General features: G+C 64.7%; 43 protein-coding genes and 1 pseudogene (1 of these 44 running past the window's edge). 15 read left to right on the forward strand and 29 right to left on the reverse strand.

Going from position 1 to position 57,671, the window contains the following annotated elements; genetic code table 11:
* Positions 1-196: 196 nt before the first annotated feature.
* From NYR97_RS04405 to NYR97_RS04435, 7 genes are all read right to left on the reverse strand, one after another.
* A complete protein-coding gene (locus NYR97_RS04405) occupies positions 197-670 on the reverse strand; it encodes a DUF1203 domain-containing protein (RefSeq protein ID WP_205393666.1) in 474 nt (157 codons plus the stop codon).
* Between the two features lie 225 nt (positions 671-895).
* Entirely contained in the window at positions 896-1,813 is a 918-nt protein-coding gene (gene xerC, locus NYR97_RS04410) for a tyrosine recombinase XerC (RefSeq protein ID WP_205393665.1), read from the reverse strand.
* A 79-nt stretch (positions 1,814-1,892) separates the two neighbouring features.
* Positions 1,893-2,564: a DUF484 family protein gene (locus NYR97_RS04415; protein WP_205393664.1), complete on the reverse strand. Its 672-nt coding sequence runs from the start codon at positions 2,562-2,564 to the stop codon at positions 1,893-1,895.
* Positions 2,564-3,415 carry a diaminopimelate epimerase gene (gene dapF, locus NYR97_RS04420; RefSeq protein WP_316696847.1) on the reverse strand — a complete coding sequence of 284 codons (852 nt, stop codon included), beginning with the start codon at positions 3,413-3,415 and terminating at the stop codon, positions 2,564-2,566. The genes NYR97_RS04415 and dapF overlap by 1 nt, the downstream gene beginning before the upstream one ends.
* Positions 3,405-3,659, reverse strand: coding sequence for an LPS translocon maturation chaperone LptM (gene lptM, locus NYR97_RS04425; protein WP_006451314.1), 255 nt, complete (start codon positions 3,657-3,659; stop codon positions 3,405-3,407). Before lptM ends, dapF begins: the two co-directional genes overlap by 11 nt.
* 39 nt (positions 3,660-3,698) lie before the next feature.
* The gene (locus NYR97_RS04430) at positions 3,699-4,097 is read right to left on the reverse strand and encodes a YbaN family protein (protein ID WP_023905192.1); all 399 of its coding nucleotides are present in this window, start codon (positions 4,095-4,097) and stop codon (positions 3,699-3,701) included.
* A 165-nt stretch (positions 4,098-4,262) separates the two neighbouring features.
* Complete coding sequence (locus tag NYR97_RS04435) at positions 4,263-6,377, reverse strand: S9 family peptidase (RefSeq protein WP_316696848.1); 2,115 nt, start codon at positions 6,375-6,377, stop codon at positions 4,263-4,265.
* 337 nt (positions 6,378-6,714) lie between these two features.
* Here NYR97_RS04435 and NYR97_RS04440 point away from each other — a divergent pair, with 337 nt between their 5' ends.
* Positions 6,715-7,899: a pyridoxal phosphate-dependent aminotransferase gene (locus tag NYR97_RS04440; protein ID WP_316696849.1), complete on the forward strand. Its 1,185-nt coding sequence runs from the start codon at positions 6,715-6,717 to the stop codon at positions 7,897-7,899.
* A 620-nt stretch (positions 7,900-8,519) separates the two neighbouring features.
* On the opposite strand, the gene NYR97_RS04445 is transcribed toward NYR97_RS04440, so the two are convergent.
* Both NYR97_RS04445 and NYR97_RS04450 read right to left on the reverse strand, forming a co-directional pair.
* On the reverse strand, positions 8,520-10,613 hold the full coding sequence (locus NYR97_RS04445; protein WP_316696850.1) for a prolyl oligopeptidase family serine peptidase: 2,094 nt from the start codon (positions 10,611-10,613) through the stop codon (positions 8,520-8,522).
* Positions 10,614-10,684: 71 nt separating this feature from the next.
* Positions 10,685-10,996 (reverse strand): hypothetical protein, encoded by a 312-nt coding sequence (locus NYR97_RS04450; RefSeq protein ID WP_316696851.1) that lies wholly within the window; start codon positions 10,994-10,996, stop codon positions 10,685-10,687.
* Between the two features lie 295 nt (positions 10,997-11,291).
* On the opposite strand from NYR97_RS04450, the gene NYR97_RS04455 reads away from it, so the two are divergent.
* Positions 11,292-11,861, forward strand: coding sequence for a lipocalin family protein (locus tag NYR97_RS04455; RefSeq protein WP_210762894.1), 570 nt, complete (start codon positions 11,292-11,294; stop codon positions 11,859-11,861).
* A 78-nt stretch (positions 11,862-11,939) separates the two neighbouring features.
* Here NYR97_RS04455 and NYR97_RS04460 read toward each other — a convergent pair whose 3' ends face one another.
* Entirely contained in the window at positions 11,940-12,905 is a 966-nt protein-coding gene (locus NYR97_RS04460) for a helix-turn-helix transcriptional regulator (RefSeq protein ID WP_006451607.1), read from the reverse strand.
* Positions 12,906-13,246: 341 nt separating this feature from the next.
* Between NYR97_RS04460 and NYR97_RS04465 the strand changes: the two genes are divergently transcribed.
* Positions 13,247-14,047, forward strand: coding sequence for a DUF481 domain-containing protein (locus tag NYR97_RS04465; RefSeq protein WP_316696853.1), 801 nt, complete (start codon positions 13,247-13,249; stop codon positions 14,045-14,047).
* A 209-nt stretch (positions 14,048-14,256) separates the two neighbouring features.
* On the opposite strand, the gene hemC is transcribed toward NYR97_RS04465, so the two are convergent.
* The 9 genes from hemC to NYR97_RS04510 all read right to left on the reverse strand — a co-directional run bounded on the left by hemC (position 14,257) and on the right by NYR97_RS04510 (position 27,512).
* A complete protein-coding gene (gene hemC, locus NYR97_RS04470) occupies positions 14,257-15,171 on the reverse strand; it encodes a hydroxymethylbilane synthase (protein WP_316696854.1) in 915 nt (304 codons plus the stop codon).
* A 114-nt stretch (positions 15,172-15,285) separates the two neighbouring features.
* Complete coding sequence (locus NYR97_RS04475; RefSeq protein WP_210762892.1) at positions 15,286-16,017, reverse strand: LytR/AlgR family response regulator transcription factor; 732 nt, start codon at positions 16,015-16,017, stop codon at positions 15,286-15,288.
* Positions 16,018-16,047: 30 nt separating this feature from the next.
* Positions 16,048-17,091, reverse strand: coding sequence for a sensor histidine kinase (locus NYR97_RS04480; protein ID WP_316696855.1), 1,044 nt, complete (start codon positions 17,089-17,091; stop codon positions 16,048-16,050).
* Positions 17,092-17,095: 4 nt separating this feature from the next.
* Positions 17,096-17,761, reverse strand: coding sequence for an alpha/beta hydrolase (locus tag NYR97_RS04485; RefSeq protein WP_316696856.1), 666 nt, complete (start codon positions 17,759-17,761; stop codon positions 17,096-17,098).
* Positions 17,762-17,920: 159 nt separating this feature from the next.
* Positions 17,921-19,858 (reverse strand): glucans biosynthesis glucosyltransferase MdoH, encoded by a 1,938-nt coding sequence (gene mdoH / locus NYR97_RS04490; RefSeq protein WP_205393653.1) that lies wholly within the window; start codon positions 19,856-19,858, stop codon positions 17,921-17,923.
* A gap of 696 nt (positions 19,859-20,554) precedes the next feature.
* Positions 20,555-21,894, reverse strand: a protein-coding gene (locus NYR97_RS04495; RefSeq protein WP_205394725.1) for an IS3 family transposase whose coding sequence is annotated in 2 segments (ribosomal slippage) — positions 20,555-21,459 and positions 21,459-21,894 — 1,341 coding nt in all. Because the reading frame shifts where the segments join, the coding sequence is not laid out codon by codon here.
* Positions 21,895-22,970: 1,076 nt separating this feature from the next.
* The gene (locus NYR97_RS04500; RefSeq protein WP_316698015.1) at positions 22,971-24,620 is read right to left on the reverse strand and encodes a M28 family metallopeptidase; all 1,650 of its coding nucleotides are present in this window, start codon (positions 24,618-24,620) and stop codon (positions 22,971-22,973) included.
* A 174-nt stretch (positions 24,621-24,794) separates the two neighbouring features.
* Positions 24,795-25,778 carry a GGDEF domain-containing protein gene (locus NYR97_RS04505; RefSeq protein ID WP_316696857.1) on the reverse strand — a complete coding sequence of 328 codons (984 nt, stop codon included), beginning with the start codon at positions 25,776-25,778 and terminating at the stop codon, positions 24,795-24,797.
* Positions 25,779-26,027: 249 nt separating this feature from the next.
* Positions 26,028-27,512: a SulP family inorganic anion transporter gene (locus NYR97_RS04510; protein ID WP_316696858.1), complete on the reverse strand. Its 1,485-nt coding sequence runs from the start codon at positions 27,510-27,512 to the stop codon at positions 26,028-26,030.
* Between the two features lie 211 nt (positions 27,513-27,723).
* Here NYR97_RS04510 and NYR97_RS04515 point away from each other — a divergent pair, with 211 nt between their 5' ends.
* Together NYR97_RS04515 and NYR97_RS04520 are read left to right on the forward strand one after the other, a co-directional pair.
* Positions 27,724-29,178, forward strand: coding sequence for a cellulase family glycosylhydrolase (locus NYR97_RS04515; RefSeq protein ID WP_316696859.1), 1,455 nt, complete (start codon positions 27,724-27,726; stop codon positions 29,176-29,178).
* A gap of 354 nt (positions 29,179-29,532) precedes the next feature.
* A complete protein-coding gene (locus NYR97_RS04520; RefSeq protein WP_316698017.1) occupies positions 29,533-31,662 on the forward strand; it encodes a methyl-accepting chemotaxis protein in 2,130 nt (709 codons plus the stop codon).
* A 795-nt stretch (positions 31,663-32,457) separates the two neighbouring features.
* On the opposite strand, the gene NYR97_RS04525 is transcribed toward NYR97_RS04520, so the two are convergent.
* Entirely contained in the window at positions 32,458-35,163 is a 2,706-nt protein-coding gene (locus tag NYR97_RS04525) for a PAS domain S-box protein (RefSeq protein WP_316698020.1), read from the reverse strand.
* Positions 35,164-35,274: 111 nt separating this feature from the next.
* Here NYR97_RS04525 and NYR97_RS04530 point away from each other — a divergent pair, with 111 nt between their 5' ends.
* Complete coding sequence (locus NYR97_RS04530) at positions 35,275-38,154, forward strand: M16 family metallopeptidase (protein ID WP_316696860.1); 2,880 nt, start codon at positions 35,275-35,277, stop codon at positions 38,152-38,154.
* Between the two features lie 144 nt (positions 38,155-38,298).
* On the opposite strand, the gene NYR97_RS04535 is transcribed toward NYR97_RS04530, so the two are convergent.
* Positions 38,299-38,514 (reverse strand): hypothetical protein, encoded by a 216-nt coding sequence (locus NYR97_RS04535; protein WP_316696861.1) that lies wholly within the window; start codon positions 38,512-38,514, stop codon positions 38,299-38,301.
* A gap of 107 nt (positions 38,515-38,621) precedes the next feature.
* Here NYR97_RS04535 and NYR97_RS04540 point away from each other — a divergent pair, with 107 nt between their 5' ends.
* Positions 38,622-39,560, forward strand: coding sequence for a GAF domain-containing protein (locus tag NYR97_RS04540; protein ID WP_316696862.1), 939 nt, complete (start codon positions 38,622-38,624; stop codon positions 39,558-39,560).
* 985 nt (positions 39,561-40,545) lie between these two features.
* Here the strand turns inward: NYR97_RS04540 and NYR97_RS04545 are convergent.
* Positions 40,546-41,565, reverse strand: coding sequence for a hypothetical protein (locus tag NYR97_RS04545; RefSeq protein WP_316696863.1), 1,020 nt, complete (start codon positions 41,563-41,565; stop codon positions 40,546-40,548).
* Between the two features lie 150 nt (positions 41,566-41,715).
* Entirely contained in the window at positions 41,716-42,471 is a 756-nt protein-coding gene (locus NYR97_RS04550; RefSeq protein ID WP_316696864.1) for a DNA-formamidopyrimidine glycosylase family protein, read from the reverse strand.
* Between the two features lie 107 nt (positions 42,472-42,578).
* On the opposite strand from NYR97_RS04550, the pseudogene NYR97_RS04555 reads away from it, so the two are divergent.
* Both NYR97_RS04555 and treA read left to right on the forward strand, forming a co-directional pair.
* Positions 42,579-43,355 (forward strand): annotated as a pseudogene (locus NYR97_RS04555) (DUF72 domain-containing protein).
* 445 nt (positions 43,356-43,800) lie between these two features.
* Complete coding sequence (treA, locus tag NYR97_RS04560; RefSeq protein ID WP_316696865.1) at positions 43,801-45,483, forward strand: alpha,alpha-trehalase TreA; 1,683 nt, start codon at positions 43,801-43,803, stop codon at positions 45,481-45,483.
* A 147-nt stretch (positions 45,484-45,630) separates the two neighbouring features.
* Here treA and NYR97_RS04565 read toward each other — a convergent pair whose 3' ends face one another.
* A complete protein-coding gene (locus NYR97_RS04565) occupies positions 45,631-46,590 on the reverse strand; it encodes an arabinan endo-1,5-alpha-L-arabinosidase (protein WP_316696866.1) in 960 nt (319 codons plus the stop codon).
* A gap of 293 nt (positions 46,591-46,883) precedes the next feature.
* On the opposite strand from NYR97_RS04565, the gene NYR97_RS04570 reads away from it, so the two are divergent.
* A complete protein-coding gene (locus NYR97_RS04570) occupies positions 46,884-47,579 on the forward strand; it encodes an AIM24 family protein (RefSeq protein ID WP_023905222.1) in 696 nt (231 codons plus the stop codon).
* A gap of 89 nt (positions 47,580-47,668) precedes the next feature.
* Here NYR97_RS04570 and NYR97_RS04575 read toward each other — a convergent pair whose 3' ends face one another.
* Together NYR97_RS04575 and cycA are read right to left on the reverse strand one after the other, a co-directional pair.
* The gene (locus NYR97_RS04575) at positions 47,669-48,580 is read right to left on the reverse strand and encodes a CorA family divalent cation transporter (protein ID WP_316696867.1); all 912 of its coding nucleotides are present in this window, start codon (positions 48,578-48,580) and stop codon (positions 47,669-47,671) included.
* 177 nt (positions 48,581-48,757) lie between these two features.
* On the reverse strand, positions 48,758-50,134 hold the full coding sequence (cycA, locus tag NYR97_RS04580; protein ID WP_316696868.1) for a D-serine/D-alanine/glycine transporter: 1,377 nt from the start codon (positions 50,132-50,134) through the stop codon (positions 48,758-48,760).
* Positions 50,135-50,508: 374 nt separating this feature from the next.
* Between cycA and NYR97_RS04585 the strand changes: the two genes are divergently transcribed.
* Positions 50,509-52,281 (forward strand): expansin EXLX1 family cellulose-binding protein, encoded by a 1,773-nt coding sequence (locus tag NYR97_RS04585; protein ID WP_316696869.1) that lies wholly within the window; start codon positions 50,509-50,511, stop codon positions 52,279-52,281.
* Between the two features lie 44 nt (positions 52,282-52,325).
* On the opposite strand, the gene NYR97_RS04590 is transcribed toward NYR97_RS04585, so the two are convergent.
* Positions 52,326-52,541 carry a hypothetical protein gene (locus NYR97_RS04590; protein WP_316696870.1) on the reverse strand — a complete coding sequence of 72 codons (216 nt, stop codon included), beginning with the start codon at positions 52,539-52,541 and terminating at the stop codon, positions 52,326-52,328.
* Between the two features lie 174 nt (positions 52,542-52,715).
* Here NYR97_RS04590 and NYR97_RS04595 point away from each other — a divergent pair, with 174 nt between their 5' ends.
* Positions 52,716-53,510, forward strand: coding sequence for a transporter substrate-binding domain-containing protein (locus tag NYR97_RS04595; RefSeq protein WP_316696871.1), 795 nt, complete (start codon positions 52,716-52,718; stop codon positions 53,508-53,510).
* Positions 53,511-53,640: 130 nt separating this feature from the next.
* Here the strand turns inward: NYR97_RS04595 and NYR97_RS04600 are convergent, their stop codons facing one another.
* Positions 53,641-54,516, reverse strand: coding sequence for a DMT family transporter (locus tag NYR97_RS04600; RefSeq protein WP_210762880.1), 876 nt, complete (start codon positions 54,514-54,516; stop codon positions 53,641-53,643).
* Between the two features lie 164 nt (positions 54,517-54,680).
* Between NYR97_RS04600 and NYR97_RS04605 the strand changes: the two genes are divergently transcribed.
* Entirely contained in the window at positions 54,681-55,595 is a 915-nt protein-coding gene (locus NYR97_RS04605) for a class I SAM-dependent methyltransferase (protein ID WP_425613034.1), read from the forward strand.
* A gap of 124 nt (positions 55,596-55,719) precedes the next feature.
* Positions 55,720-56,271 (forward strand): hypothetical protein, encoded by a 552-nt coding sequence (locus tag NYR97_RS04610; protein ID WP_316696873.1) that lies wholly within the window; start codon positions 55,720-55,722, stop codon positions 56,269-56,271.
* 206 nt (positions 56,272-56,477) lie between these two features.
* Here NYR97_RS04610 and NYR97_RS04615 read toward each other — a convergent pair whose 3' ends face one another.
* On the reverse strand, positions 56,478-56,825 hold the full coding sequence (locus tag NYR97_RS04615) for a hypothetical protein (RefSeq protein ID WP_316696874.1): 348 nt from the start codon (positions 56,823-56,825) through the stop codon (positions 56,478-56,480).
* 309 nt (positions 56,826-57,134) lie between these two features.
* On the opposite strand from NYR97_RS04615, the gene NYR97_RS04620 reads away from it, so the two are divergent.
* Positions 57,135-57,671, forward strand: partial view of a hypothetical protein gene (locus NYR97_RS04620; RefSeq protein ID WP_316696875.1) — the 5' portion only. The gene runs 6 nt beyond the window's last position; 537 of the gene's 543 nt are visible here — the first part of the coding sequence; the start codon lies at positions 57,135-57,137; its stop codon lies off the right edge, out of view.

The raw sequence follows: 57,671 nt of genomic DNA on the forward strand, positions 1-57,671 counted from the left end.
TCCTCCGGGGGTTTCCAATGAGGTGGGGACGCCCCTGCCGGGTTCAAGCGCGCTGCGTCGATGCGCCGCATCGCGCATGCCGACGCATGCCAAGGCGCGCCACAGCCTGTGCCTGGAGCGCCTGGCAACGCGTGCAATGAATCAACGGGTACCGCCACTGCCCGCATGCTTGCGCGCTACATCGGGCCTGCGTCATTCACGCCACACGATCCGCGCGGCACGCGTAACAGCCCTGGCGTGCGTGGTGCAGATGCACGTAGGCGATCTGCCGGTCATCCAGACACTGCCGCAACCATGCTGCGACCGCTTCCCCTTCGCATACCTCGGCGGTGACCAGATGGTCGCGATGATCGTAGCCACGCAGCGATATCAGCCGTGAACGGATCGCCAGCGGCACCGCATCGATTTCCAACTGCGCGGGCATCGCCGCAACGCGCACAAAGATCGGCCCGCTGGCGCGATAGGGCGCGTCGGCGGGCTGATGCAGGTAGGGCAACAACAGCAGCAGTTCGCCTGCAGCCGCATCCTGCAGGCTGACGCGGCATGGAAAGCCACGATCGGCATCGGCGACCACGCGCACCGCCTGATGGCTTGCCAGCGCAGCATCGTCGAGGACGTGCAAATGGGAGAACAGGGCCGGATCGAGTCCGGTCAGACGAAACGCGGCCATGGCGATCTTCCAGGGAATGGAAGCGCAGGGTGACGCGCATCTGCCGGACATGCTCGCCGTCTTCGGACACGACACACGTGCATGCGCTCTCGGCCAGTCCTGCAGATTACATGCCGAGCGCACTGATGCACATGCATCACCTGTCTGAGTCGCTCTCCCGGCTGTAACGAGGCCGCCAGCAGCCTTGCAACGACATGCCCGCCCTTGTTCGGCACGCTCGGCCGCTCACTCCGCAGCTTTCTTGCGCTTGGCACGCGGATGCGCGGCGTCGTAGACCTTGGCCAGATGCTGGAAATCCAGATGCGTGTAGATCTGCGTGGTGGCGATATCCGAGTGGCCGAGCAACTCCTGCACGCCGCGCAGATCGCCGGACGATTCGAGAATGTGGCTGGCAAAACTGTGCCGCAGCATATGCGGATGCACGTCCTTGAACATGCCCTGGCGTACCGCCAGTTGCTTGATGCGGATCTGTACCGCGCGTTGCGAAATCGCACCGCCCGCACGGCCGGGGAACACATGCGTTTCGGCACGCCCGCCGCTATCGCGCAGCCACGCGCGCAGTGCGGTGATCGCATGCGAACCTACCGGCACCAGGCGCTGCTTTTCGCCCTTGCCCAGCACCATCACCAGGCCGCTCTCCAGATCCAGATCGCGCCAGCGCAGCGCGCATAGCTCACTCAGGCGCAGCCCCGATGAGTAAAACAACTCCAGCAAGGCACGGTCGCGCAAGCCCAGCGGCGCATCGGTCGGGACTTCGACCAGGCGCACCGCTTCATCGGCATCCAATACCTGCGGCAATTTGCGCGGCGCCTTGGGCGCACGCATCGCTGCTGCCGGGCTGGCTGCAATGCGGCCATGCTTGAGCAGCCAGGCGTAATAGCTGCGGCATGCCGAGAGCCGGCGCTGCAGGCTCTTGGGCGACAGACCGCGTCGATGCTCGGCAGCGACGAACTGGCGCAACTGCGCGCTGGTGAGTTGCGCGCTGTCCAGCAGCGCAGCATCCAACGGCGCGCCATCTTCACTCTTTTGCTCGGCCGCCCAGCTCACCAACGCAGCCAGATCGCGCCGATAGGCATCCAACGTGTGCGCAGACACCTGCCGTTCGACCTGCAGATACGACAGGAAGTCTTCGACCGAAGACATCTTTAAATTCCTCGCTGCCGCGCCATCGGAGCAACCATCCACTGCAGGTCGCTCGCATCGGCGCGCCCTGCGGTGCGCATCATGCGTCGAAGCGTTGCAGTGCGACGCTCAACGATTCGCCCATCATGCGCAGAAATAGCGTTCCCATGCCGGGATAGAAGCGATTGGCATCGCTGCTGCCGACCGCGATCAGGCCGATGCCGGGCAGCGGCAGCAGCGCGGTCGATTGCACCTCGGCGGCTTGCTCGGCATACAGCAGCGCATGTTTTTCGGTCTGCAGGCGGCCGCAGATCGGCTCGCCGTCGCTCAGACAATCGCGGAACGGCGCCAAGCGCGCGTCATCGGCGGCGATGACCTGCAACCAGTCGGCGTCCAGGCCGGCGACCGGCGCCAGCAACACCAGTCGCACCAGTTCGCCATTGAAATCTTCTGCCAGCGAGGCCGCCATCGCCTTGAGCGTATCGGCCGCGCTGGTCTGACGCATCAGCGCCAGGGTCAGTTGATGCGTGCGCACCGCCAGGCGTTCGTTGTCCTGCGCATTGTGGCCAAGTTCGTGCAATCGCCGCGACAGTTCGCGATTCTTGTCGCGCAACACTTCCAGCTGATAGGTGGCCAGCGAGGCGGTCGGGCCGTCGTCGCGCGGCACCAGCAAACTCACTGCCAGGTCGGGAAACTGTTTGAGGAAGGTCGGGTGGCGTCGCAACCACGTGGCCACTTCGTGCGCGCTGAATTTATCTACGCTCTCGCTCATCAGTTCCACTCTCCATCGAACACGAAAACGGCCGGGCCGGACATCACCACTTCCTGCTGATCGCCGGCCCAGCGGATGCGCAGCTCGCCACCGGGCAAGGACACCCGCACATCGCGTTCCACACGGCCGCGCTGCATCAGCACCACGGCCGCTGCGCACGCGCCACTGCCGCAGGCCAGGGTTTCGCCGACGCCGCGCTCGAACACGCGCAGGCGCACATGCGTCGGCTCGACAACCTGCACGAAACCAACGTTGACCGAATCGGGGAAGGCGGCATTCTGCTGCAACAACGCGCCAACGCGCTCCACCGGCGCCGCATCCACACGCCCCACCTCGATCACGGCGTGCGGGTTGCCCATCGACACCGCGCCAAAGCGCACGGTCTCGCCATGCACCGGCAGCGCGTATTCCTCACGCGCATGTGCAAAGCCGGCCAAGGGGATCTGCGTGGGCTCGAAGTGCGGCACGCCCATCGCCACCGCATAGGTGCCGGCGTGCAGACGCTGCACGCGGTGCGCGGTGAACGGGCTGTCGATGACGAAATCATCGCCCTGCGCCGTGCCATCGCGCACCAACCAGGCGGCGACACAGCGCGCGCCGTTGCCGCATTGGCGCGCGGCCGAGCCGTCGGAATTCCAGATGCCGTAGGCGGCCACCGCCTCGCTGCTGCGTGGCGTTTCGATGGTCAGGATCTGGTCGCAGCCCACGCCGAAGTGGCGGTCGGCCAGGCGGGCGGCCAGCGCGGCATCCGGCGGTGGCGTGCCGTCGCGCAGGTCCAGCACCACGAAATCGTTACCGGCGCCATGCATTTTGGTGAAACGCAGACGCTCGCTGCGACCGTCAGCGCTCATTGCCGCGGCTAGCGGGCTGGTCGGTGGTGGAAGCGGGCTGGGTGTCGGTGTTCACCGGCGCAGGCGCCGGCGTCGATTCGTCCAGCGGTTGCGGCGCATCCGGCGGCTGCGGCACGGGCTGGGCTTCCACCGGCACCGGCTTCTGCGGCATCACCAGCGGGCCCTTGTTGCCGCAAGCGGCAAGCAGGACAAAGGTCGCACCAACCAGTGCGAGGCGAACGGATGGTCGGGACAGAATACTCATGCACCGAAGTATAGCCAGAACACCCTGACTGCCGTGCGCTCAGGGCGCAGTGGGCAAGGTACGCGGTGGCGGCTCGGGGCGCAGCCACAGCCAGATCGCCACCACCGCCATGCTGCCGATCGACAGGCATTTGACCCAGAACACCGGCACGCACCACAGCATGATGCCGGCGCAGACGGTCATGGTGAGCGTGGCCATCCATTTGGCCTTGCGACTGACTGCGCGATAGGTCTGCCATTCCACAATGGCCGGGCCGAAGCGCGGATGCGAGAGCAGCCAGTTGTGCAGACGCTCGGAGCCATGCGAGGCGGCCCAGGCGGAAATAAGAATGAAGACGGTGGTCGGCAACCCGGGCACGAAGATACCGACGATGCCGGTGGCCAGGCTGGCGTAGGCCAGCAACCACCAGGCCCAGCGGAATCGAGTCGGTCGCGTCATGGGTAAATGATACGACCAGTGGGCGTTGAGGTGGTCAGCGCATCCCCCTTCTCCCACCGGGAGAAGGGGCCCGAAGGGCGGATGAGGGTACGTCTACACGCAGCAGTGGGAGATTCTCGCTCTTACGAATCCCAAATCCCGACTCCCCGATCCCCGCCCCTCAACCTACTCGACCCCAAGCTGATCCAGCACGAACGCATACGATTCGGCCGCCTCGCGGTAGCGACGGAAGCGGCCCGATTTGCCGCCGTGGCCGGCTTCCATGTTGGTGCGGAACACGATCGGCTGGGTGCCGGTGTTGTCGTCGCGCAGTTTGGCGACCCATTTGGCCGGTTCCCAATACTGCACCTGCGAATCCCACAGACCGGTGCCGACGAACAACGCCGGGTAGGCCTGTTTCCGCACGTTGTCGTACGGCGAGTACGACAGCATGTAGTCGTAATAGGCCTTGTTTTCCGGGTTGCCCCACTCGTCGTATTCGTTGGTGGTGAGCGGGATGCTGGCATCGAGCATGGTGGTGACCACATCGACGAACGGCACCTGCGCGACCATCACGCGGTAGTCCTGCGGGGCCATATTGGCCACCGCGCCCATCAGCAGGCCACCGGCGCTGCCACCGGATGCGGCGACGCGATCCTTGGCGGCATAGCCCTGTTCCACTAGGCCGCGGGTGACGTCGATGAAATCGGTGAAGGTGTTCTTCTTGTGCAGCAACTTGCCGTCGTCGTACCACTGCCGGCCCATTTCCTGCCCGCCGCGGATGTGCGCGATGGCATACACCACGCCACGGTCCACCAGGCTGATTGCCGGCAGATTGAACGCCGGGTCCATCGACGCGCCGTAGCTGCCATAGGCGTACTGGAACAGCGCGGCAGTGCCGTCCTTGTTGAAACCCTGCTTGTAGACCAGCGACACCGGCACCTTGACGCCGTCGCGCGCGGTCACCCACACGCGCTCGGTGACGTACTTGCTGGGGTCGTAGCCGATCACCGGCTGCTGCTTGAGCAACTTGCGCTCGCCGGTCTGCGCATTGAGCTCGTACGTCGTTGCCGGTGTGGTCAGCGAGGTGTAGCTGTAACGCAACCAGGCCGTGTCAGGCTCGGAATTGATCGCCAGGCCCATCGAGTAAGCAGGTTCATCTGCCTTGACGTACTCATGGCTGCCATCGCGCTTGAGCAGGCGTACGCGTTCCAGCCCACCGGAGCGCTCTTCGATCGCCGTAAAGCCATCGAACAGCTCGAAGTTTTCGATGTAGACCGCATCGTCGTGCGCCACCCAATCGGCCCACTGCTTGCGCGTGGTCGCATCGGTAGGCGCAGTCACCAGCTTGAAGTTCTTGGCGCCATCGGCATTGGTGCGGATCACCCAGCGGCCGTCGAAATGCTCGGGGTGATATTCGACATCGCGCTCGCGCCTGGCCAGTACGGTGAAGCGCTCGGGCTTGTCGGCCGGTGCGTAGCGCGATTCGGACGACACTGTGCTCTCCACGCCGATCACGATGTACTTGTCGTCGCGGGTACGGCCGATGCCCATGTAGAAGCTGTCATCCTTCTCTTCATAGACCAGCACGTCGCTCTTGGACGGCGTGCCCAGCACGTGCTTCTTCACCCGCACGGTGAGCAGCGTTTCCGGATCGTTTTCGATATAGAACAGGGTCTTGTTGTCGTCGGCCCAGACCACGTTCGCGGCGACACCTTCCACGGTGTCCGGGTAGATCTCGCCGGTGTCCAGATTCTTGAAACGGATCGTGTACTGGCGACGGCCCACCGCATCGTCGGCCCAGGCCAGGATGCGATTGTCCTGACTGACTTCCGCATCGCCGACACTGAAATAGCCCTTGCCTGCGGCCATCTGGTTGACGTCCAGCAGAATCTCTTCCGGCGCCTCCATGCTGCCCTTGCGGCGCGCCTGGATCGGGTAATCCTTGCCGGCTTCGAAACGGGTGTAATACCAGTAGCCACGTGCGCGATACGGCACGCTGGCGTCGTCCTGCTTGATGCGCCCGACGATCTCGGTATACAGCGTGTCTTCCAGCGGCTTCAGCGGCGCCATCACCGTGTCGGTGTAGGCGTTCTCGGCGTTGAGGTAGGCCAGCATCGCCTTGTCTTCGCGCTTGTCGTCGCGCAACCAGTAGTAATCGTCGTTGCGGGTGGCTCCGAATGGGGCCTTGACCACATGCGGGTGCTTGGCCACGTCCGGCGGCGACGGGAGAGCTGCAAAGGCGGAAGGAACAGAGGTGGTCATCAGGCTGGCGATCAAAAGAGTCAGGACAGGCTTCATCAGATTGGGGCCCGTTGGATGAACGCAATGCCATCCCAGCGCCCGAGTGTAGAAGAGACCGGCGCGCAGCGTCATGTGCCAGGAGTCTGGTGCCGCGCGGGATAGCGATGTTGCGATTTCCGGGGTCTGGATGATCCTGTGCTGCCTTGCGGCAGGCAGGGAAGCGAGCGCTCGATCCCGATGGCCGTGCGTATCTGCGCGCAAGGACTGCGCTCGCATTCGGCGGGCACGCACCTGGTCCCGATGGTTATCCATGGTGACGCACACGCCCGGACGCGCGGTGATCTTTGCCGCGCGGTAACAAAACCTGTGCAATGACTGGTCTACCATCCTGCCGATGGATAGCACGCCTCCGCACTCCTCCGGTTATAGCCGTCGCAGTCAGGACATCGCGCCGTTCCATGTGATGTCGCTGCTGGCGCGCGCCAATGCGCTCGAACAGGCCGGCCACGATGTGATCCACCTGGAAATCGGCGAACCGGATTTCACCACCGCCGCACCGATCGTTGCCGCCGGACAGGCCGCATTGGCCGCCGGGCACACCCGCTACACCGCCGCACGCGGCCTTCCTGCACTGCGCGCAGCCATCGCTGGGTTTTATGCGCAGCGCTATGGCTGCGACATCGATCCGGAACGGATCCTGGTCACGCCCGGCGGTTCCGGCGCCTTGCTGCTTGCCAGCAGTCTGTTGGTCGACCCGAACAAACACTGGCTGCTCGCCGACCCCGGCTATCCGTGCAACCGTCACTTTCTGCGCCTGGTCGAAGGCGCCGCACAACTGGTGCCGGTCGGCGCGGACACCGATTACCAACTGACGCCATGGCTGGTGGACGCCTGCTGGAATGCCGACAGCGTCGGCGCACTGGTGGCCTCGCCAGCGAATCCCACCGGCAGTGTGCTGTCGCGCGCGCAACTGGCGGCGTTATCGCAGGCACTGCGTGCGCGCGGCGGCCACTTCGTGGTGGATGAAATCTATCACGGCCTGACCTATGGCCTGGATGCGCACAGCGTGCTGGAAGTAGACGACGGCGCCTACGTGTTGAACAGTTTCTCCAAGTATTTCGGCATGACCGGCTGGCGCCTGGGCTGGCTGATCGCCCCAACCAGGGCGGTGCCCGAGCTGGAGAAACTCGCGCAGAATCTCTACATCAGCGCCTCCACCATCGCCCAGCACGCCGCCCTGGCCTGTTTTACGCCAGACAGCATCGCCATCTTCGAAGCCCGCCGTGCCGAGTTCCAGCAACGTCGCGATTATTTACTGCCTGCCTTGCGCGCATTGGGCTTCAAGATCGACGTCGAGCCGCAAGGCGCGTTTTACCTGTACGCCGATATCAGCGCATTCTCCAACGATGCCCAGACCTTCTGCGCGCATTTCCTGGAAACTGAACATGTCGCCTTCACCCCCGGCATCGACTTCGGCTTTCATCGCGCCAATCAACACGTCCGTATTGCGTATACCCAGAGCCTGCCGCGCCTTGAGCAGGCGGTAGAGCGGATTGCGCGTGGTTTGCGGCATCTTTGATTGCGCGGCGCGTGATTTGCACGATCGATCTCTGCAGCCGCGTTTAGCCGCAGCGGCGCGCTCATTGCAGTCGATATAGACAGCCATAGCTGCTGTTTTTCTGCCTCTGAGCTTGTTCTTTTGCTTTTGCGCTTCTGTTTTTGCGCTTCTGCTTTCTGGCTGCTGGCTTGTGCCTCCCCTCGCCCTACAGCGAGCCGAGCACCGCAGCCACGCGTGGCCGAAGAGGCGCCCTGTCTGAGCGCAGCGAGTGTGGGCGCCGTGCCGCGCGTGGCGAGGAGCGCAGGGCACCGGTGCGGCTGTATCGCACCGGATCGCGTCGGGCGACATGGTTTTGGTTACTTTTGCCGAAACAAAAGTAACCCGCGCCGCAAGGCGCGGAAGCCTTGGCCTTGGCCTTGGATTTGTCTCAAGCTTCTGTTCGAGACTCTACTTCCGCAGTTGCTTCGTTGAGCAAGCATCAACTGTCGCGTGCAAACCGTACCCTCATCCGCCCTTCGGGCACCTTCTCCCGCAGGGAGAAGGAAGCATAAAAAAGCCCTGAGCCAATCGACCCAGGGCTTTCTTCAGAGCAAGACACACCGAAAGCAACTCGACTCACAGAACCACTTCCGGCCGGCGCCTCAATCGGCCAAGCGCTCCCACAGGAAGCTGTAGGCCAGCGCCGCCATATGCGCAGCCTGCGCATTGTTGGCCGCACCGCCGTGGCCACCTTCGATGTTTTCGTAGTAGGTCACGTCCTTGCCGGCCTCGATCATCTTGGCGGCCATCTTGCGTGCGTGGCCCGGATGCACGCGGTCGTCGCGGGTGGAAGTCAGGAAGATGACCGGCGGATAGGTCTTTTTCGGGTCGAACAGGTGATACGGCGAGAAGGTCTGGATGAACTTCCAGTCGTCGGTATCCGGGTTGCCGTATTCGGCCATCCACGACGCGCCGGCCAGCAGATGGCTGTAGCGCTTCATGTCCAGCAACGGCACCTGCACCACCACCGCACCGAACAGCTCCGGATACTGGGTGAGCATGTTGCCGGTCATCAGGCCGCCGTTGCTGCCGCCCTGCACGCCCAGATGCCTGGTCGAGGTGATCTTGCGCGTCACCAGGTCCTTGGCCACCGCGGCCATGTCTTCGTAGGCCTTGTGGCGGTTCTGCTTGAGCGCGGCCTGGTGCCAGCGCGGGCCGTATTCGCCACCGCCGCGGATGTTGGCCACCACGTAGACGCCGCCTTTTTCCAGCCAGGCGCGGCCCAATCCGCCGGAATAGTTCGGCGTCATCGAGATTTCGAAACCGCCGTAGCCGTACAGCAGCGTCGGTGCACTGCCGTCGAGTTTCAGGTCCTTGGGACGCACCAGGAAATACGGCACGCGGGTGCCGTCCTTGCTGGTGGCAAAGTGCTGTTCGATGCTGTCCTTGCCGGCATCGAAGAACGCCGGCATGGTCTTGAGCGGTTGCGGCGCGCTGCCCACCTCCACCCACGACAAGGTGGTGGGAGTCAGATAATCGGTGACGGTCAACCACAGCGCGTCGCTGTCGTCGCTGTCCACCGCGCTGACATCGACCGTGCCGAACGCCGGCGCACCGACGAAGGCGCTCTTCTTCCAGCCATCCTGCGAGGGGGTGACCACGCTCAGGCGATTCTTGACGTCTTCCAGCACGTTCAACACCAGGTGCGACCTGGTCCAGGCGATGCCGGCCAGCGAGGTGGTGTCGGTGGGCTCGAACAGCACATCGAAGTTGCGCTTGCCGGCCATGAAGTCGTCAAACCGCGTCGCCAGCAACGAGCCGGCCTTGTAGGTCTTGCCGCCCACCGTCCACGGATCGCGCAGTTCCAGCGTCAGCCATTGCCGCTTGACCGCCTTGCTGGCCGAGTTGGGCGCATCCACCTTGAACAGCTTGCCGTCGGCACCCTTGAAATACAGCTCTTCGTTGTAGAAGGCCAGCGTGCGGCTGACGAAATCGCGCTCGAATCCGGGCGTGTCGTCGTGCATCGCGGCGATGTACATATCGGTCGGCTTGCCTTCGTACACCACCGTGGCTGCGCTCAGCGGGGTGCCGCGCTTCCACTGCTTGGCGATGCGCGGGTAGCCGGAGCTGGTCAGCGCGCCGGGGCCGAAATCGGTGTAGACGTAGACGGTGTCCTTGTCGACCCAGCCCAGCCCGCCCTTGGCTTCCGGACGGAAGAAGCCGTCCTTGACCCACTGCTTGCCGGCCAGATCGAACTCGCGGGTGACATCGGCATCGGCACCGCCGCGCGACAGCGCGATCAGGCAGCGTTGGTAATCCGGGCGCAGGCAGTCGGCGCCATGCCAGACCCAGTTCTCGCCTTCGGCCTTGTTGAGCGCATCCAGATCCAGCACGGTTTCCCACTTGGGCGCCGGCTTGCGGTATTCGTCCAGCGTGGTGCGCCGCCACAGGCCGCGCTCGTGCTGCTTGTCCTTCCAGAAGTTGTAGTAGTACTCGCCAATCTTCTGCACGCCCGGAATCTTGGCATCCGAATCCAGCACTTCGCGGATGCTGGTTTCCATCTGCTTGAAGTCCGGCGTGGCGGCCAGGCGCGCTTCGGTTTTGGCGTTCTGGGCTTTGACCCAGTCCAGCGGTTTGGCGCCGGTGACGTCTTCCAGCCAGGCGTAGGGATCGTTGGACACGGCGGTTTCCTCTGCAGAGACGGCGCCAGCGGTGATCAGGCCGGCAACCAGGCAGATCGAGGCGAATTTGGACATGAAGTTTCCGGGAGAACGAGCGGACGGCCGGACCGTAGCACAGCCCTCCGCCCGCCCGACCCTGCCGAAGGTCAGGCCGCGCGCACCTGTGGCGCGGTTCGCGAAGCGTTGCGTCGGCGCTGCGCCTGTGGCCCGCGCCGACGTGGCGCCGCGCGTCGCGTGCCGGGCCGCAGCAGGGTCGGCAACGCGAACCGGTGCAGGCTCCACCAGGCCAGCATCGGCATGCCGACCAGCCAGAGCGGCAGCCAGCCGATCCACTGGCTGTGGCCGCGCGCGGCCGGCCACACCAGCACCAGGGCCAGCCCGGCCAGGGCAATCTGCCGGACCGGGCGCAGCACGCGCGGGTCGGGACGTTCGGAACGAGCGATAGGACGATGCGACATGGCGGCACTCCGTGGCAGGTAAGGATCACAACAGGCCGGCAGGATTGCCTGCGTCCATCTCACCGACTGCGACCTGGATGCGAGAACCCATCAAGGCTGTCCGACCGAGCGCAGTGGCGCCTGCCGCGCGGCGACCACTACCGCTCAGGCGGCAACGACACTCCGTTCGCGCCCAAACCCGGACGCCAGGTGCCGCGCCTGACGCAGTCGCGTGCGCCAGACACGACCGTTGACGCGAACTTGCCCCCTGCATGAGGTAGTGTGCTGACCCAACCGCCCCTTTCGTGATGTTGCGATGCGCCTGACCGTTTCGATCGCCCTCGCTTTCCTGCTCGTCCTCGGCCTGCCCGTGGCGCATGCAAAGGACACACCGACCAACGAACCAGCGGTCGATCTGTCCAAGATCATGGGCACCTGGTATGTGATTGCGCGCATGCCCAACCCGGTGGAACGCGGTCATGTCACCAGCCGCGACGAGTACACCCTGGTCGAAGACGGCAAGGTGGCGGTGCGCTATCTGTATCGCGACGGTTTCGGCGAGCCGGAAAAAGAAGTCAGCGCACGCGCCTCGGTAGACGCGGAGAGCGGCAACCGCGACTGGCGGGTGTGGTTCTACAAGGTCATCCCGGCCAAGCAACGCATCCTGGAAATCGCACCGGACGGTTCCTGGATGCTGATCTCCTACCCCGGCCGCGACCTGGCCTGGATCTTCGCGCGCAAGCCGGACATGAGCCGCGACCAGTACCGCAAGCTGGTCGACAAGATGCGCGACGATTATTCGATCTACACCGACAAGCTCAAACGCGTACCGCAATTGCGCGAGCAGGTGGACCGTCTGGGCTTCGAAGTGCCGAACAAGCGCTGAATTCACGCGTAGGGCGGTGGTTTCTGCACGCCGTCCGCTACCGCTTAACGAGTGCGCGTTACGTCCTGCGCGCCACGCTCAGTCGTAGTTGCTCAGCGCCAGCGACAACAATGCCTTGGCCTGCTCGCGCAACGACACCGGCTCGACGATTTCCGCATCCGAACCGTAATGCAGCACGTCCATCAGCAGTTCGCGTGAGTTGCTGTACGGCACTTTGAGCTCGTAACGGCCGTCGGGCAGAAAGCGCCCCTGCTGCTTGGAATGCCAGTGCTCGTCGGCGACCCAGCGCGCGGCCTTGGCGCTGAAGGCGATCGTCGCCCAGCCTTTTGGCGCACCCGAAAAAATGCCGTAGCTGGCCGCCAACTGCTCGTCCAGTTCGCTGTCGGGCACATCGCGCGGCACGGTTTCGAGCAGGCGCGCGTGATTGATGCGGTCCACCGCAAAACTGCGTACGCCGTCGCGGCCGTGATCCCAGGCGTCCAGATACCAATTGTCGCGATAATGGGTGATGCGCTGCGGGGAGACGATGCGCTTGGTCGATTCGTCGGTGGAGCGTGCGCGGTAGTCGAAGCTCAGCTGCTTGCGCTCCAGCACGCCAGAGGCCACGGTGCGGAAGCTCGCCTCATCCAGCTTGCGCCCGCGGTGCGGAATCACCCGTACCCGATCCACCGGCCATTGCGAGACACCGGCCTGGGCAGCCAGCAACCCTTCGATGCGTTGCTGCAACGGCGCCAGCATCGACGACAGCACCCCGCCGCCGGTGCGCGCGAGCAACTGCTGGGACGCCAGCAACGCGTGCAGCTCTTCCGAGCTCAACCACAGCCCGGGCAACTCGAAGCGGTCGCTTTCGCCGGACAGATAGCGGAAGCCGGATTCGCCATCGCCTTCCACCGGCGCCATCAGCGCATCGCGCAGAAAGGCAAGATCGCGATACACGGTTGCGCGGGAACAGCTCAGCTCATCCTGCAGCCGCGCCACCGTGACCGGGTAGCGCGCCGATTTGAGCAAGCGATGCAGGGAGTTGATGCGTTCGTAGCGGTCCATGCGTGGATTATGTCCGAGTCTTTGCGCGGCAGGGTGAGCGCGGATGGGCAGAAGCGACAATGGCGGGCCGACCGCATGCGCAGACCCGCGCAGGGCCGGCCTTGCTGCGGTGCTGCATCGCTCCTGCAAGTGACACTCGCGATAGTGGCACGCTCGATCGCCGTGCGCCTGCTCGAGGTGCGCCGGCCCGGCCAGATCAAGCCGGGCCGGCGCCATCGGCGACTACCGACCGAACCGCCAATGAAGCGCGGCGTTCACCTAGTCATGACGCAGCCGCCCAGTCCGTTATCATGAAATCGCTTCCACCCTCTTTCGCCCCTGCCTTCCAAAGCGAGCCGCCCATGCCCCGCCGTGCCCCGTTGTCTGCCCTGCTGCCGCTTTTGTTGATCACGCCTACCGTCTGGGCCCAGGCAGTCGCACCGGCGCCGGTGGACCCCGCCGCCGCTGTGATGCCGTCGCCGTGGAGCGGGAGCAGTGGCGAGCTCGGCTACGCCGCCGCCCATGGCAACAGCACCACCGACAGCCTCAATGGCCGGGTCCGCTTGCGCTATACCGACGGCGACTGGATCCACAGCCTGGACGCCACCGCGTTGCGTTCCAGCTCCGAGTACACCAACACCAACGACGACGGCAGCACCGAACGCGAGCGCCAGACCACCGCCGAGCGCTACACCGGCAGCGTGGGCAGTGCGTTGCAGTTGGGCGAACACCGCCAGCTCACCGCCACCGGCCGTTACGAACACGACGACTTCGCCACCTACGATCGCCTGGCCACCTTCGGTATCGGCTACGGCACGCGGCTGATCAACGCCGACCGTTTTTATCTGGATGCACAGGTGGGCCCGGGTATCCGCCGCGCGCACAACAGCGACGAAGATCGCAACGAGACCGGCCTGATCGGGCGCGGCCTGTTCGATCTCAAATACACCGTCACCGACAACACCGACCTGATCAACACGCTGCTGGTGGAATCTGGCGAGTACAACACTTACGCGCAGAACGATTTCGGCGTGCAGGTCAGCATGAACTCGCACTTCGCGCTCAAGGCCGCGTGGCAGATGCGCCACAACAGCGAGGTCAGCGACGGCGACAAGAAGACCGACACGCTGACCACGGTCAACCTGGTCTACACGTTCAAGTAAGCCACCGCGAAGGTCGGAGCGGCCTTGGCCGCGAGGGCTTTCTCGGTAATGCCTGCGGCTTTATCGGTAACGCCTCTCGCGGCCAGGGCCGCTCCTACGAAGGGCGGGCGCTGCGTGAGGGCGGGCATTGCTTGCTTGGCGGCAAGGTCTGGACTTGCACTTGCCGCCGCGTTGCTGCGGGCCGCGTTACAGGTCGAGGCAGCGTTGCGTTACAGCTCCGCCAACAACTGCGCGGCGCCCTTGTCGAACAGGCCTTGCGCGACCAGGCGGCCGAGTGCTTCGGTGTCCTCGGCACTGCCGTGCGCCTGCGCGTGGATCAGGCGTCCGTCGCTGGCGCTGCCGACCATGCCCTGCAGAAATAACCCGTCGCCTTCCCAGCGCGCGAACGCGGCCACCGGCACATGACAGCTGCCGTGCAGCGCGCGGTTCATGGCACGCTCGGCCTCAACGCAGGCGCGGGTGCGGCCGGCATCCAGCACCGCCAGCAGGCCGTGGATGTGCGCATCGTCGCCGCGGCATTCCACCGCCACTGCGCCCTGGGCAGGTGCCGGCAACCACTCCGGCACGTCCAGCCGTGCGGTGATGCGCGCATCGAACCCGAGCCGCTGCAAACCGGCGCAGGCCAGCACGATGGCGTCGTAACCGCCGTTATCGAGTTTGGCCAGGCGGGTGTTGACGTTGCCGCGCAGGTCGATCAGTTCCAGATCCGGGCGCGCGGCGCGCAACTGCGCCTGGCGACGCAGCGACGAGGTGCCCACGCGCGCGCCCAGCGGCAGCGCCTGCACGGTGGCGTAAAGGTTGGACACCAGCGCATCGGCCGCATCGCCACGCTCCATGATCGCCGGCAGCACGAACGGCGCGTCCAGTTCCATTGGCACGTCCTTGAGCGAATGCACCGCGCAATCGGCCTCACCGCGCAGCATCGCCAGCTCCAGTTCCTTGAGGAACAGGCCCTTGCCGCCGATCGCGGCCAGCGAGCGGTCCAGCACTTCGTCGCCGCGGGTACTCATCGGCACCAGCACGACCTCCAGCCCGGGATGGTGCTGACGCAGCGCGGTGGCGACGTGTTCGCTCTGCCAAAGGGCGAGCGGGCTCTTGCGGGTGGCGATGCGGAGCGTGGTCATCCCGCCATTATCCCGGACCGGGCGCGTAACGCCTACCTGGAGCGCAAGCGGGCACCACGCGGCACCAGCGTCGCTGACGGCCAACGGATTTCATCACACGCGGCATGGCGCGCCCTAACGCAATTGCTCGCGCAGGCTGGCCACGCAGCGGCGGCTCACTTCCAGGGGTTGCGGCACATTGCGCAGCACTGCGTGCACCTGGCCATCGCCGCTGCGGCGCAGTTCCACCAGCTCGGCGCGCGCGACCAGGCAATTGCGGTGGATGCGCACCAGGCGGTCGGCGAATTCGTCTTCCAGCGATTTGAGCGACTCTTCGATCAGGTCCTCGCCACGGGTGTGGTGGACGATGACGTACTTCTCTTCGGCCTGCAGATAGCGGATGTCGCCGATGGCGATCAGCCGCAGACTGCCGCGCAGGCGTGCGCACAAATGCGTGCGTAGCGGTGGCGGGGTGGCGCTGGGCGCACGCCCGGCCAGAAAGGTGGCCACCTTTTCCAGGGCGGCGGCCAGGCGCTCCGGGCGCACCGGCTTCATCAGGTAATCCAGTGCGGCCGCGTCGAAGGCCGACAGTGCGTGCTGGTCGTAGGCGGTGCAGAACACTACCGCCGGCGGTTGCTGGCCTTGGCGCAGCAGGCGCGCGGTTTCCAGGCCGTCGACGCCGGGCATGGCGATGTCCAGCAGCACCAGATCCGGATGCAGGTGCTGGCATTGCTGCAGCACCTGCTGGCCGTTTTCGGCCTCGCCGATCACCTCGACGTGCGGATGTTCGCCCAGCAGCATGCGCAGGCGCTCGCGCGCCAGCGGCTCGTCATCGGCGATCAGCACCCGCACTTGCGTGGCCGTCATGGACTCTCCCTCACTGCCGTGACTTTCCCCTCACGGCAGCGGCAATGTGATCTCACAGGCATAGTAGCCCTCAGTCCAGCTGGCCGCCATCCGTGCTCCGGCCCCGAACTGAAACGCCAGCCGGTGCGAGATGCTGGCCTGGGCGTGCCCGGCGCCGGCAAGCAGCGGCAACTGGGTGCCCGGCTGCGGAGCCGGATTGACGATGCGTATCTGCAACTGGTTGCCGCGCTGGCGCAACGACAGGTACAGCGTGCCGCCCTCGGGCAGGCGCGAAATTCCGTGCAATACCGCGTTTTCCACCAGCGGCTGCAGCACCAGGCGCGGCATCGGCAATTCCCACGACAAGGGTTCCTGGCGATGCCAGCGCACCTGCAGGCGCTCGCCCAGGCGCAGCGATTCGATCGCCAGATAGCGCTCGGCCAGTTCGCATTCGGCGCGCAAGGTGGACAGGCCTTCGCCGGCACCGAGCGCGGCGCGGAACAGATCCGACAGATCCAGCACCGCCTGCTCGGCCACCACCGGGTCGCGCCGCAACAGGCTGGCAATCAGATTCATGCTGTTGAACAGGAAATGTGGGCGGATGCGCGCCTGCAAGGCATCGGCCTGCGCGCGCGCATTGGCCTGCACCTGCGCTTCCCAGCGGTCGCTGACATAGAAGTAGCGCAGCGCCAGCGCGGTGATCAGCACCACCGTGGCCGCACTACCGAGGGTGAACCGCCAGAAGCCCACCAGCGGCCCCAACGGTGCCTGCCCGAGTACCGCATACAGGCCGTGCACGATGCCGGCGCCGAGCATCGCCACGACGGCGGCGATGGATAACGCAGTCAAGCCGCCCAGCTTGGGCGGCAGCCGCGACAGGCTGGGCCGCAAGACGCATAGCAGCACGGTGACAGCCAGCGCCAACCACAACGCCAGACCGCTGGCCGACACGAAACGCGACAGCGTGATGCTGCGCGCCGCACCGGCATCGGGCACCACCAGCACCACCAGCTCGGCCAGCCCCAGCATCGCGCCCAACCGTGGCAGCCGGCACAGGTCCGGCATCCAGGCGATCTGTGGCGCGCGCGGGGCCATGCACTCAGGCGGCGGTGAAGCGCGCCTGCATCCAGTTGCGCAGCGCCTCGATCTCTTCCAGGCAGACCTGATGGCCCATCGGGTAGGTGTGCCATTCCAGTTCAAAGCCGAGCGTGCGCAAGGTCTGTGCGCTCTGCTCGCCGGCACCGAACGGCACCACAGGGTCAGCGCTGCCATGCGCCATGAACACCGGTTGGCGAGTGGCAGCCGGCTGCAACTGGCCGGCGGCAGCTGTCGGGTCGGGCAGATAGGTCGACAGGGCGATCAGCCCGGCCAGCGCAACGCTGCGCTGCAGACCGACCGCCAGGGTCACTGCGCCACCTTGCGAGAAGCCGGCCAGCAGGATGCGCTCGGGGGCGATGCCGCGGGTCTGCTCATGGGCGATCAACGCCTCGATCTGGGCCACCGATTCGGCGATGCCGGCCTTGTCGGCACGATGTGCGAAATCCATGCCGACGATGTCGTACCAACCGCGCATGCGCACGCCGTTGTTGATGGTGATCGGGCGGATTGGCGCGTGCGGGAACACGAAGCGCAGCGCCGGCCAGTGCGGGCGCACCAGTTCCGGCACCATCGGGGCGAAGTCGCTGCCATCGGCACCCAGGCCGTGCAGCCACAGCACGGTCCACTGCGGGTTCGGTCCGGTCTCGCGTTCGATCACTTCCAACATCGTCCAGCTCCGCTTGCGGGCTGGGCATTATGCCTTACGACATCGGCCGGCCCGATCACGCAGCGGGCAAGCCTCGCGTGGCGATCGGTCCGGGCGTGCCTGGGGCGGCCTGCCAGGCACGACCCGCAGGCGCGGCAGGCCGCGCGCAGCGTGCCGCGCTCAGATCAGCGAAGGCTCCAGCGCAGCGGCGCGGCGCAGTTCGGCCGCACGCACCAGCACCTTGGGCGGGTCGAGTTCTTCGGGAATGCAGAAGATGCCGGCACGCCGCAGACCCAGGCCGGTGCGGCGCAACGAGGTCAGTGCCACCACCGGAATGGACAAGGCCATACCGATGATCACCGGCGCCATCCAGGCCGCCAGCGACGGCGAGACCACGTAGGCCATCGAGCCCATGAACAGGCCGAAAATGGTCAGCCCGCCGTAGCTGCGCAGCAGCGCCGGCCACGCCAGCTTGCCGTCGTCGCGCACCTGTGCGTCCCACCCCGAATCCTTGCCTGCCAGCACTTCGAACACCCCGCGCGACTGCAGATACATCACCACCGGCGCCATCAGGGCCGCCAACACAGTTTCCAGCAGGATGCTCAGCATGGCGCGAAACGCACCGCCGCAGGCACGCAGTTCGCGCGGGTTGAGCAGCAGTGCGATATAGCCCAGCAGCTTGGGCGCAAGCAGCACGAACATGGTGCAGGCGAAGATCCAGATCGCGTTGCCTTCGCTGCTGCCGTGCCAATAGCGCGCCGGCGAGAACGGCAGGCCCTGGGCCAGGTCGATGCCGGCCCCGGCCAGCGGAATGCCGATGCCGATCAGCATCAACATGCCCCACATCGGCGCGGTGAAGTAATGCCCGATGCCGATCAGCATGTGCATGCGGCTGATCCAGTGCAGCCCCTTGGCGCCGACGACCTTGGCGTGCTGCAGGTTGCCCTGGCACCAGCGACGGTCGCGGATCAGCAGGTCGGTCAGCGTGGGCGGGCCTTCTTCGTAGCTGCCCTGCAGGTACGGCACCATGTGCATGGCCCAGCCGCCGCGCCGCATCAGCGCCGCTTCGACAAAATCGTGGCTGAGCACATGCCCGCCGAACGGCTTGCGCCCGCGCAGCGCCGGCAGGCCGGCGTGATCGGCAAAGGCCTGGGTGCGGATGATGGCGTTGTGGCCCCAGTAATTGCTCTCGGCGCCATGCCACCAGGCCACGCCGAAGGCAATGATGGGCCCGTAGACGCGCCCACCGAACTGCTGCATGCGGGCGAACAGGGTCTGCCCGTTGACCACCGCCGGCAGGGTCTGGATCAGCCCCACATCCGGGTTGTTTTCCATGCCGGCGACCAGCCGCACGATGGTGTCGCCGGTCATCACGCTGTCGGCGTCCAGGATCAGCATCTGCGGGTAGCTGCCGCCGAAACGCCGCACCCAGTCGGCCACGTTACCGGCCTTGCGCGCGGCGTTGTCGGCGCGGCGGCGGTAGAAGATGCGCCCATGCCCGTCGACGCGATCGCACAGCTCGTTGTAGACCAGTTCTTCGGCAGCGCCGATGTGTTCGCGGGTGGTGTCGCTGAGCACGAAGAAGTCGAAATGTTCCAGCTGGCCGGTCTCGGCCACCGATTCGTAGATCGCCTGCAGGCCGGCCAGCAGCCGGCGTGGGTCTTCGTTGTAGGTGGGCATCAGCAACGCAGTGCGCGTGTGCAATGTCGGCAGCGGCGCATCCGGGTCGATGCCGAGCTTGCGTCCGGCGCGCGCCACCACGGTGACAAAGCCGGCCACCGCGCTGGCGAAGGACATCGCGATCCAGGCGAACAACAGTATGAACAGCCCGAGCAGGCAGCCTTCCAGCACGCTGATGCCACCAGGCCACAGCACGCTGAGCATCACCCACACCGCCACGGCAGTAGTGGCGAAGGTGCCGCCGATCAGATAGAAACGCCGCACGCCGATACCCACCGGCGCAGTACGCTGATGCGGCACCTGCAGGCTACCTTTGCGCAGGTCTTGTTCGGGCATCGCCAGCGGCGCTTCGGGCGGCAGCGTGGGCTGGCCGGCGTCGAGGGCGGAGATGGAGGGAAATTCGGTAGGTGCGGGAGAAGAAGTCACAATGCCGTCCATCAAGGCTGCCCGTCGCGCGAAGGCGACAGCGCGAGCTGAAACGGGAGATCCATCCCCGCCATGTAAAATGCCGTTGCCACACGCACCGTGTCGTGGGCGAGCCCGACGGTGTGCGACCACGTCGCAGGTTTGGCAGCTCTAAGACCACTCCGATGCACAAGCTCTCCTGGCTGCAACTTCACGTCGCGGCTCATCCTAAAGAATCGATCGTTAAGGAAGCGAAGGCCGCTTTCTGTCGTCTTCGCCCCACCCGACGAGGACAGCGCGGCAGACTACGCCGCAGCGACCGAACACAACCCCAACAGATTGCAGCCTGACGCGCGCGCTGTCACGGGCGGCGAACCACGTTGTCGTGTAAGACAACTGCAAGTGATGTGCCAGGAAGTGCAATCGGTTGCATCGCCAGTGTGCTGACGCTGGCGATCGCGGCGATGACGCTGACTGGAACTGAAGGCAGCGTGCGCGTCATGGTGTATCGGAATCAGCGATGTGGGTCCTGCACCAACTTCAATGCAAGCCACGAAAGGTGCGTTCTGCGCACACTCATCGGTTCAAGATAACCGGAATTGCGAGTCGTTGCGTCGTTCAGATGCGATCAAAAGCTAGGTGAGTCGAGGGCGTGGTGCCCTCACCGCTCGCGGGACACGCCGTGAACCCATCCATGAAGTGACCCCCAAAAGCTGGACAGTTGGGCGATCAGGCGACCAGCTTGCTCTGCTCCCGGTATTTTACCGGACTCAGGCCCTTCAATTTGAGCTTGATCCGGTCTTCGTTGTAGTACCTGATGTACTCCACCAGCCCGGCTTCCAGACTTTCGACGCTGTCAAAGCTGTTTAGATAAAAGAATTCGGACTTCAGCGTCCCGAAGAAGCTCTCCATGGCCGCATTGTCCAAGCAGTTGCCGCGTCGGGACATGCTTTGTTTCAGAGAGTGCTTTTCGAGTTGATGCCGGTAGTTCTCGTGCTGGTAGTGCCATCCCTGGTCAGAGTGGATCATCGGCCGAGCGTCGGGCGAAAGTTTTTTGATTGCCTGATCCAGCATCTGGCCCACCAGGTCGAATACCGGTCGGCGTTTCATCTGATAGGCCACGATTTCGCCGTTGTACAGATCCATGATCGGTGAAAGATAGAGCTTCATGCCCTGCACCTTGAACTCGGTGACATCGGTCACCCACTTCTGGTTGGGCATCTGAGCTTCAAACTGGCGGCTCAGTTCGTTGGCTACGATGACATTGGCTGCGCCCTTGAATGCGCGATAGCGCTTGATGCGCACCCGCGATCGCAGCCCCAGTCCGGCCATCAGGCGCTGCACCCGCTTGTGGTTGATCCTCTCACCCTGATTGGCCAGTTCCAGTGCGATGCGGCGGTAGCCATAGCGCCCTTGGTTTTCATCGTAAATCGCGCGGATGCGCTCACACAGGTCGATCTCACCTTCATCGGGACGGGCCAGGGCACGAATCTGGTAATAGAACGTGCTGCGCGATAGCTCGGCCGCCTTGAGCAAAAGCGGCAGTGCGTAGGTCTGCCTCAATCCGTGGACGGCTTGCGCTTTGCGCGCTGCGCCGCCTGCTCTTCCTGGATCAAGGCATCGAGTTTTTTTAAGTAGGCCGTCTCCGCACGCAGGTAGGCCACTTCCTTAAGCAGCTCATCGCGGCTCATGTCCTCGGCGGGCTTGGACGAGCGTTTTTTTTTCATCGGCTTCTGGGGCGGCGATAACGCTTGGGCGGCGCCGTCAGCATACAGCCGTTGCCAATGCGCTACCGCACCGGCGCTGCCTATCTGGAAGTAGGTCGTGGCCTCGCGCGCAGACATCCCCTCTTGGCGCATCTTTTCAAGAACTTCCAGCTTGAACGCAAGATCATAGGAGCGGGCCTTGCGGTGAAACCCGCGCCAACCGTGCAACTGATAGGTCGCTGCCCAACGCCTGACCGTGGAGAACTCCAGACCATGACGGCGAGCCACCGCCTTGACCGAGATGGAGGTCTTGCAGGCCTCCTTGGCGACCTGAAGTTTGAAGCGAGCGTCATATCTGTGCATGAAATCCTCGGAGTTGGACGGAGTGTCCAACTTCCGGGGGTCACTTCACCCCGGGGGCTCGGTGGCGGCATCCATGCCGCCACACGGTCCCGCAATCGGTGAGGACACCGCACCAGACAGTTATAGGTTGCTTTGTTCAAAAGCATGCACACCGACACTCTCGACTGGTCCTTGCCCGCCCCCCATCGCGGGACCTTACGCGGCATGGATGCCGCGTAAGAGCCTACAAGGACGTACTTGCGGCGTGTCCCGCGATGGGGGGCGGGCAAGGACCCTGCAGCCAAGCCGCAGATCAGCCGCTCTGCAAGTGATCTATCCGCACTGTCCAACCACTCCAAGACAAGAGAAGAGAAGACAATCGAAACGTCGAGTCGTAGCGCCCTTTAAATCTAGTCAAAAAGCTTGGTTAGTCGAGCGCGCGGTGCCCTCACCGCTCGCGGACACGCCGTAAATCCGTCCGTGGAGGCTCGGTGGCGGCATCCATGCCGCCACACGGTCCCGCAATCGGTGGGGACACCGCACCAGACAGTTCGTAGGTCGCTTCGTTGAAAACCATGCACACCGACCATCTCGACTGGTCCTTGCCCGCCCACCGTCGCGGGACCTTACGCGGCATGGATGCCGCGTAAGAGCCTACATGGACGTACTTGCGGCGTGTCCCGCGATGGTGGGCGGGCAAGGGCCCTGCAGCCAAGCCGCAGATCAGCCGCTCTGCAAGTGATCTATCCGCACTGTCCAACCACTCCAAGACAAGAGAAGACAATCGAAACGTCGAGTCGTAGCGCCCTTTAGATCTAGTCAAAAAGCTTGGTTAGTCGAGCGCGCGGTGCCCTCACCGCTCGCGGGACAGTTATAGGTTGGCTTTGTTCAAAAGCACGCACACCGACCATCTCAACTGGTCCTTGCCCGCCCACCGTCGCGGGACCTTACGCGGCATGGATGCCGCGTAAGAGCTTACAAGGACGTACTTGCAGCGTGTCCCGCGATGGTGGGCGGGCAAGGGCCTTGCAGCAAAGCCGCAGCCTATCGCTCTACGTTGGTCGGCAACGGGATGAAAGCTGTCCGTCGCCCCCCTCTTACTTGCGTGCCGCCTCGCTGGCGTCGCGGGTGGCGCGGAACTCCGAGTCGCTGCTCCAGTTCGGCCACTGGCGCGAATCGGCCAGCTGCTGGCCCAGCGCGTACAGCACGCCCAGATCGCGCGCCGCACCGGCGAAGGTCCAGTCCGGCTTCCACTCGTCGCCCTGCTGGTGATAGCGCTTGGCGGTGTAGTCGTCGGAGGCGGCCTTGCCTGCGGCCACGCCGCCCACTTCCCAATCCTGCCCGGAGGCGTACGACAACGCCGGCACGCCGCGCTTGGCGAAGGAGAAATGGTCGGAGCGGAAGAAATACCCCGCCTGCGGCTTGGGATCGGGCGTGTAGCGCAGCTTCCACTGCCCGGCGACGGTCTTGAGCTGGTCGAGCAGCTCGAGTTTTGCGGTGCCGTAAATGCCGAAATCGCGCGCCGGCACGAACGGGTTCATGCCGTCCATGTTGATCACCGCCACCGTGGTGTCCAGCGGATACAGCGGCTTGGAGGCGTAGAACTCCGAGCCCAGCAAGCCCTTTTCTTCGGCGGTCACCGCCAGAAATACCACCGAGCGCTCCGGCTTGGGCCCCGCGGCAAAACCGCGTGCCAGTTCCAGCAACGCCGCAGTGCCACTGGCGTTATCCAGCGCACCGTTGAAGATGGTGTCGCCGCGTGCGTCCGGCTTGCCCACGCCGATATGGTCCCAATGCGCGCTGTAGATCAGCGTCTGGTCGGGGCGTTTGCTGCCTTCCAGGCGCGCCACCACGTTGTGCGAGGTGATTACGTCGGACTTGACCTGGTAGCTGGCGCTCAGACCCTGGCCCTTGAGCTCGACCGGCTTGAAGCCGCGCGTTTGCGCCTGCTTCTTCAAGGTGTCGAAATCCAGCCCGGCATGCTTGAACAACTCGCTGGCCAGATCGCGCTGGATCCAGCCTTCCAGGGTGGGGTGCGCGGCGCGCGGGTTGTCGCGCACTACATCGAACATGCTGTTGGTGTTGGAGCTGGCCACCGTGTCCCAGCCGTAAGAGGCCGGCGCGGTTTCGTGCACCACCAGCACGCCGAGCGCGCCCTGGCGGGCGCCTTCTTCGTACTTGTAGGTCCAGCGGCCGTAGTAGGTCATGCCGGCACCGTCGAAGGCGCCCTTGCCGGTTTCGAAATCCGGGTCGTTGATCAGCACCACCGCGATCTTGCCCTTCAGGTCCACGCCCTTGAAGTCGTCCCAGTCGCGCTCCGGCGCCTTGACGCCGTAGCCGACGAACACCAGCGGTGCGTTGGCGATGTCGACGGTGGAGGAACCATCCAGCGCAGCGCGGATGGCGATCTGCTTGCCCTGGGTCAGGGTTTGCGGCTTGCCGGCATTCTGCAAAGCGATGGTGGGTGTGCCGACGATATCGGCGCGCCGCAGCGGCACCGCCTGGGTCCACGCGCGTTTGCCGTTGGCGAGATCGCCGCCCGGCTCCAGGCCGGCGGCAGCGAACTGCTTGCTCAGGTAGGCGATGGTCTTTTCTTCGCCGGCGGTAGCCGGGCCGCGGCCTTCGTAGGCGTCGGAGGCCAGTTCCTTGACGTCGCGCGAGATGCGCGCGCCATCGAAGGTGGGCGTCGCTGCCATGACTGCAGTCGAGACCGCCATGGCCAGCATTCCCATCGCAAGTCGCTCGATCACGGCTCGCTTCGTCACAACTTGCTTCATCACAGCTCGCTTCACTGCAGCACCCAGGTGTTGTCCAGACAGCCCTGGAGTGTAGCCACTGCGGCGTTTGACCGGGTGTGTGCATTGGCAATGTGGCTACATCACGCAGCGCGGTACTACGTTGCCATCCATGGATGACACAGGTCAGAACAGATCGACGCTGCCCACTTGCTGGGTGAGATGCTGCATCTGCCCGCTGGCGACCAACTCGGCGTAGACCTCGGCGCGGTTGCGACCGTGCTGCTTGGCCCAGTACAGCGCCTTGTCGGCCTCGTCCATCATCTGGCTGATCAAGCGGCCATGGGTCAATTCGACGATGCCGGTGCTGAGCGTGACCTTGCCCACCTGCGGGAAAGCGTACTCGGCCACCGCCAGCCGGAAGCGCTCGAACAGGCTCACCGCCGTATCGCGGTCCACCCCGCGCAGCACGATCACGAACTCCTCGCCGCCGAAGCGGAACAGCAGGTCGTCCTGACGGAACGCGCGCTGCATCAGCTGGGCAACCAGCAGCAACACCTCGTCACCGTACAGATGGCCGAAGCTGTCGTTGACGCGCTTGAAGTGATCGATGTCCACGATCCCCAGCCACACGCTTTCCCCTGCCGACGCATCCGCCGCACCGCCTGCGAACAGCCGCAGGATCACATCGTCGAAGGTCTTGCGGTTACGCAGACCGGTCAGCGCGTCGCGCTGGGCATCGTCGAGCAGGCTGCGGTAATTCTGGAAAAAACGCGCAAAGCCCTGCAGCATCGCCTGCTCGGCGGTGCCGGGAACGCGCGAACCACCCACGCGCAGGCACGTGCGGATGCCGCGCGCTTCCATCATCGGGTAGACCAGCAGTGCACGGCCGTCTTCCTCCAGCTGCACCACATCGCCCGCCCCGCGTGCGTCGGCGAGCTGCGCACGCAGCTGCGCGTCGCGGATCTCGGCCACCGTCGACGACAGCCGGCCGTCCTCACGCAGCCGTGTTTCGGCCATGGTGCGGCCGTCCGGAGCGATGCGCAGCAGTGAGAGTTCTTCAGCTGCACAGACTTCGCGCACGGTGCGCAGCAGGCTCAGATCGAGCAGATCGGCATCGCGAATGGCGGTCAGGTCCACCATCCGTTCCAGCAGCGGTTCGTTGGTCATCGCCGCGCCATCCCGTGCACGGACGCCCGCCCGCAGCACTGCTGGCGGCACGCAGGCAGACATCTCGGGCTGGAACGCACTGGCATCACGACGATCACCGGCAATCTTTGATGTCGGTTCATCGGCGCTATTCAGGCGAACTTGAGGTCGCTGGCCGGCCACGCTCAGCGTGCGGCCAGCCAGCCCGGGAGCCGGGTGCGTGCCGGCTATGTGCGGCCAGGCCGAATGCGCCCACCCGCCCTGCCGTGCTCAGGGCAGCGAAGATTCCAGCGCGTCTTCGCCCAGCGCGTGCGCCTGCATCAGCCGCCGGCTGCTGGCGTTCAAGCCTGTGACCTGCACCTCCAGGCCATGGTGACGCAGCCGCTGCACCACCTTGTCCAGCGCCGCCACTGCGGTGATATCCCAGAAATGCGCGCGGCTTACGTCGATCAGCACCGTGCGGCCCGGCACCTGCCGCGCGTCGAAGGCATCGATGAACACGTCGGCCGAGGCGAAGAACACCTGCCCGCGCACGGTATAGGTGCGCACGCCATCGTCGTCGCCATGGGCGATCTGCAGCAGCCCGGCCACCTTGAAGGTGAAGAACACCCCGCTCAACACCACACCCACTGCGACACCCGCAGCGAGGTTGTGGGTGAGCAAGGTCACCGCCACGGTGGCCAGCATCACCACGCTGGATGTGCGCGGATGGGTCACCACGGTGCGCAGCGAGCGCCAGTCGAAGGTCTCGGCCGAGACCATCACCATGATCGCCACCAACGCCACCACCGGCACCTGCGACACCCACGGCTTGAGCGCCACCATCAGGATCAGCAGAAACACACCGGCAAACAACGTCGACAATCGCCCACGGCCGCCGTATTTCACGTTGCCCACGGTCTGCCCGATCATGCCGCAGCCGGCAATGCCGCCGAACAGGCTGGCCGCCGCATTGGCGATGCCCAGCCCGGTGCATTCGCGGTTCTTGTCGCTCGGGGTGTCGGTGAGTTCGTCGACCACACGCGCAGTCATCAGCGATTCGAGCAGGCCCACCATCGCGATGGCCGAGGCCGGCAAGGCGACGATGCGCAAGGTTTCCAGCGTCAACGGCACCGACGGCCATTGCAGGAACGGCAGCGCGTTCGGCAGCTTGCCCAGATCTGCCACGGTTTTCAGCGGCAGATGCAAGGCCGTGCTTGCAACGGTCAGCAGCAGGATGCACAGCAATGGCGAGGGAATCGCCGAGACACCCGGCAGGCGCAGCCGCGGCAGGCCGTAGATGATCGCCAGGCCCACGCCCAACATCGCCCAGGTGGTCAGGTTGGCGCCGTACAGATGCGGCAGCTGCGCGGCGAAGATCAGCACCGCCAACGCATTGACGAAACCGGTGCGTACCGAGCTGCTGACAAAGCGCATCAGCACGCCCAGCCGCAGCAAGCCGAACAGGATCTGCACCGCACCGGCGAGCAGCCCGGCCGCCAGCAGATACGGCAACCCGTGCGCCGCCACCAGCGGTGCGGCCACCAGCGCCACCGAGCCGGCCGCAGCAGAAATCATCGCCGGGCGTCCACCGCAAAACGCAATCACGATGCCAATGACGAACGAGGCGAACAACCCCACCTGCGGGTCCACGCCGGCCACGAACGCGAACGCGATCACTTCGGGAATCAGGGCAAATGTTGCGACCGCACCGGCCATCAGTTCGCGCGCGGGTGAGGCGCGCCATTGCGCCAGTTCGGCACGCAAGAAGGACATGGGAAGACACTCCGGGGACAGAAAGGACAGCCTGCGGACACTGCGCAGCGGCAATAGTGTGCGGGAAAGCGACCCCGCCCGCAGCCTGCGCGTGATCGGTGCGGCAATGCGCTTTTCTGTGGTCCGGGTCACGCCAAACGACGCAACCGAAGACCAAGATGCCCCCCTCACCGGGTTCGGGTGTCGAGCCGGGTTCGCTAGGGAGACCACCATGTCCATTTTCAGGACTGCAAGCACGCTCGCACTGGCTACGGCGTTGGCGCTGGCCGCCACACCGGCCTTCAGCTATTCCATCAGCAACAACAAGGTGGTCGACGACAACGGCAAGGTGGTCCAGCTCAAGGGCGTCAACGTGTTCGGTTTCGAGACCGGCAACCATGTCATCCATGGATTGTGGGCGCGCAACTGGAAGGACATGATCATCCAGATACAGGGCCTGGGCTTCAACGCCGTGCGCCTGCCGTTCTGCCCGGCCACGCTGCGTGCCACCACCATGCCCAGCAGCATCGACTATGGCCGTAATCCCGATCTGCAGGGCCTGACCTCGCTGCAGATCCTCGACAAGGTGATCAACGAATTCAACGCCCGCGGCATCTACGTGCTGCTGGATCACCACACGCCCGATTGCGGCGCCATTTCCGAGCTCTGGTACACCAGTTCCTATTCCGAAGCGCAATGGCTGGACGACTTGCGCTTTGTCGCCAACCGCTACAAGAACGTGCCCAGCGTGATCGGTGTGGATCTGAAGAACGAACCGCACGGCGCCGCCACCTGGGGCACCGGCAACGCGGCCACCGACTGGAACAAGGCCGCCGAGCGCGGTTCGGCTGCGGTGCTGGCGGTGGCGCCCAAGTGGATCATTGCGGTGGAAGGCATCACCGACAATCCGGTGTGCTCGACCAATGGCGGCATCTTCTGGGGCGGCAATCTGCAGCCGCTGGCCTGCACGCCGTTGAACATCCCGGCTAATCGGCTGCTGCTGGCACCGCATGTGTACGGGCCGGACGTGTTCGTGCAGTCGTACTTCAACGACAGCAACTTCCCCAACAACATGCCCGCGATCTGGGAGCGTCACTTCGGCCAGTTCGCCGGCACGCATGCGCTGCTGCTGGGCGAGTTCGGCGGCAAGTACGGCGAAGGCGATGCGCGCGACAAGGTGTGGCAGGACGCACTGGTGAAGTACCTGCGCAGCAAGGGCATCAACGAAGGTTTCTACTGGTCGTGGAATCCCAACAGCGGCGACACCGGCGGCATCCTGCGCGACGACTGGATCAGCGTGCGCGAAGACAAGATGACCCTGTTGCGCACGCTGTGGGGCACGGTGAGCAGCACCACGCCGACGCCGACGCCTACCCCCACACCGACTCCCACGCCAACGCCAACTCCGACGCCCACTCCGACACCGACTCCCACTGGCAGCTTCAGCACCAATGTCATCGTGGACAGCAGTTGGAGCGGCGGTTCCTGCAATCGCGTGCAGGTCACCAACATCGGCACCGGGAGCGGCACCTGGTCGATCTCGCTGCCGGTCAGCGGCACCGTCAACAATGCCTGGAATGTCACCTGGTCGCAGAGCGGCAGTACGCTCAAGGCCAGTGGGGTGGACTTCAATCGCACCCTGGCAGCGGGTGCAACCGCTGAATTCGGTTTCTGCGCGGCCAGCTGAGTGCGGTGAGGCGGGCACGCAGCGCGTGTCCGCCGTTGCGCTACACGCTGCGGGCAGTTTGCAATGTAAGCATGCGGCGTCATGCATCGATCGAGGGATCATGGATCGATGCCCGCCATCTGCATGTTCTTGTAGGAGCGCCCTCGGGCGCGATGAAGCGTTATCGATAACGCTTCATCGCGCCCGAGGGCGCTCCTACGTTGTATCGGCAGCTATCGCATTGCTGCATGACCTGCCCCGCTCAAGCAGACGCTGCCGCAATCAGCATTCAACCCGGATGCGAATCAGCCGATATCCATGCCATAGCGCCCTGCGCGCGTTTTGGATGTCGTTGCCATGCCTGTTGTGTCGCTATTGCGTCGTCACGTTGCCAATCTCCCGCTCACCCGCAAGTTCGTCCTGCTCTGCACGCTACTGACCGTGGGTGTGATCCTGCTCGCGGTGGCTGCAGCGCGCCTGCAATATCTGGATCTGGTGGAGGCGCGCAAGCTCAGCGTCAAGACCGAGGTCGAGATGGGCCTCACCGTGATGCAGCACTATGCCGACAAGGTCAAAGCTGGCGAGTTGACGGTCGAACAGGCCAAGGCAGCGGCAAGTACAACGCTTGCCGACATGCGCACCAACGATGGCGTGGATTACTTCTTCATCGTCGATCCGCAGATGCGCATCCTGATGCATCCCAAGCGCGCCGTCGGCACCGACATGAGCGATTACAAGAGCGATGCCGGGCAGTACGTGTATCGCGACATCAAGACCGCGATCGAGCGTGGCGACGGCTTCAGCTATTACAACGCACCCAAGCCGGGTAAAAAAGAACAGTTGCCCAAGATCAGCTATGCCAAGACCTTTGCGGCCTGGAACTGGGTGTTGGTGATGGGTGTGTACGCCGAAGACATCCAGGTGCAGGCCTGGGGCTTCACGCGCACCTTGACGTTGATCGGCGGCGCGTTGGTGGCGATGGTGATCGGCCTGTGCTGGTTGATCGCCTCGGCCATGGCCGCGCCGCTGCGTGCCGCCTCGCGCACCGCAGAGGCGATCGCCTCCGGCCGTTTCGACAACGATATCCGGGTCGAATCGCGCGATGAAACCGGCCAGCTGATGCACAGCATGCAGCAGATGCAGAACCAGCTGCAGCGCTTCAACGGCGAGATGCAGACCATGATCCGTCTGCAGCAGGGCGAGAACATCGCACACCGCATCCCGGAAGATTTCCCCGGCGATTACGGCACGCTGGCGCATGGCGTGAACACGGTGGTGTTCGAACATCTGGATGCCATCAACGAAGCGATGGACGTGATGAGCGACTACGGCCGTGGCGATCTGCGCCGCGACATGCGCCGCCTGCCCGGCCAGCGCGCGGCATTGCATGAAGCGCTGGATACGGTGAAGGGCAATCTGTCGGCGATCAACAGCGATATCGCGCGCCTGGCCGATGCCGCGGCGCGCGGCGATTTCTCTGCACGTGGCGAGCAATCGCGCTACCAGTTCGCGTTTGCGGAAATGGTGCAGGCGTTGAACCGACTGATGCAGCAGGCCGATGCCGGTCTGGACGATGTGGGCCGCATCATGGCCGCCATTGCCGATGGCGATCTGTCGCAGCGGGTGGAGTCGCATTACGAAGGCGCGTTCGGCCGGCTGGCCGATGCCGCCAACCGCACCGCGATCCAGCTGACCAGCATCGTGCAGGGCATCCAGCACTCGGCCGAGATGATCAACACGGCGGCCGGCGAAATCGCCAGCGGCAATGCCGACCTGTCCACGCGTACCGAGCATCAGGCGGCGAATCTGGAAGAAACCGCCGCATCGATGGAAGAACTGACCTCCACCGTGCGCCAGAATGCCGACAACGCGCGCCAGGCCAACCAGTTGGTCAAGGGCACCGGCGATGTCGCCGAAAGCGGCGGCCGCGTGGTGCAGGAAGTGGTCAGCACCATGCAGGCGATCACGCAATCGTCGGCGCGTATTTCCGACATCATCGGCGTCATCGACGGCATTGCGTTCCAGACCAATATCCTGGCCTTGAACGCGGCTGTGGAAGCGGCACGCGCCGGCGAACAAGGCCGCGGCTTTGCGGTGGTGGCCACCGAAGTGCGCGCCCTGGCGCAGCGCTCGGCCGGTGCCGCCAAGGAGATCAAACAGCTGATTTCCGACTCGGTGGAAAAAGTCGCGCAAGGCTCGACCCTGGTGCAACAGGCCGGCAGCACCATGACCGAGGTGGTCAGTTCGGTGAAGCGCGTGACCGACATCATGGCCGAGATCACCGCTGCCAGCACCGAGCAAAGTGCGGGCATCGAGCAGGTCAGCACCACGGTGATGCAGTTGGACGAGATGACCCAGCAGAACGCCGCGCTGGTGGAAGAAGCCACGGCGGCCGCACGCAGCATGGAAGATCAGGCCGCGGATCTGACGCGCGCGGTGGCGGTGTTCCGGTTGGTGCCGGAGCAAGCTGCAACGCAACAGCGTTCGGTCGTGCAGGCGGCTTGATTGATGGATGCATAGCCCCTCGCCCTGCGGGGCGAGAAGGCACGGCATGCGCGCCACTAATGCGCATGCCTGGGTCGGCGAGGACACCGCACCAGACAGTTGCCGGTTGTTTTGTTGAAAACCATGCACACCGACCAAATCGACTGGTCCTTGCAGCCAAGCGACGGATCAACAATCAAAGCTAGGTGAGTCGAGGGCGTGGTGCCCTCACCGCTCGCGGGACACGCCGTGAACCCATCCCTGGGGGCTCGGTGGCGGCATCCATGCCCCCACACGGTCCCGCAAGCGGTGAGGACACCGCACCAAAAAGTTTGCCGGCTGTTTTATTGAAAACCATACACACCGACCATCTTGACTGGTCCTTGCCCGCCCACCGTCGCGGGACCTTACGCGGCATGGATGCCGCGTAAGAGCCTACACGGACGTACTTGCGGCGTGTCCCGCGATGGTGGGCGGGCAAGGGCCCTGCAGCCAGGCCACAGATCGCCCGCTCTGCAATCGACGCATCCACACCCTTTATCACCTCTCAAGACGACCGAGATGGTGAGCTTCATCGCGGGGAGTGAAGATTGATCGATGCGATTGCATCGCTACTCACAAAATCCAGAAGTGCAATGCGCGCTTCTGATTGATCCAATTTTTTGGGTAGGCCGTACCCTCATCCGCCCTGCGGGCACCTTCTCCCGGCGGGAGAAGGGAGTGCTCCTGATTGACGCAGCTTTGTGGGTAGGCCGTGCCCTCATCCGCCCTGCGGGCACCTTCTCCCGGCGGGAGAAGGGAGCGGCGCGCGCTTGACTACCGCGCGGCATCGCGCCCGGCAGTAGATGTGTCGTTGCCGCAGCGGGCGCGTTTTGTGGCGTACATCGCTTCGTCTGCCGCGTGCATCAGGCTGGCGGCGTCGGCGTGTTGGCCGCGTTGCCAGGCGACGCCGATGCTGGAGTGGATCGGCAGGTGTTGTTCACCGAACACGGCGCCCGCTGCGGCAGCGGTGCGAATCCGTTCTGCCACTGCCGCGCATTCGGTCTGCGGGTCTTGCAGGTCGTCCAGCAACACCACGAATTCGTCCCCGGCCAGGCGGGCCACCAGATAACGGCTGCCGGCCGCTTGCTGCAGGCAGCGACCGAAGGCCACCAGTACCGCGTCGCCGGCGCGGTGACCGTGCACGTCGTTGATGCGTTTGAAGCCGTCCAGGTCCAGGAACATCACGGCGACCGCGCGCTGTTGTTGCTGCGCCTGGGTCACCGCGATCTGCAGCGCTTCGGACCAGGCGTGGCGATTCGGCAGACCGGTCAAGGCATCGCGGGTGGCGCGTTCGTGCATCAGCCGATGCAATGACTTGTGCGCGGTGACGTCGTGCGCCATCAGGAAGAACCCTTGCGCCTGCGTCGATGCGCTCTGCGTCGCGGGCACCAAGGTGATTTCCACATCGCGCGGTGTCGCGCCGCCACGTAACACGTGTTCGAAGCTGGCGCGTTGCCCGCCGATTACCTGCGCCAGCGCAGCGCGCGCCGGGGTACTGAGGTCATCGCCCAGCACCTGGGTGAGATGGCGGCCGACCAGGCTGGACGGCTCCACGCCGAGCCAGTGGCGATGCGCTTCATTGGCGAACAGGCAACGCTGCTCGGCATCGAACTGGCTGACCAGCGTCGGTGTGGCATCGCTGATCGCGCGCAGACGCGCCTCGCTTTCGGCCAGGCGTTCGGCGGCGACATGGCGTTCGGTGACGTCCTGGATCTGCGAGACGAAATGCACCGGTGCACCGCTGCTGTCGCGCACCAGCGACACCGACAACTGCGCCCAGATCACCGCGCCCTGCTGGCTGATGTAGCGCTTGGCCATGCTGTAACTGTCGCGTTTGCCGTCGATCAATTCCTGCACAAAGCACAGATCCATCTCCAGGTCGTCGGGATGGGTGATGGTCTGGAAGGTGGTGCGCAGCAACTGCTCGCGCGGATAGCCCAGGATGCTGCACAGCGATGGGTTGACGTCGCGCCAGGCGCCGTCCAGCGAGACGATCGCCATGCCCTGCGGGGCGGTTTCGAACGCGCCCCTGAAGTGCTCGGCCGCCAGCTGCGCGGCCGCCTGCGCCTGCAGCTCGGCGGTGACGTCGATGGCCATCGCCAGGTAGCCGGCCAGTCCCTGCTGGGCGTCATGGATGACGTTGAAGCACAGCCGCACCCGCCGCAGCCCGCCGTCCTTGCGCACCAGGGTCCAGATTTCTTCTTCGAGTACATCGCCTGCGGCAGCGGCGGCCAGCTTGATATACGACGGCGGCGACAACGCAAGCGTGGCCATGTGCCGTTCGAGCTCGGCCGGCAGATGGAACTGCGCAGGGCAGCGGCCCAGCACTTCGTCCGCTGCGTAGCCCAGCAGGCGCTCGGCGCCGGGATTGAACAGCTCGATGCGCCCGTTCGGGTCGAAGGCGATGATCGCCACGTCCTGCGAAGCGTCCACCAACGACTGCAAGCGCGCACGCTCGCCCGCCAGCGCAGCCGAGGCATCGCGCAACTGGGTGATGTCGTGCATCACGCACACCGCACCCAACGCGGCGCCCTGATCGCTGACCACCGGGTCCGCGTTGCACAGTACGCTGCGCGCGGCCTGGCCGGTGGCACGGATCACCATCTCGGCATTGCGCACGTGCTCGCCGCGCCAGGCACGCACCAGGGGGATGGCTTCGGTAGGCAGCAAGGTACTGCCGTCGGCAGCGTAGAGATCGAAATGCTGCGCCCATTGCACCGGCGGCAACAGGCGCGGATCGGTGCCATGCCATTGCCGCGCGGCATGATTGAACTCGCGCAACAGGCCCTCGCTATCGCAGGCAACCACGCCATCAGGCATGGCTTCCAGCAAACGGCTCAGGGTCTGCCGCTGCGCCTGCGCGGCCAAACGGTCGCGGCGCGCCTCGAGTTGATTGGCGGCCTGGCGTGCCAGCCGGATCAGCGCCTGTTTCTGGTTTTCGTCGAGGACCCGCGATTTGGTGCTGAGCGTGCACAAGGTGCCGTATGCATAGCCTTCGCGGCCGATCAGCGGCACGCCCACATAGGAGCGAATGCCCGGCGCAGCGGTGACCAGCGGATTCAGTGCGAAGCGTGGATCGGCCTCGGCATCGGGCACCTCCAGCAGCTCGGTGCCCATCACCGCGTAAGAACAGAACGACACACTGCGCGGAGTGCCTTCCAGATCGGTGCCGCAGCGTGCCTTGAACCACTGACGGTCGGCATCCAGCAGCGACACCAGCGCCATCGGCGCGCCGCTGACGTGCGCGGCCAACCAGGCGATGTCGTCGAATTCGGCCTCGGGCTCGGTGTCCAGCACCCCCAACCGACGCACGGCCTCCACGCGCAAGGCGTCGTTGGCGGGCATCGGCACGGGCGGCAACAGGACGGTCATGGCGTGATCGGCGGGTAGCGTCTGGTCAAGGTAGGTCGCCCCAAGTAACGGCGAGGCGAGGATCAACTTGAGTCGCGCGCGGCCGGGTCCGCTTACACGGCATTTCAGATCTGCGGCCTGTCTTGGGGCACGGCAGCCGCAGCGACACTGCCAAACAGCATTTGCGGCGCCGCCAACCAGCCACTACCCTCGGCCGATTGTCCTGTTCTGGAGTGTCACATGCTGCGTCCGCTGTCCCTGTTGATCGCCGGTGTGCTCGGCGTCGCCGCCGGTACCGTTGTCCCCGTCGTCGAAGCTGCCCCGGCCAGCCTGTCCAAGGCTGCGGCCAGCAGTGCCATTCCCGAGATCGGCTACACCCGCTTCACCCTGCCCAACGGCCTGACCGTGGTGGTGCACGAAGACCACAAGGCACCGGTGGTGGCGGTGAGCATCTGGTACCACATCGGTTCCGGCGACGAGCCGGCCGGCAAGACCGGCTTTGCGCACCTGTTCGAGCATCTGATGTTTTCCGGCTCGGAGAACAACAAGGGCAGCTATTTCGCCCCGTTCGAGAAGGTCGGCGCCACCGACATGAACGGCACCACCTGGTTCGACCGCACCAACTATTTCGAAACCGTGCCGACCACCGCGCTGGATACCGCGCTGTGGATGGAATCGGACCGCATGGGCCACCTGCTCGGGGCGATCGGCCAGGAAGAACTCGATACCCAGCGTGGCGTGGTGCAGAACGAAAAACGCCAGGGCGAGAACCGCCCATACGGCCGCGTGGACCAGAACATCCTGTCCAACCTGTTCCCGGCCAATCATCCTTATCAGCACGACGCCATCGGCTCGATGGAAGACCTGGACGCGGCCTCGCTGGCCGACGTCAAACAGTGGTTCAACGACAACTATGGCGCCGCCAATACCACCCTGGTGCTGGCTGGCGACATCACCGTGGCGCAGGCGCGCGCCAAGGCGCTGCAGTATTTCGGCGATATCCCGTCCGGCAAGCCGGTGGCGCGCCAGCAGCCCTGGGTGACCCCGCTGGCGGCGCAGAAGCGTGGCGTGCAGCACGACCATGTCTCGCAGCCGCGCATCTACCGCACCTGGGTCGCGCCGCAACTGGGCAGCGATGCGGCGATCCAGCTGGACCTGGCCACCACCGTGCTCGGCGGTGGCAAGACCTCGCGGCTGTATCAGCGGCTGGTCTACCAGGACAATCTGGTCGATAACGTGTCGGCGGCGATCCAGCCGTTCGCGCTGTCCAGCCAGGTGCAGATCCAGGCCGACGTAAAGGACGGCGTGGATCCGGCCAAGGTCGAGGCAATCATCGACGAGGAACTCAAGAAATTCATCGCCCAGGGCCCCACCGCCGACGAACTGCAGCGTGCGCAGGTGGCCTACCGTGCCGGCTTCGTGCGCGGGCTGGAAAAGGTCGGCGGGTTCACCGGCAAGGCGGTGATCCTGGCCGAGGGTCAGGTCTATCGCGGCGACCCGGGCGCCTACAAACAGGATCTGCAGCGCGGCCAGGCTGCCGGCGTCGACAGCGTCAAGCAGGCCGCTGCCAGCTGGTTCGGCAAGGGCGACTATCTGCTCACCGTGTTGCCGGCCGGCAAGGATTTCGACCCCGCCGCCGAAGACAAGGCGGTGGTCGCACGTGGCGAAGAACCCGGTAAACCGGCACCCAAGCTGCCGGCCGCCGGCAAGTACAAGATCACCGCCTCCACGCTGGACCGCAGCAAGGGCGTGCCGGAGACCAATCAGTTCCCCGATCTGAGCTTCCCGCAGTTGCAGCGCGGCAAGTTGAAGAATGGCATCGAGGTGATCCTGGCCGAGCGTCACACCATCCCGGTGACCCAGGTGGAGCTGCTGTTCGATGCCGGTTATGCGGCCGACCAGGGCCACAAGCTGGGCACCGCCAGCTTCAGCGCCGCGCTGATGAACGAGAGCACCGCCGCGCTGGATTCGGTGGAAGTGGCGCAGCGCCGCCAGCGCCTGGGCGCGATCACCGCAGTCGGCTGCGATCTGGACAGCTGCAGCGCCTCGCTGGATGCGCTCAACGACCAACTGCAGCCCTCGCTGCAATTGTTCTCCGACATCGTGCGCAACCCGGCCTTCAAGGCCGCCGACATCGAGCGCATCCGCAGCCAGTGGCTGGCCGGCATCGCACAGGAAAAGACCCAGCCCAACAGCCTGGCGCTGCGGGCGCTGCCGCCGCTGCTGTTCGGCCAGAACCACCCCTACGGCATCCCGCTCACCGGCAGCGGCACCGAGGCGGCCATCAAGAGCCTCAACGCCCAGGACCTGCAGGCCTTCCACCGCCAGTGGCTGCGTCCGGACAACCTGCGCATCCTGGTCGCCGGCGACACCACGCTGGCGCAGATCATCCCGCAGCTCGATGCCGCCTTCGGCGACTGGGAGGCCCCTGCCGCGCCGTTGCCGAAGAAGAACCTGGCCAACGTCGCTGCGCAGCCCAAGCCGCGCGTGTATTTGATCAATCGCCCGGATGCGCCGCAGTCGGTGATTCTGGCCGGCCTGCTCGCACCGTCCACCAAGGCGCCGGACAACCTGGCCATCGGCGTGGCCAACGGCGCCTTCGGCGGCACCTTCACCTCGCGGTTGAACATGAACCTGCGCGAGAACAAGCGCTGGGCCTACGGTGCCGGCACCCGCATGATGGACGCGCAGGGCCAGCGGCCGTATCTGTTCTCGGCACCGGTGCAGACCGACAAGACCGCCGAATCGGCCAACGAGATCCTCAAGGAAGCCACCGCGATCATCGGCGACAAGCCGCTGACCGGCGAGGAGATCGAGAAGATCAAGAACCAGCGCATCCGCGCCCTGCCCGGCAGCTTCGAAACCACCGGCGCGGTGCTGGGTGCGATCGAAGGCATCGTGCAGTTCGAGCGCCCGGACGATTACGTGCAGACGCTCAAGCCGCGCCTGGAAGCGATCGACCAGCCGGCCGCGCAGAAAGCCATCAAGGAAATCATCGCGCCCAAGGCGATGACCTGGGTGATCGTGGGCGATCTGAAGAAGATCGAAGCCCCGGTGCGTGCGCTCAAGCTGGGCGAGGTGCAGGTGCTGGACGTGGACGGCAAGCCGGTCAAGCGCTGAGGGCGGTTGACCCACCGGCTACGCTGCTGCCAAGCGGCGCGGTCGGGTTGTATGGCGTTGGGATGTCTCCAGACGCACGGGCAGGATGCCTGCACGTGACTGCGTGCAGGCCGATCAGGAACTGCAAGGACGCAGCCTGCAGCTTCAGGCGACACCTGCGCCGCCATACAAGCTTCGGCGTTCGGCGGCGACAGGCAACCTTGCCGCATCCATGCCCGCTGGTGGCTCGCCGTGCGCGTAGTGGTTGCGCGGATCATCCATATCGGAGCTGTCGCCCAGGTGCAGATTGTTGAACAGATGCAACTGCCCATCGCGCAGCCGCGGGCCGCGCGCAGCAACCGCGTTGCTGCGTCTTCCCATGCTCGGTGTCAGGTCACGCCAACGCACCTGGCCGATATCCACGCCGCGTTATCGGCCACGGCGGTATCGTGGCAGCTCCCCTTATTCGCGCTTGTCCGGCCTATACGATGAAAGAAATGCCCATGGCTGACGAAGCCTCTCGCCAACAGGTTCTGGATGGCTACCGCATCGTCGACAGCCTGCCCGAGGACACTTATCAAGACGTCGTGCAGGTGGCGGCTTCGTTGTGCGGCACGCCGATCGCACTGATGTCGCTGGTCGACCGCGACCGCCAGTGGTTCAAGGCCCAACTGGGTCTGGGCATGCAGCAGACTGATCGCAGCCAGGCAGTGTGCGATCACGCCATCCGTAGCCCCGAGCACCTGATGGAAGTGCACGACCTCACCCAGGACATCCGCTTCGCCGATATCTCGGTGGTCGCCGGCGAGACCGGCGCGCGTTTCTACGCCGGCATGCCGCTGGTCACCTCCGACGGCGTGGCGCTGGGCACGGTTTGCGTGCTCGACACCGAGCCGCGCACGCTTACCGACATTCAACGCACCGGGCTGCAGGCATTGGCGCGCGTCACCATGCGCCTGCTGGACGAGCGCAAGCGCGAATTGCAGCTCGAGCGCGATGCGATCCTCCAGCCGGTCGCACCGGTTGCCAGCCAGGCCAGCGTCGACACCGGCTATCACCTGGTCATCCTGGAAGTGCAGGAACTGGCCGCACTGCTCGAACAGCAAAGCGAGCGACTACTGGGCCGCGCCTTGCAACAACTTGATCAGGCGCTGGCCGCGCATGTGCAGAGCGGCAGCGGCAGCGGCGACAGCGTGGACCGGGTCACCGACAGCGCCGAGTTCATCGCCGTGCTGCGCGGCCCCGATGCAGAACAGAAATTGCTGGGTTTGCGCCAGATCGCCCAACAACAACACGCGCTCGGTCTTACCGTCCTGATCGGCGAAGCGCAGGCAACCCGTGGCGATGAACCGATCGGCCAGGTATTCCTGCGTGCGGAAGTGGCGCTGAGTATCGAAAAAGACCGCTATCGGCAGAGTCTGGCGTAGGGCGGACTCAGACAAGAGTATGGCTCAGTAAGAGTATGGCGTGGACAGACTCATAGCCTGCTGTAGCGCTGGGGCTCGCCGTATGCAGAGGTAGCGCTCGGATCGGCCTTATGTAGCGCTGGGATCGGCCTTATGTAGCGCTGGGATTGGCGTTGTGTAGCGCTGGGATTGGCGTTGTGTAGAGCTCGGATTGGGCTGTTGTGAGGCGGGCGTCGCCGTGATTCGACTTCTGACGGCCATACGCGGCTGGGCGGGTTGGCTGGCCGGTTGGGCGCATGAAGGCATAGGGGCAAGAGCGGCTTGTCCCCTTCTCCCATCGGGAGAAGGTGGCGCACAGCGCCGGATGAGGGTGCGGTTGCCAAGCGATCGTGCAGCGCCTGGTGTGCAAGCTCCTGCAAACCCTGGCTGCCTCCAACCAAAACACATCCCTCACTCGTCGATTTAGAGCGGCTGGAAGGGGATTGAACAGTGTGGATGCTTCCAGCTTTAGAGCGGATGATCTGCGGCTTGGCTGCAAGGCCCTTGCCCGCCCACCATCGCGGGACACGCCGCAAGTACGTCCCTGTAGGCTCTTACGCGGCATCCATGCCGCGTAAGGTCCCGCGACGGTGGACGGGCAAGGACCCGTCGAGATGGTCGGTGTGCCTGGTGCAAGCAATGCATGATGTGCGTTAGTCGGATAACGTCGCCTCCGAAAATCTTCTCATCGCAAGCCGAGCAACAGGCAGGTTTATATCCCGCAACCGACCAACGTCCTGGTGCGGTGTCCTCGCCGCTTGTGGGACCGTGTGGCGGCATGGATGCCGCCACCGAGCCTCCACGGATGGATTCACGGCGTGTCCCGCGAGCGGTAATGGCACCGCACACCCGACCTCCTCATCCTCACGCATCAACGGTGCGAGTGTGGCCGACACGCTGCCGCTACTGACACAGCGTCAGAGAGGTTCTGTTAGCCGCTCTTGGTCAGCTGCACTAACCAACCCACTCACCCAGTCGCACACTGCTTCAACTGACGATCGGCATACCACAGCGCGCGGCGGGCCAGATCGTAGGCGCTGTCGGCCTGGCGCGGCAGCATTTGCGCGGCCATCACCGGGTCGGCGCCGTTGTTCAAGGCGTGCTCGGCGCGCTCAAGATCGCCCAGATGCGTGCGCACCGGCGACAACAGCGTCTTGCGTTTTGACGCGTCGCAACGCGCACTGCGTTGTTCCAGCGCCGCCAGCGCCTCGCGGATGCGGCGGCTGGCTTCGCCCTTGAGATCGGGCGGCGTCTCGTGCGCGATCGGTGCGGCCTTGTAGGCATCGCCGGTCGCTTCGCTGCCCATCTCTGCCCGATTGCCGGCCAACGCGGGGTTGAAGCGCACATCCGGCGGTGGTCGCGCCTTGGCCACCTGCGTCTGCGGCCCGTTGAGCATGTCGTTGAATTTTTTCATGCCGCGATTCATTTCCTGCATCGCCACATCGCCCAGCGTGCCGTCGCTCTTCCAGTCCTTGGCAAAGCGCGTGTCCTGGTATTGCACCGGGTTGACCCGTTCCATGACATTGCGCGCCTTGGCCTGCGCGCGCTCATCGCTCATGCCCGGCGGCACGGCGGCACCGTTTTGCGCCATCGGATCTATTTGCGCCGTTTGCGGCATGCGCAGACGGCCTTCGCGGGTATAGAGCTGGGCCGCCATCGATTCGTTGGCCGGCGCATTGGCGGCGGCCACCTGACGCTGCGGCGGTGGGGTCCGTGTGGGTGGCGGCGCGCTGCGGGCGGCCGATGTCGATGCGGCGGCAGGCGCAGCGCGCGGTGTGTGCTCGCGTGGTTGCGGCGGCTCCACCGGTGCCGGCAGCGTCAATTGCGGGCGCGGCACGAAATACACCTGCAAACTATCGTCGTGTCGCAGGGTTTCGCGCGGCGGCGGCATATACAGCAACAGGCAGGCAAGAAAGAACAGCATGGCGCCCGTGCATGCGACTGCGGCGACATGCGGGACAAGCGTTTCCTTCCTGCGGGTAGTCACAATGCGGGAGACCGATGAGATGAGAGATTCGCACGCCACACCGTGAACCCGGTGCAGGACGCGCAAATCTAGCGGGCGCAGCGCCCGCGCGCGTTTGAAATTCGTTGTCTGGGCAGAAAGAGCCAGCCGCCATTCACGTTGAGCGCTGGGTCACACGGCCTCCTCGCCCCGGTAAAGCCGCTGGCAGACTTCGCAGAAGAACGCACGCCGCCCGGCCTTGCCCAGGTGCTTGCGATACTGCAGCGGCGCGCCATCGCGCGGGCAGCTGGTTTTGGTATGCACCTGGTAATTCTTTTTCAGCACGAAGGCCTTTTTCCAGGTGTAGAAATCGAAACTGTACGCGCGCGCCTGGGTGACCAGTTCGCCAAGCTTGCGCGCCGGCAACGCGCCCACTGCGCTCTCCGGATGCACGCGGATGCGGTGCAGCACCTCGTTCTTGATGATGTTGCCGACCCCGGCAAAGATGCTCTGATCCAGCAATGCATCGGCGGCGAGCATGGATGGCGCGGCGCGCAACTTGCGCCGTGCCTGTGCGCCATCCCAACGTGGATTCATGACATCCGCCGTCCAGTCGTACACCTCGTCCAAGGGGCGCTCGATCAACTGTACCGAGCAGGCGTAGAAGTTCAGCAGCTGACCCTTGGAAAATTCCAGACGCAAACGCGGCACCGCATTGGGCTTGTCTTCGTCGATGCGATAACTGCCGAACAACAAAAAATGGATGCGCACGCTGAACTGCGCGCACTCGATCAAAAAGTGCTTGCCCCAGCTACGTAATGCCAGCACTTTCTGTTGATCCAGGCGCGCGATGTCCTGCTTGCTGTTGCCGGAAACACGCAGGATCTTGCGACCGACAAAGGCCTCGGTTTGTTCGCGCAGGATGACAAGGGACGGGCCTTCTGGCATGCGCCTAGTATCGAAGTCGCGGGTGAGTCGGCCGTGATCGCACTGCACACGCAATGCTGACGCGCGCGCATGCATAGAGTGCTGCCCGATCGCATCGCTCACCCGTCATGTCGTCTCGTTCGTCCATCGCCGTGCCGCGTGTGCGCTGTGGCTGTGCAGGCTGGTCGATTGCGGCCGCCGACCGCGCGGCGTTTGGCGACGGCGCCAGCGTGTTGCAACGCTACGCCACGCGTTTCGATGCGGTGTAAATCAACTCCTCGTTCCATCGCCCGCACCGTGCCAGCACATACGCGCGTTGGGCCGACAGCGTGCCGGAGGATTTCCGTTTTTCGGTCAAGTTGCCGCGCAGCATCAGCCACGATGCGCGCCTGCATGCGGCCGGTCCGTTGCTGGATGCGTTTCTGGCCCAGGCCGGCGCGCTGGGCACGCGGCTGGGCTGCCTGCTGCTGCAACTGCCGCCCAGCGCCGCCTTCGATGCGCGGGTGGCGGCCAGGTTCTTCGCGATGCTGCGGCGGCGCTGGGACGGCGGCGTGGTGTGCGAGCCGCGCCACCCCAGCTGGTTTCTGCCGCAGGCACAAGCGCTGCTGACGCGCCACCGCATCGCACGCTGCGCCGCCGACCCGGCGCCGGTGCCGCAAGCCGCCGCACCAGGCCCAACCGCCGGGCCGTACTACTGGCGCTGGCATGGCGCACCGCGCATCTACTACAGCAGTTACCACGACAGCGCGCTGCAGGCATTGGCCGACGCGGTGCGTCATACCCCACCCGACGGTATGCATCCGCAGGCCGAACGCTGGGTGATCTTCGACAACACTGCCGCCGGGCTGGCAGTACCCAACGCGCTACAGCTGCAGCGCTTGCTGGGAACCGACCGCAAGCGCTAGCCCGTGTTGATGGAGCTTGTGAGAGCACGTCCCGTCTGCGTGCGGCGGCGCGCCCAACAACACACCCCATCAACTGGATGAGCGCGGTCGGTCGCCCAGGATCGCCATCCACCTCCACATGCAGCGCTTTACAGCGGCCAACAAACCTACGGCGCGGCTGCCAGGCGGGCGCGGTTGGTACTCGCAATCGCAGCTAAGACCGCCACGGCTGGTGCGCATCTTGCAGTGAACAGGCCGACTACGCCGAACCGCACCTGCTCAAGCTGCCTCAATCCGCGCCGATAGGCCTGAATTGGCGCAACAACCTGCGACACCGCGCCGATCACCTTGCTGAATCCTGTCGTCTCCGTGCGAAGCCTGTCGGCCTACCGACACCATCGTCCGGTCCCGCCCGCCACTTCGGTCGTTTACCATGCCTTACGCCACTGCCCGTTCTGGAGATGCCATGAGTTCTGCCGCGCCCCCGTGCTGCACGTCGCTGCTTGGCCTGTCGCTGAGCATGTTCGTGGCGCCGTGCACACTGACCGCCGCGCCGATGGACACTCCGGTCGTCAACGCCCCGGCGGCCACGCCGGCCACGCCGCCCACGCCCGACCTGGCCTACCCGGAACTGTTCCAGGCGGTGCAGCGCGGCGAGCTGTTCGACGACCAGAAGCATTTCGTCGACTTTCTGCCGCTGCGCGACCCGGCACTGATCAACGCCGACTATCTGGCGCAGCACGAGCACCCCGGTTTCGACCTGCGCAAGTTCGTGGATGCCAATTTCGAAGAATCGCCGCCGGTGCAGACCGACGCGATCCGCCAGGACACCGCGCTGCGCGAACATATCGACGACCTGTGGCCCAAGCTGGTGCGCAGCCAGAACCACGTGCCGCCATACAGCAGCCTGCTGGCGCTGCCGCATCCGTACGTGGTGCCGGGCGGGCGCTTCCGCGAGGTGTATTACTGGGATTCCTACTTCACCATGCTCGGCCTGGTGAAGAGTGGGCAGACCACGCTCAGCCGCCAGATGCTGGACAACTTCGCCTACCTGATCGACACCTACGGGCACATCCCCAACGGCAATCGCAGCTACTACCTGAGCCGCTCGCAGCCGCCGTTCTTCTCCTACATGGTGGAACTGCAGGCCGGCGTGGAAGGCGAAGCGGTGTACCAGCGCTACCTGCCGCAGCTGCAGAAGGAATACGCCTACTGGATGCAGGGCAGCGATGACCTGCAGCCCGGCCAGGCCGCGCGCCACGTGGTGCGCCTGGCCGACGGCAGCCTGCTCAACCGCTATTGGGACGAGCGCGACACCCCGCGCCCGGAAGCCTGGCTGCACGACACCCGCACCGCCGCCGAAGCAAGCGACCGCCCGGCGGCCGAGGTCTACCGCGACCTGCGCGCCGGTGCAGAGAGCGGCTGGGACTACACCAGCCGCTGGCTGGCCGATGGGCAAAACCTGCGCACCATCCGTACCACCGCCATCATCCCGATCGATCTGAACAGCCTGCTGTACCACCTGGAGCGCACCCTGGCCCAGGCCTGCGCGCAGGCCGGTGCCGAGTGCACGCAGGACTACGCGGCGCTGGCACTGCAACGCAAGCAGGCCATCGATGCGCATCTGTGGAACGCGGCCGGCTATTACGCCGACTACGACTGGCAGACACGCAAGCTGAGCGACCAGATCACCGCCGCTGCGCTGTATCCGCTGTTTGCCGGTCTGTCGTCGGACGACCACGCCAAGCGCACCGCCAGCAGCGTGCGTGCGCGTCTGCTGCGTCCCGGCGGCCTGGCCACCACCGCAGTGAAGACCGGCCAGCAATGGGACGAGCCCAATGGCTGGACGCCGCTGCAATGGGTGGCGGTGGACGGCCTGCGCCGTTACGGCGAAGACGCGCTGGCACGCACCATCGGCGAGCGCTTTCTCACCCAGATACAGGCGCTGTTCGCGCGCGAACACAAGCTGGTCGAAAAATACGGTCTGGAAGCCGATGGAGCCGGCGGCGGCGGTGGCGAATACGCACTGCAGGACGGTTTCGGCTGGACCAACGGCGTCACCTTGATGCTGTTGAACCTATACCCGGACAAAGCGACCAAGGCGGCGCCGGCCAAACGCGCGCGCAAGCCCGAAGCAACGACGCGCTGAGCGTGCGCCAGTGCTGCCGGGCACTGCTCGGCAGCCGCCGGCTGCATCGCAGTTCTGACAGTCGGCAACGCTGGCAGATCACTGCGACAAGCATCGCTTGATCGTTGCGTCATTGCAGGCCGCAGCAGCGTGCTCCACTGATCGCCGCTACTGCACCACCGGCCACGCACTGCCATCGTAACTCAGCCGATTGATGCCCAGGCGCGCATCGCCGCGATCGTCGTAATAGTGGTAGACCAGAATGTCGCCATCGCCATCGCGAAACACCGATTGCCCGCCCGGGCCATGCATGCTGCCCAACCCGGACTGGATCACCGTACCGCCACCGTTGCGCATGTCCACACCGGCGCGATCCAGATACGGCCCGGTCACCGAGCGCGCACGCCCCACCGCGATCTTGTAGGTGCTGCTGGCGCCCTTGCAGCACGCATCGAACGACACGAACAGGTAGTACCAGCCATTGGCCTGCTGGATGAAAGGCGCCTCCACCGCACCCGGATACGGCCGGCTCGCCAGGCTGTAACGCGCCGTATTGCTGGACAGCTGCTTGCCGGTGCCGGGATCGAGTTGGATCAGCTTGATCCCCGACCAGAACGAACCGAACGCCAACCACCATTTGCCGCCACCATCCACCACCAGATTGCCGTCGATGGCGTTGTAGTCGTCGCTGCTCTTTGACGTGTAGACAATGCCTTGATCCTTCCATGATCCAGGCTTGCCGGTGCTGCTGCTGGCAAAGCCAATCGCCGAGGTGTTGGTGGCGAATTTGGACGCGGTGTAATACATCAGGTACTTGCCGCCGTGGAAGGACACATCCGGCGCCCACACCTGATTGTCTGCGTTGTAGCTGCGCACCCAACTCGGTGTGGTGCTGAAGATCGCGCCCGCATTGCTGAATTTCGTCCGGTCGGTACTGGTAACCACGCCGGTGGTGGCATAGATGTAGTAACGCCCATCGCCGAGCTTGAGCATCGAAGGATCGTGCACGATGGTGTCGCCGGTCACCACGCCCGGCCCCACTGCCGCTTGCGCGGGTGCGCCGTGCACGCCAATCACACTGGCGACGATGGCAAGCAGCGATGCGATCGCGCCATGGCACAGCGCCATTCCAGACCAGCCTCCTTCCACTCGATTGCCACGAACAACGCGCATCGGCCAACTCCTTGAACAACGTAAAGACGTTATCTGTAGGAGCAATCTAGCCCGGCAAGCAGTGTCGTGAATCCGACGCTGATCTCAGAAGCATTGCGCAGGCCGAGCGGTTGTTTTATTTGCGACGCGCCTTCGTGCCGATCGGCGCGCCATCCCTGCAGACGCAAGGCGGCTCGCACATCAGCACGCTTCGAAGACACCGGCCTGCCGCGTATCATGCGCACTCTTTCACGCTCCGGGATGGACCCATGGCCGTACGCACGCTCAACGAATTTCTCGCCCATTCCAAGGAAAAGGACGTCAGCCCCGATCCGTTCGAACTGGAAAACCCGCACCTGCTGGAAGTGCGCCTCAACGGCATGGTGTGGTCCAAGGCCGGCGCCATGGTCGCGCGCACCGGCAACGTCAAGTTCACCCGCGAAGGACTGCTGGAGCAGGGTCTGGGCAACCTGCTGAAAAAGGCTGTCAGCGGCGAAGGCATGCAGCTGATGAAGGCCGAAGGCCAGGGCCGGGTGTATCTGGCCGACCTCGGCAAGCTGGTGACCTTGCTGCGCTTGAATGGCGAGGCGATCTTCGTCAACGGCAACGATGTGCTGGCGTTCGAATCCGGCGTCGAGCACAAGATCACCATGATGCGCAAAGTGGCCGGCATGCTGTCGGGCGGCCTGTTCAACGTGCGCCTGAGCGGCCACGGCATCGTGGCGATCACCTCGCACTACGAGCCGCTGACCCTGCCGGTCACCGCCGCCAGCGGCCCGGTGTTCACCGACCCCAACGCCACCGTCGCCTGGTCGGGCACGCTGACCCCGGAGCTGGTGACCGACGTGTCGATCGGCACGCTGTTCGGCCGCGGCTCGGGCGAAAGCCTGCAGATGCGCTTCGCCGGCGAAGGCTGGGTGGTGGTGCAGCCGTACGAGGAAGCCAGCTTCCAGGCCAAGGGCTGATGCCCGTTGCCCAGCTGCGTGTTGCGTGGCTGGGCAATACGCGGCGATTCAACGCAACGACGCGCCGGCAACAACCTCACCTCGACACATCACACCCAACCGCGTCGACGGAACCACACCAGCGGCACCACCATGCTCAGCACGATCACGCCCAACGCCCAGTAATAGGCGTCGTGCCATTTGAGTTCGGGCATGTAGGCGAAGTTCATGCCCCAGATGCCGACCAGCACCGTGGGCGGGATGCCGACCACCGACGCCACTGCCATCACCTTCATCACGTTGTTCTGGTCCATGTTGATCATGCCCAGCACGCTGTCGAGCAGGAACTCGATGCGGTCGTCCATATGCTGCTGGAACTCGCTCAAGGTGGTCAGATCCTTGTGCAGCAATCCGATGCGTTTGGCCGCATCCTCGCCAAACCAGTCCGGCGCTTGGTCATCCAGGTAGGTGACCAGGCGCAGTAGTCCCTGCCCGGCATTGTGCAGCCCGCCCAGGCGCCGGCCCATGCCGCCCACCTGATGCAGCATGCGCTCCAGATCCTTGGTCTTGTGCGGCTCGTCGAACACCTGCCGGGTGGTGTCGGTGACCTCGGCTTCCAGCGATTCCAGCCGGTCTGCCAGGCGGCCCACCAGCTGGTCGAACATGCGCAGCAACAAATCGTCGGCGCTGTGGCAAGGCGCGTGTTCAAGCCGCGCGGCCACCGCCTCCAGCGAGCCCAAGTGCTGCTCGCGCAAGGTGACCAGCATGGTCGGCGACACCGCAAAGCCCAGCGGCGCGGTCGGGCCATCGTCGTCCTGAAAGCGCGGCACATTGAGAAACAGCACCTCGCCCTGGCGCCGCACCCGGCTGCTGAATTCGATCTCGCCGATCGCCGCGCGATCCGGCAGCGCAAACCCCACCTTGTCTGCAGCCTGCGCCAGCTCCTGTGCGCTGGGTTGGCACAGGTCGACCCAGGCACCTTGCATGTGCTGCGTTCCGGCAATCGGGTGTGTCGTGATCATGCGGCGGGCCGTGGCGATGGATGGCGGCGAGCATCCCGTTCCATCCGATCGGCGTCAACGTCGCGCGCAAAACGCGCTTAGCTGCCAGTGGCCTTTATCGCGGCGCCGTGCAGCCACAGACGCCAAAGCCCCGCAGTGCAAGGCCTTGGTGATGTCTTCGGTCGGTGAAGCGTGCGCTCAGCCTGTACGCGTCTGCTTCCGCTTTACCGCATAGCCGATCGCCAGCAGCAGGAACCACACCGGGCTGGCCAGCAGCGCCTGCCGCGTATCGGCCTGCAAGGTCAGCAGCACGATGACGAAGGCGAAGAACGCCAGACACACGTAGCACATCAACACCCCACCAGGCATCTTGAATGCCGAGGCCGCGTGCTGCTCAGGGCGCTTGCGCCGATACGCGATATAGGCGCACAGGATCAGCGACCACACGAACATGAAAAGCACCGCCGACAACGTGGTGACCAACGTAAACGCGGTGACCAGGTTGGGAATCAGATACACCAGCATCGCACCCAGCAACAGGCACACGCAGGAGAACAGCAGCCCACGCGCCGGCACCGCTGCACGCGAGAGCTTGGCGAAGCCCTTGGGCGCATGTTGCTCTTCGGCCAGGCCGTAGAGCATGCGGCTGGTGGAGAAGATGCCACTATTGGCCGAAGAGGTAGCCGAGGTCAGCACCACGAAGTTGATCAGGCTCGCCGCCGCAGGCACGCCGGCCAGCACGAACAACTCCACGAACGGGCTCTTGTCGGCCACCACCTGCCGCCACGGCGTCACCGCCATGATCGCGATCAGCGCCAGCACGTAGAAAATCAAAATGCGCACCGGGATCGAGTTGATCGCCTTGGGCAGGTTACGGCGCGGGTCTGCGGTTTCCGCAGCGGTGGTGCCCACCAGCTCGATACCGACGAAGGCGAACACCGCGATCTGGAACCCGGCAAAGAACCCGCCAATGCCCATCGGGAACATGCCGCCGTCGTTCCACAGGTTCAACAGCGAGGCCACATTGCCCGACGGCGAACGGAAGCCCCAGGCCACCAGCCCGGCGCCGGTGATGATCAACGCAGCGATGGCGACGATCTTGATCAGCGCAAACCAGAATTCCATCTCGCCGAACAACTTCACCGTCACCAGGTTCAAGCTCAGCAGCAACAGCACGCAGAGAATGGCGGGGATCCACGGCGCCAGGCCCGGAAACCAGAACTGTGCATAGGCGGCAATTGCGATGACATCGGCGATGGCGGTGATGATCCAGCAGAACCAGTACGTCCACCCGCAGAAGAACCCGGCCCACGGCCCGAGCAGATCGGTGGAGAAGTCGATGAACGACTTGTACTCCAGGTTGGACAGCAGCAGCTCGCCCATCGCACGCATCACAAAGAACAGCATCGCGCCGATGATCAGATAGACGAACAGGATCGACGGCCCAGCCAGACTGATGGTCTTGCCCGAGCCCATGAATAGCCCGGTGCCGATCGCGCCACCGATGGCGATCAGCTGCAGGTGACGATTGGAGAGACTGCGTTGCAGATGATCGGGCGCGGACGGGTCAGACATGAGGCACGGCACCGGCAAGTGAACAAGCCGTCAAAAATACGAGATCGCGGCAGCGCACACCAGCGGTTTGAACAGCAACGCCGGGTAGGCCGGCAAATACGCCTGCGCATGCCGAGCGGACAGCGCCATGCTGCGGTGCGCACAGTGCGCGCCGCGTGTTGCGCCATGCAGCCAGGGCCGCGCGTTGGCAGGGCATTCACTGTCGCGACCAAGATGGCAACCGTGCGGCATCTCGCACAAACAGCGATCCGCGTCCCAGCGCGCTCGTTGCGCTGGCTGCAGCACGCGCTCCTGCCCGCTTCCTTGACTGCGCGCACGGACCGCGCAGTGCGATTGCTGGTCTCCTGCGCGGGCCCAACCCTCAGGACACTCCCATGTACTCACGCTCCCATCTATTGCTGGCCATGACGTTGCTGGCCCCGGTCTCTGCATTGGCCGTGCAGGTCGATGCGCACGGGCAACTGATCGACGCGCGCGGTCAGGCGCTGCAACTGCGCGGCGTGACCTGGCCAGGCTTCGACCGCGCTGCGCTGGTTGCGGCGGGTCTGCGCAACAGCACGCTGCAACAGACGCTGGATCAGATGCAGGCAGCCGATATCAATGCGCTGCGCGTGCCGGTCTGCACGGCGACGCTGCAAGCCAAGCCCGTCGCTGCGGCCGATGTCGCAGACGACCCCGCACTGCGCGGCCTGAATGCGTTACAGCTGCTCGATGTGGTCGTGCGCGCCAGCACCCAACGCGGCATGCAGGTCCTGCTCGCATTTGCCGATGGCGGGTGCGATGACTCCGCACCGCAGCTGGGCGCGCAGCAGCAAGCCTGGACAGCCGGCTTGAGCACCCTCGCTACCCGCTACGGCACCACCAGCGGCGTGATCGGCATCGACTTGGGCAGCAGCGGTTACCGCAATGCCACCTGGGCCGGAAGCAGCGCAGACGCAGACTGGAATCGCATCGCTTCACGCGCGGCGACCACCGTCCTCAAACAGGCACCACGCTGGGTGGTGGGTGTGGAAGGCGTGGGCAACAACGCGCTCTGCAGCGACTCCGCGCGCAAGGCGCCCGGCAGCAATCTGCAGCCGCTTGCCTGCGTGCCATTGCGCATCCCGGCCAAGCAACTGGTGTTGATGCCCAAACTGGCGGGGCCGGATCGCGATGCGGCAGATGCCTTCGCAGCCGCCGACTTTCCACGTGGTCTGCCAGCGAGCTGGCAGCGCGACTTCGGCACGTTTGCCGCCGACCATGCGGTGCTGCCGGTCAGCATTGGCGGCGGCCTGGGCGATGGCGACCCGCGCGATCCCGCATGGCAACAGGCATTGAGCGACTATCTGGCAAGCACCGGCATGCGCAGTGCCTTTCTGGGCAGCTGGGAAATAGGCAATGCCAACAATGGCGGCCTGCTCGCCGGCGATGGCAGCCCACGCAGCGACAAGCTGCAGATCCTGCATCAAGCATGGGGCTTGGCGACAGCTACATCTTCCAGCGCATCCGCAAAAAGCGCGAACACCGCCAACGCGAGCAAGGCGACCACCTGGAACAGCACCTTCAGCGGCACAGCGACCTACACCGGCTCCGGCTACTCCGGCGGTGCAGTCCTGCTGGATCCAATCCCCAGCAACGCGTTCATCACCGCACTCAACCCGACCCAGATGAACTTCGGTGGGGTCAAGGCCGCACTTGCCGGCGCCTATCTGGAAGTGACCGGCCCCAAGGGCAAGACCGTCGTCTATGTCACCGACCTGTATCCGGACGGCGCATCCGGCGGCCTGGACTTATCACCGAATGCCTTTGCCGCAATCGGCGACATGGTGCAAGGACGCATCCCGATCAGCTGGAAGATCGTGCGCGCACCCATCACCGGCAACGTGCAATACCGCATCAAGGAAGGCAGCTCGCGCTGGTGGGCGGCGATCCAGGTGCGTGACCACGCCTACCCGGTGGTCAAGTTCGAAGTGAAGCAAGGCAGCACCTGGAAGAGCTTGCAGAAGATGGACTACAACCACTTCCTCGGTGAGCAACTGGGCAACCAACCGCTCTCCATCCGCATCACCGACATCCGCGGCCAGGCCATCCTCGATACCATTCCCGCCCTGCCAGAAGACGGCAACAAGCCGGTGTATTTCGAACCGGGCAACGTGCAGTTCCCCTGAGGTGTTGATCAATTCGCAAAACGCGGCCCAGCAACCAACACTTACTAGCCCCCAGCAAGCCCACCACCCACACGCCCCGGCAGTGCCTGATCGTCATCCTCTTCCAAATCGCCCACCTCCTCGCGCAAACCGCCTTGCTGCGGCGTCTGCTCTTCCAACGGACTTTCTTCTTCGTTGGTATCCGGATCGGGCGTGCCGTGCGCGGCAACGCCTGTGGTGAACGTGGTCATCGGGCGAGCAGTACGTGGATTGAGATGCATGGGCGACTCCGTTGCGTTCAGTGATGCGTCAACGCTAGGCCGCGCAACGCTAGTGCACCGTGAGCCTGAGCATCGCCGCGCTGACACGCTGTTGACGTGCGTTGGCTGAAAACGCGCCGAAACCAGCGGTGTAAGTCCATGGTTATCATGACGACTCATCTTCGAGGCCAAACCATGCGTCATCGCGCTCTGCTCGCATTCCTGCTGACCTGCGGCAGCGCGCATGCTGCCGAGCCTGCCTCACGTCTGGATGCAGTGCTGCAATCCGGCGTGCTGCGCGTGTGCACCACCGGCGACTATCGTCCTTATTCGTTGCTGCGCGCAGACGGGCACTTCGAAGGCAGCGACATCGCGCTGGCACAATCGCTTGGCGCCAGCCTGGGTGCACGCGTGCAATTCGTACGCACCAGCTGGCCGCACCTGCTGCCCGATCTACTCGCCGATCGTTGCGACATTGCAGTCGGCGGCATCTCGGTGACCTTGCAGCGGCAACGCCAGGCCGGCTTCAGCACGGTGCTGGACGTGGACGGCAAGATCCCCCTGGTGCGCTGCGCCGACCAGACGCGTTACCGCAGCATCGCGCAACTCAATCGACCCGAGGTGCGCGTGATCGAGCCGCCCGGCGGCACCAACGAAGCCTTCGCGCGGCGCGAATTGCCACATGCGACCCTGCGCCTGTTCGCCGACAACACCACCATCTTTCAGGAGCTGGTGGACCGGCGTGCCGACGTGATGATCACCGATGCCTCCGAGGCGCTGTACCAGCAGGCACGCCTGCCCGCGCTATGCGCCATCGCGCCGGAGCAACCGCTGCAATACGGCGAAAAGGCCTTTCTGCTGCCGCGCGACGACCACGCATGGAAGGCCTATATCGACCAATGGCTGCACATGAGCAAGGCCAGCGGCGAGTACGCGCGCATCGTCGAAACCTGGCGCGCACCGCGCCCGGAATCCACCAAGTCACCGTAACGCTCAGCTGGGAATAGGGAATAGGGAATAGGGAATCGCAACAGCATCACGCGCATCGCGACATGTCGAAACAGCGCTCTTCCGATTCCCCATTCCCGACTCCCCATTCCCGCGGCGCACCGCGCCGCCTTCAAACAATCTTGGTCCGTCGCCACCAACGCGACACCTGTTCTTCGCGTACCAGCGTGAACAAACCAGCGCCCAGAATCAACGCGATGCCCACCGCCATCGGCCAATCCAGGTGGTCGTGAAACAGCAGATAGCCGAACGCGATCGCCCACAACATCTGGCTGTATTGCGTGGGCGCCACCACGCTCACCGGCGCCATGCGCGTGGCGTACATCAGGCAGATCGCCGCCAGACCCGCAAGCAAGCCGTAGCCTGCCAACAGGTACCACTGGTACAGCGTGGGCCAGACGAAGGTCGGCAACATCATGATCCCGCCCATCACCAATGGGCCGATCACGCCGGCGCCATAGAGCGTCAAACGCTTCTCGCTATGGCCGGCCATGCGCAAAGTGATCACCGAGATCGCACCCACCAGGCCACAGACGATCGCCGCCACATGCCCGTGGGTGAGATGCCGAAAGCCGGGGCGCAACACGATCAACACGCCGATGAAGCCCACGATCACCGCCGACCAACGCCGCCAATGCACTTCTTCCTTGAGGAACACCACCGACAGCACGGTCACGAAAATCGGCATCAAGAAGATCAGCGCAAAGGCCTCGGCCATCGGCAAGGTGGTGAAGGCAATCACCGATGTCAGATTGCCGATCGCGCCGGTAAGCGCGCGCAGCAGCCACAGACTGGGCTGCCTGGCCATCACCAGCTCGCGCAGGCGGTCGTCGGGCTTCTTCAAGAACGGCACCGCCACCAGCATCAGCAACGCGCCGAGAAACAGCACTTCGTAGACCGGCAACGTGCCTTCGAGCAGCTTGACGAACGCATCGCTGATCGAATAGGCCGCATAGCAGGCGAACCCCAACAACACACCCTTCAGCATTGCCGACACTCCACGGTTGGCGCCGATCCGACGCGATGTCGGTGCGGGCAGTGCACAGTATGCGGTGCACCGTGCGTTGGAGGAATCGTTGCGCGCGGCCGGTTTTGCGCACTCCTGGGTTACTTGCAGACAACAGGATGCCGGCACGCTATGGGTCGGTTACGATGCCGATTCCTTCCTTAACACCGGCGCGCGCGCTACGCGTCCGAATCCAGACCCTGTCACCCGTGCCCCATTACTCCGGCCCACTACTCATCCTCTCTGACGCCCAAGCCCTGCTTGCCGCGCGCGGAAATGGTCTGACTCAATGGACCGGGTCGCTGGACCTGGGCCGCAGCACCGGCACTGCGCAGCTGGATGCGCAGACCTGGCAGTGGCGCGGCAGAGGCTACCCGTATCCCGGCAAGCTCAAGGAGCGCACGCTGTATTTCTGGGACGGCGACGACTTTGCGCCGATCTCGCGTTTCAACGGTGCGTTGATCAAGCTGGTGCCGACCGAATGGGGCGCGCCCACCTTCGAGATCGACGGCATCAAGATGTTGCCGTCGGCACAACTGTCGCCGTTCGACGATGCGCGCCGCAAGGTGGCGCTGGTGGATCCGCGCGGCAAGGTCGTGCTGGATACCTGCGGTGGCCTGGGCTATTTCGCCGCCTGCTGCCTGGAGGCCAACGTGGCGCAACTGCACTCGTTCGAAAAGAACGCCGACGTGCTGTGGCTGCGCACCCTCAATCCGTGGTCGCCGGATCCGGACGACGATGCCAGCGGTGGACGTCTGCAGCTGACACACGCCGATATCTCGCAGCACGTCACCACACTGGCCGACGGTTCGGTCGACGCCATTCTGCACGACCCGCCGCGCTTCGGCATCGCCGGCGAACTGTATTCGCAGGTGTTCTACGACCAGCTGGCGCGCGTGCTACGCCGCGGCGGGCGCATGTTCCATTACACCGGCGCGCCCAACAAATTCACCAGCGGGCGCGATGTTCCCAATGAAGTGAGCAAGCGTCTGAGCAAGGCTGGTTTCAGCACGCAACTCGCCCTGGATGGTGTGCTGGCGACGTTGCCTGCGCGGCGCTGAGTATCGTCTGCGCGATCAGGTCCAACCGCCCCCGCCATCATTGGGACACCTCAACGCGTGGGCCACGCAGACAGCGATAGCGGATGAATCTGCGATACTGCACCGCCCTCGACAAGGATGTTGCATGCGCCTCCATCTCACTGCCTTATGGTTGGCCCCACTCGTGCTGATGCTGTGCGCGCCAGCAGGTGCACAGACGCAATCGCAGGCACAGACACCGCCCGCGCAGCCCATGTCTGAAGTCACGCTCTCCAACCCAGTCACCACCGCCACACTGGCCGGGCGCACCATTCGCTTGGGCGAGCAAGATGGCAAATGCGCCGTGCTGCGCGACGACGAAGTGTTTCCGCTGGGCATCGGTGCGCCGTGCTATTTCAGCATCGCGCGCGACCGCAGCGCACAGGTACACCACTTCCAAGGTAGCGACATCGTACTGGTGCAGCATGCCCATCAAACGGCAAGCCCGGACTGGGACATCAAACTCTACGGGGCGATCTGCGCCTTCGAATCGCAGTCCGTGCGCGAGGTCGACGATGTACTGGAAGCCGGCATCGTCGCCAGCTCCTGGCATTGCGACCCGACACGCGGTGCCGACCAGAAAGAGTTCGTCTACAGCTACGACACCTGGCCGAAGCGCAACGCAGCCAAACCTTCGCGCAAGCGTGGGACACCGTGAAGTCTGTTCAAGACTCGCGCACAGCACTGCCAGGTGTGCGTAGCCGCTGATCTGCGGCCTGGCTGCAGGGCCCTTGCCCGCTCACCATCGCGGGACACGCCGCAAGTACATCCCTGTAGGCCCTTACGCGCATCCATGCCGCGTAAGGGCCCGCGACGGTGGGCGGGCGAGGACCCGTCGAGATGGTCGGTGGGCGTGGCCTGCCATCAGCGTCTGCCGCGACGCATGGCCTCGGCACGATCGCGCCGGTAATCCTTCCATGCGAGATACGCAAACACGCCCACCACCGCCAACAGGGCAATGGTCAACAGGCCGTCCCAGCCGATCGAGATCCAGTAGCGCTGCGGGTCGGTGTCGGCATAAAACGTCCTGGCCGGCCGACCACGAACGACGCTGACATAGCGCCCGCTGATCACCGCCTGCAACAACAACCAGAGTCGCCCGCAACAGGCCACCGCGATCACAAGGACCACCAGGCGGACAAGCCAGTCGACGATGCGGGAATTGGCAGGCACCGGCGTCGGTGGTGGCGGTGATTTGGGACGTTTTTTCAAGCAGGCCTCTCTGCAATCGTGCGACGCAGTTTACCGCTGGCGCTTTGCATCGGCGCCTGTCGGCGTGATCGCGCAGACAGGACGCGGCCTTCAACTGCAACACGACGCTATGCACGTGCAGCCCGATCGCAGCCGCTATAATCGCCGCGCAGCGCACTCGATCGAGTGACATGGAACGCTCCACGCTGCATTCGTCTCAAGGAAGATGGCCGGCAGCACTGCCACGCGGATTGTCTGGACGCTTCCTTGGATTTTTTGCTGTGACGCCATGCAACGGCGGCTACAGTCTTCCCTCAAGGATCTTTCGCTTTGAAGACGTTCACCACACTCCTGCTTGTCTCCCTCAGTCTGCTGCTTGCTGCCTGCGGCGGCGGCACCACCGGCGCTTCCAAGCTCTCCTCCAACGAGTACCTGTTGCACAATATCTCGGTCTGGAACGGCGCGGTGACCATCATCGACCCGTGGGTGTCCGGCGATCGCGGGCAGAGCCTGGTGAACGATGCGATCGCGCACAAGCCGCTGGACAGCTACAAGACCGCGCTGGGCAGCCAACGCAAGGCGCTTGCCGCCAATGCGCAGGCCAATGCCGCCGTGGCCTCGGGCGTGCCGGACAACGCCAAGGACCTGGACGGCAAGTTGTCGGCCTACCTCAAGAGCGCCGATGCGATGATGGCCGCGCTGGAGCGCTTTGCTGCACTGCCCAACGGCTACACCAATACCGAGCTGGCACCGCTGGCCAAGGACCTGGAAACCGTGTCGGCCCAGCTCAATGTCGATATCGAAGCCCTGAATGCCGCGCAGCGCGCATATTCCAAGGAGCACAAGGTGCCGATGCAGGAAGTCAGT

It is taken from the genome of Xanthomonas hydrangeae (genome assembly GCF_032697525.1).
In the GTDB taxonomy this organism is placed as follows: Bacteria; Pseudomonadota; Gammaproteobacteria; order Xanthomonadales; family Xanthomonadaceae; genus Xanthomonas; species Xanthomonas hydrangeae.

What these genes read in the sequence shown, in the direction of transcription:
- NYR97_RS04405 (WP_205393666.1), bottom strand. Translation starts at nt 670, where the DNA reads ATGGCCGCGTTTCGTCTGACCGGACTCGATCCGGCCCTGTTCTCCCAT.
- xerC (WP_205393665.1), bottom strand. Translation starts at nt 1,813, where the DNA reads ATGTCTTCGGTCGAAGACTTCCTGTCGTATCTGCAGGTCGAACGGCAG.
- NYR97_RS04415 (WP_205393664.1), bottom strand. Translation starts at nt 2,564, where the DNA reads ATGAGCGAGAGCGTAGATAAATTCAGCGCGCACGAAGTGGCCACGTGG.
- dapF (WP_316696847.1), bottom strand. Translation starts at nt 3,415, where the DNA reads ATGAGCGCTGACGGTCGCAGCGAGCGTCTGCGTTTCACCAAAATGCAT.
- lptM (WP_006451314.1), bottom strand. Translation starts at nt 3,659, where the DNA reads ATGAGTATTCTGTCCCGACCATCCGTTCGCCTCGCACTGGTTGGTGCG.
- NYR97_RS04430 (WP_023905192.1), bottom strand. Translation starts at nt 4,097, where the DNA reads ATGACGCGACCGACTCGATTCCGCTGGGCCTGGTGGTTGCTGGCCTAC.
- NYR97_RS04435 (WP_316696848.1), bottom strand. Translation starts at nt 6,377, where the DNA reads ATGAAGCCTGTCCTGACTCTTTTGATCGCCAGCCTGATGACCACCTCT.
- NYR97_RS04440 (WP_316696849.1), top strand. Translation starts at nt 6,715, where the DNA reads ATGGATAGCACGCCTCCGCACTCCTCCGGTTATAGCCGTCGCAGTCAG.
- NYR97_RS04445 (WP_316696850.1), bottom strand. Translation starts at nt 10,613, where the DNA reads ATGTCCAAATTCGCCTCGATCTGCCTGGTTGCCGGCCTGATCACCGCT.
- NYR97_RS04450 (WP_316696851.1), bottom strand. Translation starts at nt 10,996, where the DNA reads ATGTCGCATCGTCCTATCGCTCGTTCCGAACGTCCCGACCCGCGCGTG.
- NYR97_RS04455 (WP_210762894.1), top strand. Translation starts at nt 11,292, where the DNA reads ATGCGCCTGACCGTTTCGATCGCCCTCGCTTTCCTGCTCGTCCTCGGC.
- NYR97_RS04460 (WP_006451607.1), bottom strand. Translation starts at nt 12,905, where the DNA reads ATGGACCGCTACGAACGCATCAACTCCCTGCATCGCTTGCTCAAATCG.
- NYR97_RS04465 (WP_316696853.1), top strand. Translation starts at nt 13,247, where the DNA reads ATGCCCCGCCGTGCCCCGTTGTCTGCCCTGCTGCCGCTTTTGTTGATC.
- hemC (WP_316696854.1), bottom strand. Translation starts at nt 15,171, where the DNA reads ATGACCACGCTCCGCATCGCCACCCGCAAGAGCCCGCTCGCCCTTTGG.
- NYR97_RS04475 (WP_210762892.1), bottom strand. Translation starts at nt 16,017, where the DNA reads ATGACGGCCACGCAAGTGCGGGTGCTGATCGCCGATGACGAGCCGCTG.
- NYR97_RS04480 (WP_316696855.1), bottom strand. Translation starts at nt 17,091, where the DNA reads ATGGCCCCGCGCGCGCCACAGATCGCCTGGATGCCGGACCTGTGCCGG.
- NYR97_RS04485 (WP_316696856.1), bottom strand. Translation starts at nt 17,761, where the DNA reads ATGTTGGAAGTGATCGAACGCGAGACCGGACCGAACCCGCAGTGGACC.
- mdoH (WP_205393653.1), bottom strand. Translation starts at nt 19,858, where the DNA reads ATGGACGGCATTGTGACTTCTTCTCCCGCACCTACCGAATTTCCCTCC.
- NYR97_RS04505 (WP_316696857.1), bottom strand. Translation starts at nt 25,778, where the DNA reads ATGACCAACGAACCGCTGCTGGAACGGATGGTGGACCTGACCGCCATT.
- NYR97_RS04510 (WP_316696858.1), bottom strand. Translation starts at nt 27,512, where the DNA reads ATGTCCTTCTTGCGTGCCGAACTGGCGCAATGGCGCGCCTCACCCGCG.
- NYR97_RS04515 (WP_316696859.1), top strand. Translation starts at nt 27,724, where the DNA reads ATGTCCATTTTCAGGACTGCAAGCACGCTCGCACTGGCTACGGCGTTG.
- NYR97_RS04530 (WP_316696860.1), top strand. Translation starts at nt 35,275, where the DNA reads ATGCTGCGTCCGCTGTCCCTGTTGATCGCCGGTGTGCTCGGCGTCGCC.
- NYR97_RS04535 (WP_316696861.1), bottom strand. Translation starts at nt 38,514, where the DNA reads ATGGGAAGACGCAGCAACGCGGTTGCTGCGCGCGGCCCGCGGCTGCGC.
- NYR97_RS04540 (WP_316696862.1), top strand. Translation starts at nt 38,622, where the DNA reads ATGAAAGAAATGCCCATGGCTGACGAAGCCTCTCGCCAACAGGTTCTG.
- NYR97_RS04550 (WP_316696864.1), bottom strand. Translation starts at nt 42,471, where the DNA reads ATGCCAGAAGGCCCGTCCCTTGTCATCCTGCGCGAACAAACCGAGGCC.
- treA (WP_316696865.1), top strand. Translation starts at nt 43,801, where the DNA reads ATGAGTTCTGCCGCGCCCCCGTGCTGCACGTCGCTGCTTGGCCTGTCG.
- NYR97_RS04565 (WP_316696866.1), bottom strand. Translation starts at nt 46,590, where the DNA reads ATGGCGCTGTGCCATGGCGCGATCGCATCGCTGCTTGCCATCGTCGCC.
- NYR97_RS04570 (WP_023905222.1), top strand. Translation starts at nt 46,884, where the DNA reads ATGGCCGTACGCACGCTCAACGAATTTCTCGCCCATTCCAAGGAAAAG.
- NYR97_RS04575 (WP_316696867.1), bottom strand. Translation starts at nt 48,580, where the DNA reads ATGATCACGACACACCCGATTGCCGGAACGCAGCACATGCAAGGTGCC.
- cycA (WP_316696868.1), bottom strand. Translation starts at nt 50,134, where the DNA reads ATGTCTGACCCGTCCGCGCCCGATCATCTGCAACGCAGTCTCTCCAAT.
- NYR97_RS04585 (WP_316696869.1), top strand. Translation starts at nt 50,509, where the DNA reads ATGTACTCACGCTCCCATCTATTGCTGGCCATGACGTTGCTGGCCCCG.
- NYR97_RS04590 (WP_316696870.1), bottom strand. Translation starts at nt 52,541, where the DNA reads ATGCATCTCAATCCACGTACTGCTCGCCCGATGACCACGTTCACCACA.
- NYR97_RS04595 (WP_316696871.1), top strand. Translation starts at nt 52,716, where the DNA reads ATGCGTCATCGCGCTCTGCTCGCATTCCTGCTGACCTGCGGCAGCGCG.
- NYR97_RS04600 (WP_210762880.1), bottom strand. Translation starts at nt 54,516, where the DNA reads ATGCTGAAGGGTGTGTTGTTGGGGTTCGCCTGCTATGCGGCCTATTCG.
- NYR97_RS04605 (WP_425613034.1), top strand. Translation starts at nt 54,681, where the DNA reads ATGCCGATTCCTTCCTTAACACCGGCGCGCGCGCTACGCGTCCGAATC.
- NYR97_RS04610 (WP_316696873.1), top strand. Translation starts at nt 55,720, where the DNA reads ATGCGCCTCCATCTCACTGCCTTATGGTTGGCCCCACTCGTGCTGATG.